42 protein-coding genes (1 of these 42 cut by a window edge) are annotated in these 53,803 nt (G+C 55.4%); 19 read left to right on the top strand and 23 right to left on the bottom strand.

What is annotated here, in order from left to right; translation table 11 throughout:
* Positions 1 to 209: 209 nt before the first annotated feature.
* Entirely contained in the window at positions 210 to 1,103 is an 894-nt protein-coding gene (locus ACN0XM_RS17095) for a LysR family transcriptional regulator (RefSeq protein ID WP_417568143.1), read from the bottom strand.
* A gap of 100 nt (positions 1,104 to 1,203) precedes the next feature.
* Between ACN0XM_RS17095 and ACN0XM_RS17090 the strand changes: the two genes are divergently transcribed.
* Positions 1,204 to 2,376: an MFS transporter gene (locus ACN0XM_RS17090; RefSeq protein ID WP_417568142.1), complete on the top strand. Its 1,173-nt coding sequence runs from the start codon at positions 1,204 to 1,206 to the stop codon at positions 2,374 to 2,376.
* Positions 2,377 to 2,644: 268 nt separating this feature from the next.
* On the opposite strand, the gene ccoG is transcribed toward ACN0XM_RS17090, so the two are convergent.
* Together ccoG and ACN0XM_RS17080 are read right to left on the bottom strand one after the other, a co-directional pair.
* On the bottom strand, positions 2,645 to 4,030 hold the full coding sequence (gene ccoG, locus ACN0XM_RS17085; protein ID WP_417568141.1) for a cytochrome c oxidase accessory protein CcoG: 1,386 nt from the start codon (positions 4,028 to 4,030) through the stop codon (positions 2,645 to 2,647).
* A gap of 121 nt (positions 4,031 to 4,151) precedes the next feature.
* Complete coding sequence (locus ACN0XM_RS17080) at positions 4,152 to 5,558, bottom strand: PLP-dependent aminotransferase family protein (RefSeq protein ID WP_417568140.1); 1,407 nt, start codon at positions 5,556 to 5,558, stop codon at positions 4,152 to 4,154.
* A gap of 331 nt (positions 5,559 to 5,889) precedes the next feature.
* Between ACN0XM_RS17080 and ACN0XM_RS17075 the strand changes: the two genes are divergently transcribed.
* From ACN0XM_RS17075 to ACN0XM_RS17060, 4 genes are read left to right on the top strand one after another with little or no spacing between them, the layout of a single operon-like run.
* Complete coding sequence (locus ACN0XM_RS17075; RefSeq protein ID WP_417568139.1) at positions 5,890 to 6,636, top strand: outer membrane lipoprotein-sorting protein; 747 nt, start codon at positions 5,890 to 5,892, stop codon at positions 6,634 to 6,636.
* Between the two features lie 9 nt (positions 6,637 to 6,645).
* A complete protein-coding gene (locus tag ACN0XM_RS17070; RefSeq protein ID WP_417568138.1) occupies positions 6,646 to 7,332 on the top strand; it encodes an ABC transporter ATP-binding protein in 687 nt (228 codons plus the stop codon).
* Complete coding sequence (locus ACN0XM_RS17065; RefSeq protein WP_417568137.1) at positions 7,329 to 9,833, top strand: FtsX-like permease family protein; 2,505 nt, start codon at positions 7,329 to 7,331, stop codon at positions 9,831 to 9,833. The genes ACN0XM_RS17070 and ACN0XM_RS17065 overlap by 4 nt, the downstream gene beginning before the upstream one ends.
* Positions 9,826 to 10,953, top strand: coding sequence for a hypothetical protein (locus ACN0XM_RS17060; protein ID WP_417568136.1), 1,128 nt, complete (start codon positions 9,826 to 9,828; stop codon positions 10,951 to 10,953). Before ACN0XM_RS17065 ends, ACN0XM_RS17060 begins: the two co-directional genes overlap by 8 nt.
* A gap of 298 nt (positions 10,954 to 11,251) precedes the next feature.
* Here the strand turns inward: ACN0XM_RS17060 and ACN0XM_RS17055 are convergent, their stop codons facing one another.
* The 4 genes from ACN0XM_RS17055 to ACN0XM_RS17040 form a co-directional block, all read right to left on the bottom strand.
* Complete coding sequence (locus tag ACN0XM_RS17055) at positions 11,252 to 11,770, bottom strand: YncE family protein (protein ID WP_417568135.1); 519 nt, start codon at positions 11,768 to 11,770, stop codon at positions 11,252 to 11,254.
* Positions 11,771 to 11,896: 126 nt separating this feature from the next.
* Entirely contained in the window at positions 11,897 to 12,367 is a 471-nt protein-coding gene (locus tag ACN0XM_RS17050) for a hypothetical protein (RefSeq protein ID WP_417568134.1), read from the bottom strand.
* Positions 12,368 to 12,452: 85 nt separating this feature from the next.
* Entirely contained in the window at positions 12,453 to 14,384 is a 1,932-nt protein-coding gene (locus tag ACN0XM_RS17045) for a PA domain-containing protein (RefSeq protein WP_417568133.1), read from the bottom strand.
* A 299-nt stretch (positions 14,385 to 14,683) separates the two neighbouring features.
* Entirely contained in the window at positions 14,684 to 15,625 is a 942-nt protein-coding gene (locus ACN0XM_RS17040) for a LysR family transcriptional regulator (RefSeq protein ID WP_417568132.1), read from the bottom strand.
* Between the two features lie 116 nt (positions 15,626 to 15,741).
* Here ACN0XM_RS17040 and ACN0XM_RS17035 point away from each other — a divergent pair, with 116 nt between their 5' ends.
* The 4 genes from ACN0XM_RS17035 (at position 15,742) to ACN0XM_RS17020 (ending at position 20,246) form a co-directional block, all read left to right on the top strand.
* Positions 15,742 to 17,202 (top strand): NAD-dependent succinate-semialdehyde dehydrogenase, encoded by a 1,461-nt coding sequence (locus ACN0XM_RS17035; RefSeq protein WP_417568131.1) that lies wholly within the window; start codon positions 15,742 to 15,744, stop codon positions 17,200 to 17,202.
* 31 nt (positions 17,203 to 17,233) lie between these two features.
* On the top strand, positions 17,234 to 18,505 hold the full coding sequence (gene gabT, locus ACN0XM_RS17030; protein ID WP_417568130.1) for a 4-aminobutyrate--2-oxoglutarate transaminase: 1,272 nt from the start codon (positions 17,234 to 17,236) through the stop codon (positions 18,503 to 18,505).
* A gap of 657 nt (positions 18,506 to 19,162) precedes the next feature.
* A complete protein-coding gene (locus tag ACN0XM_RS17025) occupies positions 19,163 to 19,471 on the top strand; it encodes a helix-turn-helix domain-containing protein (RefSeq protein WP_417568129.1) in 309 nt (102 codons plus the stop codon).
* A 229-nt stretch (positions 19,472 to 19,700) separates the two neighbouring features.
* Entirely contained in the window at positions 19,701 to 20,246 is a 546-nt protein-coding gene (locus ACN0XM_RS17020; protein ID WP_417568128.1) for a cysteine hydrolase family protein, read from the top strand.
* Between the two features lie 160 nt (positions 20,247 to 20,406).
* Here the strand turns inward: ACN0XM_RS17020 and ACN0XM_RS17015 are convergent, their stop codons facing one another.
* From ACN0XM_RS17015 to torT, 8 genes are read right to left on the bottom strand one after another with little or no spacing between them, the layout of a single operon-like run.
* Positions 20,407 to 21,381 carry a biotin-dependent carboxyltransferase family protein gene (locus ACN0XM_RS17015; protein ID WP_417568127.1) on the bottom strand — a complete coding sequence of 325 codons (975 nt, stop codon included), beginning with the start codon at positions 21,379 to 21,381 and terminating at the stop codon, positions 20,407 to 20,409.
* Positions 21,371 to 22,246 carry a 5-oxoprolinase subunit B family protein gene (locus ACN0XM_RS17010; protein WP_417568126.1) on the bottom strand — a complete coding sequence of 292 codons (876 nt, stop codon included), beginning with the start codon at positions 22,244 to 22,246 and terminating at the stop codon, positions 21,371 to 21,373. The genes ACN0XM_RS17015 and ACN0XM_RS17010 overlap by 11 nt, the downstream gene beginning before the upstream one ends.
* The gene (locus ACN0XM_RS17005; RefSeq protein ID WP_417568125.1) at positions 22,239 to 23,636 is read right to left on the bottom strand and encodes an acetyl-CoA carboxylase biotin carboxylase subunit; all 1,398 of its coding nucleotides are present in this window, start codon (positions 23,634 to 23,636) and stop codon (positions 22,239 to 22,241) included. The genes ACN0XM_RS17010 and ACN0XM_RS17005 overlap by 8 nt, the downstream gene beginning before the upstream one ends.
* Before the next feature lie 7 nt (positions 23,637 to 23,643).
* Positions 23,644 to 23,883 carry an acetyl-CoA carboxylase gene (locus ACN0XM_RS17000; RefSeq protein ID WP_179959418.1) on the bottom strand — a complete coding sequence of 80 codons (240 nt, stop codon included), beginning with the start codon at positions 23,881 to 23,883 and terminating at the stop codon, positions 23,644 to 23,646.
* A 46-nt stretch (positions 23,884 to 23,929) separates the two neighbouring features.
* Positions 23,930 to 24,649: a LamB/YcsF family protein gene (locus ACN0XM_RS16995; RefSeq protein ID WP_417568124.1), complete on the bottom strand. Its 720-nt coding sequence runs from the start codon at positions 24,647 to 24,649 to the stop codon at positions 23,930 to 23,932.
* A 12-nt stretch (positions 24,650 to 24,661) separates the two neighbouring features.
* Complete coding sequence (locus ACN0XM_RS16990; protein ID WP_417568123.1) at positions 24,662 to 25,696, bottom strand: ABC transporter permease; 1,035 nt, start codon at positions 25,694 to 25,696, stop codon at positions 24,662 to 24,664.
* A complete protein-coding gene (locus ACN0XM_RS16985) occupies positions 25,696 to 27,249 on the bottom strand; it encodes a sugar ABC transporter ATP-binding protein (RefSeq protein WP_417568122.1) in 1,554 nt (517 codons plus the stop codon). Before ACN0XM_RS16985 ends, ACN0XM_RS16990 begins: the two co-directional genes overlap by 1 nt.
* 3 nt (positions 27,250 to 27,252) lie before the next feature.
* Positions 27,253 to 28,326 carry a TMAO reductase system periplasmic protein TorT gene (gene torT / locus ACN0XM_RS16980; RefSeq protein WP_417568121.1) on the bottom strand — a complete coding sequence of 358 codons (1,074 nt, stop codon included), beginning with the start codon at positions 28,324 to 28,326 and terminating at the stop codon, positions 27,253 to 27,255.
* Positions 28,327 to 28,656: 330 nt separating this feature from the next.
* Here torT and ACN0XM_RS16975 point away from each other — a divergent pair, with 330 nt between their 5' ends.
* From ACN0XM_RS16975 to ACN0XM_RS16960, 4 genes are all read left to right on the top strand, one after another.
* Positions 28,657 to 29,568, top strand: coding sequence for a LysR family transcriptional regulator (locus ACN0XM_RS16975; protein WP_417568120.1), 912 nt, complete (start codon positions 28,657 to 28,659; stop codon positions 29,566 to 29,568).
* A gap of 697 nt (positions 29,569 to 30,265) precedes the next feature.
* Positions 30,266 to 31,195, top strand: a complete 930-nt coding sequence (locus ACN0XM_RS16970) for an ABC transporter substrate-binding protein (RefSeq protein ID WP_417568119.1) — start codon at positions 30,266 to 30,268, stop codon at positions 31,193 to 31,195.
* A 104-nt stretch (positions 31,196 to 31,299) separates the two neighbouring features.
* A complete protein-coding gene (locus tag ACN0XM_RS16965; RefSeq protein ID WP_417568118.1) occupies positions 31,300 to 32,352 on the top strand; it encodes a quaternary amine ABC transporter ATP-binding protein in 1,053 nt (350 codons plus the stop codon).
* Between the two features lie 17 nt (positions 32,353 to 32,369).
* Entirely contained in the window at positions 32,370 to 34,430 is a 2,061-nt protein-coding gene (locus tag ACN0XM_RS16960) for an ABC transporter permease (RefSeq protein ID WP_417568117.1), read from the top strand.
* Between the two features lie 121 nt (positions 34,431 to 34,551).
* Here ACN0XM_RS16960 and ACN0XM_RS16955 read toward each other — a convergent pair whose 3' ends face one another.
* Positions 34,552 to 34,962, bottom strand: coding sequence for an ACT domain-containing protein (locus tag ACN0XM_RS16955; RefSeq protein WP_417568116.1), 411 nt, complete (start codon positions 34,960 to 34,962; stop codon positions 34,552 to 34,554).
* Positions 34,963 to 35,486: 524 nt separating this feature from the next.
* On the opposite strand from ACN0XM_RS16955, the gene ACN0XM_RS16950 reads away from it, so the two are divergent.
* The 3 genes from ACN0XM_RS16950 (at position 35,487) to ACN0XM_RS16940 (ending at position 39,140) form a co-directional block, all read left to right on the top strand.
* Complete coding sequence (locus tag ACN0XM_RS16950) at positions 35,487 to 36,659, top strand: hypothetical protein (protein ID WP_417568115.1); 1,173 nt, start codon at positions 35,487 to 35,489, stop codon at positions 36,657 to 36,659.
* Between the two features lie 88 nt (positions 36,660 to 36,747).
* Complete coding sequence (locus ACN0XM_RS16945) at positions 36,748 to 38,436, top strand: hypothetical protein (protein WP_417568114.1); 1,689 nt, start codon at positions 36,748 to 36,750, stop codon at positions 38,434 to 38,436.
* A gap of 137 nt (positions 38,437 to 38,573) precedes the next feature.
* Positions 38,574 to 39,140, top strand: a complete 567-nt coding sequence (locus tag ACN0XM_RS16940; RefSeq protein WP_417568113.1) for a hypothetical protein — start codon at positions 38,574 to 38,576, stop codon at positions 39,138 to 39,140.
* A 201-nt stretch (positions 39,141 to 39,341) separates the two neighbouring features.
* Here ACN0XM_RS16940 and ACN0XM_RS16935 read toward each other — a convergent pair whose 3' ends face one another.
* Positions 39,342 to 40,685: a PQQ-dependent sugar dehydrogenase gene (locus ACN0XM_RS16935; RefSeq protein WP_417568112.1), complete on the bottom strand. Its 1,344-nt coding sequence runs from the start codon at positions 40,683 to 40,685 to the stop codon at positions 39,342 to 39,344.
* A gap of 290 nt (positions 40,686 to 40,975) precedes the next feature.
* Here ACN0XM_RS16935 and ACN0XM_RS16930 point away from each other — a divergent pair, with 290 nt between their 5' ends.
* Positions 40,976 to 42,361 carry an FAD-binding oxidoreductase gene (locus tag ACN0XM_RS16930; protein ID WP_417568111.1) on the top strand — a complete coding sequence of 462 codons (1,386 nt, stop codon included), beginning with the start codon at positions 40,976 to 40,978 and terminating at the stop codon, positions 42,359 to 42,361.
* A gap of 6 nt (positions 42,362 to 42,367) precedes the next feature.
* Here the strand turns inward: ACN0XM_RS16930 and ACN0XM_RS16925 are convergent, their stop codons facing one another.
* The gene (locus ACN0XM_RS16925; protein ID WP_417568110.1) at positions 42,368 to 43,822 is read right to left on the bottom strand and encodes a TrkH family potassium uptake protein; all 1,455 of its coding nucleotides are present in this window, start codon (positions 43,820 to 43,822) and stop codon (positions 42,368 to 42,370) included.
* A gap of 118 nt (positions 43,823 to 43,940) precedes the next feature.
* On the opposite strand from ACN0XM_RS16925, the gene ACN0XM_RS16920 reads away from it, so the two are divergent.
* Entirely contained in the window at positions 43,941 to 44,594 is a 654-nt protein-coding gene (locus ACN0XM_RS16920) for a potassium channel family protein (RefSeq protein WP_417568109.1), read from the top strand.
* Positions 44,595 to 44,614: 20 nt separating this feature from the next.
* The gene (locus tag ACN0XM_RS16915) at positions 44,615 to 45,961 is read left to right on the top strand and encodes a TrkH family potassium uptake protein (RefSeq protein ID WP_417568108.1); all 1,347 of its coding nucleotides are present in this window, start codon (positions 44,615 to 44,617) and stop codon (positions 45,959 to 45,961) included.
* Positions 45,962 to 46,052: 91 nt separating this feature from the next.
* Here the strand turns inward: ACN0XM_RS16915 and ACN0XM_RS16910 are convergent, their stop codons facing one another.
* The 5 genes from ACN0XM_RS16910 to ACN0XM_RS16890 all read right to left on the bottom strand — a co-directional run.
* Positions 46,053 to 47,789 (bottom strand): isocitrate/isopropylmalate family dehydrogenase, encoded by a 1,737-nt coding sequence (locus ACN0XM_RS16910; RefSeq protein WP_417568107.1) that lies wholly within the window; start codon positions 47,787 to 47,789, stop codon positions 46,053 to 46,055.
* A 36-nt stretch (positions 47,790 to 47,825) separates the two neighbouring features.
* Positions 47,826 to 49,289, bottom strand: a complete 1,464-nt coding sequence (locus tag ACN0XM_RS16905) for a malate:quinone oxidoreductase (protein ID WP_417568106.1) — start codon at positions 49,287 to 49,289, stop codon at positions 47,826 to 47,828.
* Positions 49,290 to 49,378: 89 nt separating this feature from the next.
* On the bottom strand, positions 49,379 to 51,034 hold the full coding sequence (groL, locus tag ACN0XM_RS16900) for a chaperonin GroEL (RefSeq protein ID WP_417568105.1): 1,656 nt from the start codon (positions 51,032 to 51,034) through the stop codon (positions 49,379 to 49,381).
* Between the two features lie 42 nt (positions 51,035 to 51,076).
* The gene (locus ACN0XM_RS16895) at positions 51,077 to 53,554 is read right to left on the bottom strand and encodes a cation-translocating P-type ATPase (protein WP_417568104.1); all 2,478 of its coding nucleotides are present in this window, start codon (positions 53,552 to 53,554) and stop codon (positions 51,077 to 51,079) included.
* Between the two features lie 43 nt (positions 53,555 to 53,597).
* Positions 53,598 to 53,803, bottom strand: the 3' end of a protein-coding gene (locus ACN0XM_RS16890) for a response regulator (RefSeq protein WP_417568103.1). It continues 445 nt past the right edge of the window; only the last 206 of its 651 coding nucleotides appear in the window; its start codon lies off the right edge, out of view; it ends in the stop codon at positions 53,598 to 53,600.

Genomic DNA, 53,803 nt, shown 5'->3' with positions numbered 1-53,803 from the left:
ACCGGACTACGGGAAAAGGGTCGAAATTAACCGACATTACTAAGCAGTGAGTGGTTTAGTTATTGGGGGCAGGTCAGTTGGATCTGCGCCCTATTCTAGAATCTACTTTAAGTTTTTCTAGCACTTTATGTGGAATTCTGAGCCCAACTTATTGATTTGTCTTTCGGGAAACTTGGTACTTTCTGTGGTCGTCCACACATTCCGGCTAACTATTCCTGACGGCCAAACTGCCAGCGACCCATAAAGAAATCCAGAAACACCTGAATGCGCGCGGCTAAAGTCGTGTTCCGATAGTAAACAGCGCTTACTAATTCTCTGGGATTCGGACGAACCAAATGATCGGACAGAACTTCTATCAACTTACCGTGTTTGATATCAGCTTCGACCATGAACAGCGATAGATACGCCAAGCCGTTGCCAGCCAGGCAAAGCTGACGTACCGCCTCACCGCTGCTGGCCCGGATTGTTGGCTGGACCCGAACACCCTCGCCCAAATGCCAGAAATTCAGTGACTCTGGCGCTGTAAATCCAACAATACTGTGATGTATTAATTCATTTGGAGAAGCACAACCACCTCTGCGTTTCAGATATTCGGGTGATGCCACGATGGACAACGGTGAACGCCCCAAAGATTTCGCATGCAGAGTAGAGTCCTCTAGAGGGCCTATTCGAATAGCCACATCAATCCGTCTTTCGAGCAAATCAACAATCTGATCACTTGCTGTTAGCTCGAGCTCTATTTCCGGATAGACTTCCCGGAACTCCCTAACAAAAGGCACGATTTGGTGTAGCAAAAACGGATTGGCGGCATCCACTCTTAGGCGGCCAGCTGGGCGTTGGTTTCGAATGCTTAACTGCTCCTCCGCCTCTTCCAGGTTTGCCAGTCCCGCGCGGACCTTTTCGACGAATAGTCGACCCTCTTCCGTGAGATTGATTCTTCGAGTTGTTCGGTTCAGTAACGTGGTGGCCAGGCTTTTTTCAAGCCGAGTAACTGCCCGCGAAACCCTCGTCACAGAAACCTCTGACTGTTCCGCAGCGGCACTGAAACTGCCGCTATCGACCACAGCCAGCAAAAGGAACAGATCGTCCGCCCGACTTTTCATTTTCAATATCCGCAAAAGTAATTTTCACAAAGCGCCGTTTATCGCAAAAGTATGAAAGACCACACTAGGCAACGTCAATCAACTCCACTGGAGATACGTTATGCCTATTGCATTATTTGCACTGACATTAAGTGCCTTTGCAATCGGGACCACCGAATTCGTCATCGTCGGACTGGTTCCAACCATCGCCCAGGATCTGGGCGTTACTCTGCCTTCAGCTGGCCTCTTGGTCAGCTTGTATGCGCTCGGTGTCGCCGTTGGCGCCCCTGTACTTACTGCGTTAACGGGTCGCTGGAATCGGAAATGGGTGCTGCTGTCCCTGATGAGTCTTTTCATCATTGGTAATGTTCTTGCCTGGATGGCCCCGAATTACGCCTCGCTGATGACCGCCCGAATCCTGACAGGGCTCGCTCACGGCGTGTTCTTCTCGATTGGCTCAACGATTGCGACCAGTCTTGTCTCAAAGGACAAAGAGGCCAGCGCAATAGCCATCATGTTCACCGGTCTGACGGTGGCACTGGTTACAGGCGTTCCACTGGGCACGTTTATCGGGCAGACCTTCGGCTGGCGTGCTACGTTCCTGACCGTCGCTGCTCTGGGTACCATTGCACTGATTGGCAGCGCGCTGCTGGTGCCGAAAAACCTGAAGAAATCAGCGCCGGCCACGCTCCGCCAACAGCTTGAAGTCATCACCCATCCGCGACTGCTGCTGGTGTACGCCATGACCGCCGTTGGCTATGGCGGCACCTTCACAGCGTTTACCTACCTGACACCGATTCTGGAGGATGTCACGGGATTTGCCTCTGGCATGGTCAGCGTGCTGCTGCTGGTTTACGGCATCTCCGTGGCCACTGGCAATATCTGGGGCGGCAGGCTCGCAGACCGCCTAGGGCCGACCTCGGCGCTGTACATCATTTTCGGTGGCCTGGCTGCCATCCTCTTTGTGCTTACCTTCACTGCCTACAATCCGGTTGCAGCGGTTATCACCCTGCTTGTCTGGGGTGCCTTTGCCTTCGGCAACGTACCGGGCCTGCAGGTCTATGTCGTCCAGCTCGCTGAGCGGTATACGCCTCATTCCGTTGACGTCGCATCCGGATTAAACATCGCCGCATTCAACATCGGTATTGCCGGCGGCGCCTGGCTTGGTGGGCACGTGGTCGAGGATATGGGGCTGATGAACACGCCTTGGATTGGCGGAGTTATCGTCCTCAGTGCGCTTCTCCTGACCCGGCTTTCAGCATCGCTAGACAACCGCAGAACAGCAACTGCATGAGACTTGAGTGGCCTCCCGAGAGGGAGGCCCAAAAAGGCCAACGCCAACGGACGCTCAACAAACGGCCTTTTGGGCCGCAGTCGTTCTTCCGCTACGCAGCCCATGGATGCGGAGATCGCGCCTCGGAATACCCATTGTTTGGCGCAGACTATGAAAACCGTGGACACGCATTCCGTAATGGCGTCGAGATCCTGACCGGCAAACAGGACTCGCGATTATCACCTGGCCAAGCCATTTTACCTGACACCCAGAGACCTCCCCTGTTCAATTACTGGTTCGGCTGCCCAATAAAGCGGCTGGTTTCGACCAGACGCTCGCCGCTGTCGTTTACTGGGTCCAGATGAAACGCTATATCAGTGACGCCACGATCAAGTGCCTCCGGTACCGCAGTTACCGATACCGGCATTTCACGCCATTCGCCCGCATTCACGACGATGTTCGGATGTCCGATCATGCTCAGTCCGTCCACACCACTGATACTTAACTGGAAGGTCTGGCTATCCTGACTTTTGTTGAGCACTTTCAGGATATAGCTGTTCTCAATATTCCCCGTTCCGTCGAACCGGAACAGTCCCCTGTCTTTGACCACGTTAAACTCGACCATGGGTCTGTCCATAATCGCCCAGGATAAAATGGCAATAAACGACACCAGCAGAGCGCCGTATCCCAGTAACCGTGGGCGGAGGATCCTCAGTCGTCCACCTTCCAGTTCCCTTTCACTGGTATAACGGATAAGGCCCGGAGCATAGTCCATTTTGTCCATGATGGAATCGCAGGCATCAATACAGGCCGCGCATCCGATGCATTCCATTTGCAGGCCATCGCGGATATCGATGCCGGTTGGGCAGACCTGAACGCACATCTGGCAATCGATACAATCACCGAGGCCTTCGGCCTTGTAATCCGAGCCGGCTTTGCGCCCTCCTCGGTTCTCTCCCCTCTGGGCATCGTAGCTGATGACCAGGGAATCCCTGTCCAGCATGGAGGACTGAAAGCGCCCGTAAGGACACATGTGCAGGCAGACTTTTTCGCGAAGCCAGCCGGCATTGAGGTAGGTGGCGGCTGTGAAGAAAAACACCCAGAACGCGGCCATGCCAGTGGCCTGCAGGGTGAACAGATCCGTAACCAGCTGCCGGATTGGGGCAAAATAACCAATGAAAGTCACAGCGGTTGCCAGACTGATTGCCAGCCACATTCCGTGCTTTAACGCCCGCTTGTAGATCTTCAACGGTGACAGGGGCGCCTCATCCAGATTTTTGCGTTGGTTTCTGTCACCTTCTGCCACTCTTTCGGCCCACATGAATACCCACATCCAGACACTTTGCGGACAGGTGTAACCACACCATACGCGTCCGGCAACGACCGTTATGAAGAACAGGCCGAAGGCGCAAATGAGCAGGATAGCGGACAGAAGTATCAGGTCCTGGGGCCAGAAGGTGCTACCAAAGATATGAAACTGTTTTTCGGACAAATCCCACAATACCGCCTGGCGGTCGCCCCAGGACAACCACACGGTACCGAAAAACAGGGTAAACAGAATTGTTCCGCCGGCAATTCTCAAGCGTCTGAAAAAGCCCTGGAACTTACGGGTGTGGATTTTGCCGTTGTCATCAGGCCCTACGGCAAGGTTACGTACAGGAATGGCGTTACTCAACGGATACTCTCCCCCGACAATAATTGGACTGTCAGGGAGAATAATCCTCAGCACCCAATGGGCACAGGCGCAATTAATATAATCTGAATAGGTACAGATATGCAGACACAGTCAGACGTTTCTACTCGTTGTACAGCAAACCGGGCAATTTCCGGAGAGCGTCCATTCGGGATTCGTTCCAGGTATGGGCAAAGCTTATTCTCAGGCAATTTTCGAACTGACCGGATACCGAAAACAGCGGGCCCGGTGTGATGATAATGCCGTGCTTCAGGGCATTCGTGTATGCCGCCAGTGTGTCGACCGTCTCTGGCAACTCCACCCAGACAGTCAGACCACCTTGCGGGGTACTGACCCGTACCTCCCCGGGCCAGGTATGGAGCGACGCAATCAATCTGTCCCTGTTAACCCTCAGTTCATGGCGCTGACGGCGAAGGTGGGAGGTGAAACTGCCATCGGCCATGTAGTCCGCCACGCCCTGTTGGAGGTACCGGCTGCTGGCCAGTTGGGTAACCAGCTTCAGGTGCAGGATCCGGTCGTGCCAACGCGCGCCGGATATCCAGCCAAGCCGCAAATCCCGGGACAGGGATTTGGAGAAAGAGCTGCACAGGATAACCCGTTCCTCAACATCGAGGGCCTTCAGCGGATCAGGAGAACGACCAAGTGCAGTATCTCCATAGATATCGTCTTCGATCACCGCGAGGTCATGTCGTTCCGCCAACGAAAGCAGGCGTTTTTTGTCTGGCTCCGGCATCAACGCACCTCCCGGTGTCGAGAATGAAGGAGAGACAATACAGGCTGTTACCTTCCAACGTTCAAGTACTTCCTCAAGGCCATTCATGTCCATGCCCGTCTCCATGGACGTGGGCACTTCCACCACTTTAAGGCCAAGCTGTTCCAGAAGTTGCAATACACCGTAAAATCCCGGGGATTCGACAGCGACCACATCCCCACGCTCACAGGATGCCATCAACGCCAGAAACAGGGCATGTTGGCAACCTGAGGTGATGCAAAGCTGTTCCGGTGAGACGGCCCACCCTCGCCTGGCATGATGGAGCGCCAACTGTTCCCGCAAGCCGATAAACCCTGCAGGCTTATCGTAATACTGGAAGTCTTCGCCCTTTTGGCGTCTCAGTGCCCGGCCTATCGAACGGTTCAGAGTCACTATTCCTGGCGGAAGGTCGCCACTGTGAAGATCCGGCAGTAAATCAAACGCCGCACTACGGCCCATGATATCCAGCAGCAGATCGCTGACATTTACCGGGCGTGGGGCTTCTATGCGGACACGACTAACCGGCTTCTTCACTCCGTCCGGCTGCAAGGAAACAAAGTAGCCGGCTTTAGGGCGTGCCTCGATCAGGCCCTGGGCCTCCAGTCGCTGCAGGGCGTGCTGAACCGTTGCCTTGGACAATTTCTGTTCGGCACACAGAGTTCGGATCGAAGGCAGGCGCTCTCCCAATCGCCAACGCTGCTCCAGGATTCCCTTCAATAACCAGCCTTCCAGTTGCTGATAGCGGTACTCGTCAGTCATTTATGGCCCTTACCCTGTCCTGATGCATCGGCAATTTCATACACCTGCACCTATGCATAATGCAAGTTCGGGCACACTTATCCCCCGATACACGATAGTACCGTTTGCATTTGGCCAGACTGAGTGGCTGTTTACTTCTCCATCCTCGCTGGTCGGATCTAACGTCATGCAGAAAACGGTATCGCCCTGCACCTGACCCCTATTTCCGCAACGCTGGATAAACGCGAAGCGGCTACAGCCTTATCGAGGAACGGCCTTCAAAAAGGAAGGTCTATTAAAGTAATGGTTTAAGTGAAATAGAAAACACCAACAAACGACAAAGGACTTCGTGATGAAAAGGCTTCTCCCAGCCCTGCTCCTGTTTCCCTTGTTTGCGCTCGCTGCCGAGTCCTCGCCTGGAGGCGAGGAGCTGGTCGATGGTATGGAAGACACCCTCTGGGGCGATTCCAATCATGGCCGTTTTACCATGCGCATCGAAACCGAGTACTGGACCCGGGAGCTGGACCTGGAAGCCTGGATGGACCGACCCGAAAGAACCCTGATCCGCATCCACGCGCCCAAGAAAGAAGCCGGCATTGGCTCGCTACGCATCAAGGATGCCATGTGGAACTACCTGCCCAAGGTGGATCGCACCATCAAGATCCCGCCCTCAATGATGCTACAGCCCTGGATGGGCTCCAACTTCAGCAATGACGACCTGGTCAAGGAAAGCTCGTTCGTCGACGACTACAGCCACGAAATCACCGGCAGCGAGGAGCAGGACGGCGTGATCATCTATGAGGTGAGCTCTACGCCCAAGCCGGACGCTCCAGTCGTGTGGAGTCGCCTGGAATTCACAATCCGCGATGACCATATACCAGTAGCCGTGACCTACTTCGGTGAGCGGGATCAGGCGGTCAAGGAAATGACCTACAGCGCCATCGAGACCATGGGCGGGCGCCGCATTCCCACCCGCTGGACCATGGTGGATACCGACGACGCCAAATCACGCACCGTAATCGAGATCGAGTCCATCGAGTTCAATTTGCCCCTGGAGGACGACCTTTTCACCCTGCGCCGCCTGCGCAATCCACAGTGAGGACACGTCATGGCGATTGTGAATGTGGAAAAAACCTCGCGCATCTACCGTCAGGACAGCGTGGCGGTCAAAGCTCTCGATGACGTTTCCGTGGCTATCGAGGCCGGTGAATTCACCACCCTGGTAGGGCCGTCCGGTTCCGGTAAGACCACCCTGCTCAACCAGATCGGTGCCCTGGATGAACCCACCTCCGGCCGTATCCAGATCGACGGTCAGGAGATTACCGGCCTCAACCGCAGGAAGCGCACCGCCTTGCGATTGTGGAAGATCGGTTTCGTGTTCCAGGAATACAACCTGATCGGCGTGCTTTCGGCCCAGGAAAACGTGGAATACGTGCTGATGCTGCGCGGCATGCCGTTCCGCGAGCGACGCGAAAAGGCGCGGCAGATATTGGCAGAGGTCGGTCTGGAGGGGATGGAAGGTCGTCTGCCCAACGAACTGTCTGGCGGCCAGCAACAGCGGGTTGCGGTGGCACGGGCCATTGTCAGCCAGCCGGCCATTGTTCTGGCCGACGAACCCACCGCCAACCTCGACTCCAAAACCGGCGCCTCCCTGCTGGACATGATGAGGCGGATGAACGACGAGCACGGCGTTACCTTCGTCTTCTCGACCCATGATCCCATGGTGATGGAGCGGGCCCGCCGGGTGGTGCACCTCAAGGACGGGCGCATCGAACGCGAGGAGCACCGTTCATGATGGCCTGGCTGCGATTGGCCCTGGGCAACCTGCGCGCCAACCGCCGCCGCACCGGCATCACCCTGCTCTCCCTGGTCGTCGGCGTGGCTGGGCTCGTGTTTCTCTGGGCCTTTATCGACGGCATCAACGCCCAGATGATCAACAACATGACCGGCTACATGACCGGCGACCTCAAGGTGCACAAACGCGGCTTCCACGACGAGCGAGAAATGAACATCGCTTTGCCGCAGCAATGGCAGCTGACGGAGGCTGTCGCGGATGTCCCCGGAGTGGACGCCGCCACGCCCCGGGTCACCGGCCACGCGTTGGCCAGCCTCGCCGACCAGTCCCGGGCCCTGCAGGTAATGGGGGTGGCGCCCGAGCAGGAGCGCTCCGTCACGCGGCTGGACCGATCCATTGTCCAGGGCCGCTATCTGCAATCCGGTAACGAAATCGTCCTCGGCACGGGCGCCGCCCGGGCACTGGAGGTGGCCCTGAACGACGAACTGGCCCTGGTGGTGCAGGCAGCGGACGGTTCCATTGGCGCCGACCGCTTCAAGGTGGTGGGTCTGTTTGAAACCGGCGTGAAACGCATAGACGGCGGTTTGGCCCAGATCCCTCTTGATGCAGCCCAGTCCCTGTATGCCTTCTGGGGCCGGGTTACGGAGGTCGCCGCCCGGGTTGACGACCCCGACCTCCTCAAGGGTGTCGTGGCAACCCTGGAGACACAGTTGGGCGAGCGTGGTGTGGAAGTCCTCGACTGGCCCGCCCTGATGCCTTCGCTGATGCAAATGGTAGATTTCCACAACGCGGTGACCTACATCGTTATCTTCGTGGTGTTTGTGGTGGTGGCGGCCGGTATCGTCAACACCATACTGATGTCCGTGATGGAGCGCGGCCGGGAGTTCGGGGTGATGATGGCTTTGGGCACCTCAGGGTCGCGTATTGTGCAACTGGTGCTGATGGAAACCACCCTGCTGGCCCTGGTGGGCTACACCATCGGCCTGATCCTGGGGCTGGCCGTGACCACCTATTACGCCAGCCACGGCCTCGACTTCACCGCCTACATCCAGGCCATGGACACCATGCCGGGGCTGAGCGGTATCGTTTATCCCACCACCAGTCCCGGCCGTTGGCTGATCATTGGTGTGGTGGTGATCATTGTGGCCTTGCTGGCCGCTGTTGTGCCGGCCTGGATTGCCAGCCGTCATACGCCCCTGGAAGCCATGGATGCCCATCGCAGCGCCAGCAACCGTCTGCGCCGCGTCCATGCTGAAGTCACCGCCAACAACCGTGTCCTGATTTTTGCCCAGATGGCACTGCGCTCGGTGTTCCGCAATCCGCGCCGTTCGCTGATCACCGCGTCGGCTACCGCGTTCGGGCTCGCCGCCTATCTGTTCCTGTACGGTTTCACCGATGGCTTCTTCGAGCAGATGATCCGCAACTCCACCCAACAGTTGAGTGGCCATGTGCAGGTGATGCAGCGGGGCCATGATGTGGATCTGTCCCCGGCCCTGCGTATCTCCGATACCGCCTCCCGCGTGCAGGCGCTGGCGCAGCAGCCCAACGTCGAAGCCGTCGCCCCGCGGGTGCAGGTCAAGGCCATGGTCGCCAATCCCAAGACCAGCCGCCCGGTGGAGGTGGTGGGCGTGGACCCGGAGCGGGAAAGGCAGGTGACCCGATTGGCGAATTACATTGTTGAAGGCCATTATGTGGAGCCCGCCGGCGACGGCATCGTGATCGGCCAGAAACTGGCAGACGAACTGGACGCCCGCCTGGGCGACAAGCTGGTCGTCACAGCTCAGCAGGCCAGTGGTGACCTCGCCTCCAGCGCCTACCCGATCGCCGGTATTTACCGCACCGGGAGCGACCTGTTCGACAGTGAGTACGTCTTCACCAGTCTCATCAGGGCCCGGACTCTGCTCGGTTTCCAGCCTGACCAGGCCTCGCGTATCGCCCTGCGATTGCAGGACCGAAGCCAAAGCACGCTGCTGGCCCAGAACCTTAACCGCACCCTGTCCGCCGATCTGGTGGCCCAGGACTGGGAAACCCTGTTACCGGTAGTGATGCAAATGATCGACATGACCCGGATCGACTTTTACCTGATCCTTTCGGTGGTGTTCGTCGTGGTTGCGATTGGTGTCATGAACACCATGGTGATGTCGGTGATGGAGCGCACCCGTGAGCTGGGCGTGATGCTGGCATTGGGAACGCGCGGCTCCCAGATAGTGCTGACCATCCTCTTTGAGGCTCTGTTTCTGGCGCTACTGGGCATGGCCGCCGGCAGTGTGGTCGGAACGCTGATTGTGGCCTGGTATAACCGCAGGGGGATCGACCTCTCGGACATCGCTCATTCATTTGAAGCCGTTCCCGGAGTAACGGACGTGATTTACCCGGTGCTCATCTTCGACCACGTCTGGCTGCCTTGTTTGCTGCTCTTCATCTGCTCCGTGCTGGTGGCCCTGTATCCGGCACGACGGGCCTCAAGACTGGATCCGGTGGAGGCGATTCGCCATGGTTAAACGCACATGCACTGCAATCGCAGTGAGCCTGATGCTGGCGCCGCACGCCGGGGCCGACTTCAGCCATTCCGGCTCGCTCAAGAACCTCACTGTGGGTTCACGTTCGCTGGTGGACGACGATCCGTATCTGTCGAACCTCACCCGTCTGCGCCTGGAACCGCGCTATCGCCAGGGCGACTGGACCCTTGAGGCGGCCTACGATGTGGAACTGGTTACCGGCAGCTTTCTCGACAGCCCCGAATTCGCCCTGCTTAAGGACGCCCCGGATCCGCGATATTGGGACTTGCAGGGCGAGCTGACCGAATCCGGCGATCTTGTGGGCCGCCACCAGTTGTACCGGGGCACGGTGCAGTGGCGTTCGCCGGCAGGGGATTGGCGTCTCGGCCGGCAGCAGGTGAACTGGTCCACCGCGCTGATCTGGAACCCCATGGATATCCTCAACCCGGTGAGCCCCCTGCAACTGGAACCGGATGAGCGCATCGGCGTCGATGCGCTGCTCTGGGATACGTCCTGGGGCGCCCTGGGCCGGATCAGTGCCGTGCATGCCCCGCAGCATGGGGACGACAATGCCAGCACCGCGGGCCGGGTCAAGCGCTTCGTGGCCGGTGTGGATGCCAGTGTGATGGCCGGAACCTTCGCCGATGTCACCAAGGCTGGTATCGGGGGCAGTGGTTCACTGGCCGGCACCGGCTGGCGCATGGAAGCGGTGTGGAGCGAACCTGACGAGGAAGCCAGGTATTGGCAGGCGGTGGCGGATCTCAACTGGTCGTTCCGCAACGGCGTCAATCTTGCCCTGGAATACTTTTACAACGGCCGGCCTGCGCCAGATCCGGGACTGTCTCTCAGCCGCCTGGCGGCCGGGGAGCCCCAATACGCGGACCGCCACTACACCGGCCTACTGGTTTGGCAGGACATCAATCCCTTCTGGCAGTACCGTGTGGTCGCGATCCGCAACGCCGACGACCACAGCTGGGTGTTCTATCCCCGCTCCACCTGGACACTGCCGGTGCCCATAGAGGTGTATCTGACAGCTGGCGTGCAGCTGTTTGGCGGCAACGACGACAGTGAATACGGGGCACTCAAAAGCCTGGGATTGCTTGAAGCCCAGTGGTTTTTTTGACGCCGGCACAGCGTAGACGACCACCTGCTAACTTGGCTGGAGCTGATATATCAGCGGTGTTTGCCAACGCAGGCAGGTCCGTGAGAGTCACCTTTTGATAGTCTGCCAACGCATCACTCACCATCGGGATATGGTCGTGACTCATGACGCCCACGTCGGGAAACAGCATTACCCCGGCGAGCACCAGTGCTACTGCCCATCCTCCGGCTCCGACCACCGCAGGACGGTATAAACCAGTCAACCAGTGCCTGAGATTAAATATGAGTGCCTGTATGAGTGCCTATATGGGGACATACCTTCAGGGGTTGCCGGGAACAGCAACCCAGAACGGGAATTTGCCATCGACAGGCTCCCGACGCACCACCTGCAGGGACTCCAGATCAATAACGGTGATCAGATTGTCTGCCGTCACGGATACATAAAGGTAACGGCCGTCCTCAGAAATATCAATATTGTGGGGCGAGTCACCCACATTGATCTTTTTGACCAGTGACAGGGTTTCCATATCGATGACTGCAATTTCTCCCAGGGTGGTTGCCACGGCGAAGCCATAACGCCCATCGGGTGACACTTTGACGCCCTGCACCACTTTGCCGATTGGAAAGCTCGCCTGGATCTCGCCGATATCCGTGTCCATGATGTAGACATTGCCGGTCTTGAACCCGGACACCATCAACTGTTTACCATCCGGGCTCAACGCAGTGTAGTGAGCGCCCTCCACACCCGGCCAGGTGGACTTTGAAGGGAAACGTTCAACAACACCGGAATTCTGAACTGCAGCATAGATCGGTTTAGGAACGGCCTGTTCTAATGACACTCTGGCCGCCGTCTTTCCCAGAGAGATCCTTGCCAGAGACTGCGTTCACCTCGTCGGCGGTATAGCGTTGGAAATCGTCGAAGATCGGTGAGCGGGTGCTCGAAAGCCCCGCCATTCCCGAACCAACTACTTGGTCGTGATGCTTCCTTGCGCTTGGCTGGTCCAGGCGCGCCCATCGCCGCGACGGGACGTAATGGTCGACGTTCCACTACCGGTGGCGCCTTCATAGGCGCCAGTACCACCCATTACTGTCCAATTCGCTGGCTGATCTTCTGAACCAAGCATATAGGAAATAAACAGCATGTCGCCGTTGTCCGAGATACTCGTGCAATAGCCCGCGCCTCCAGCTTGTCCTGAACCATCGACGCCTTGGTGTCCAGTGCACCATTGGCTAGACACGTCGCCGTCTGCCTGAACCACGGTTGCATGGTTTCTAATGACCGTTCTCCCTTTTGTCCCATTAGGCATCTCCACAACTTGCCCCGGGGCAATTTGTAACCAATAGAGAGTGCTGTCGACCTTCTCGGTATCTGCGACGGCAGTGAACGCTACGCAGATTGCAAAAGCGCCAATGGCGCCGGTATATATCTTTTTCATGATTGCGACCCCTATCAGTTGCTATGACTTTTTTTAAAGAGGCGGTGCCGAGCACCGCCTCCAGTCACCAAAGTCGCCGCTTCGGTTAATCTTTACCGTTCTTCGCTGAACCTGAACCGTACTCTTTAAGAATATAAAGACCACCGTTACGGTCAGACGCATAAATCCATGGCTCATTCGGAACCTTGTAAATTCCCCAGATATCCTGGATGCCGCCGTTTTCAGCTTCGAACTCGGCACCGGCGCGATGGTATCGAGCAACTTCAACAGGAGCATACGGATTGGTGACATCCACTACCACGACACCATCGGAATACCAGGAAATATACGCTTTCACCTTATTCCCACTGGTCTCAACCAGGACATTATGGCTCGAATAGGTTCCGCGGGCGTCGCAATTGCCACCAGGCGCGGTCGAAGCCGAACATTCGGTGTCGAAAATCGAGGCCAGTACGGGATTGGCCGGGTCGGAATAGTTCCAGATACGAATTCCGCTCCAAGGTGTAGAGTTTGGATTGTTGTTGGTCACGACGATTGCGCCAGCTCCTTCGTTTGACGCGTTCACGGACTTCTCCGCAAACGAGCAGGCACCGCGGCGAACGACAGCAATATCACCGGCTCCGAGCGGATTGAGAATCGGATCGCCGTTACAAGCCTGCCCTATCCAGACGAAGTTACCTGCGTACGAGCCTTCACCAAGCGGGACGTTGTTTCCGCTGAATTCATTGGCGCCGAAGACCGAGCCGGTCAGCGGCCCACTTGTAACTTCCACGCTGGAGGCCGTTATGAACCCGCCGTTGCCAGTCTGGTTTGCTTCAAATGCATCGCCCGTCGAGGTTGCCGCCATCACACCCGGAATGGGGTTGCCGTTGCCGAACGTCACATTGCCAGGGGCAACGGTGGCCTCCCAGGCGCTGAAGTCCTCTTCACCTTCGACCACGATCGTGCCGTCCTCACTGGGCCAGACTGAGTGGCTGTTGACCTCGCCATCGAGTGAGCCATTGGCTGGATCCAGGGCTACCGAAACGAGCTGAGGATTAGTCGGATCGCTGATGTCCAGGAGAACCAGGCCTGCATCCCAATTGGCAAGGTAAGCTCTGGTGCCGTCGGCGGTGATGGTGACGTCGTGCAGGAATCGGTTTGCAGAAGCACCGAATCCGTCCAGAAGCCAGAGGGCTGCATCCAGGTTTCGACCAAAATCTCCGCTGGCAACTACACCCGGGTCGAATAACTCTTCTGCACCCCAGAAAGAAACCAGCACCGGGTTGGCTGGATCAGTGATCTCGTAGATGTGGAAGTTGCCGTACACAGTCTCGGTCGTTACGCCCACGTAGTCCTGTGCGCCCTGGCTGAAGAGCCAAAGATTGTGCACACCAACGTCGGTGATGGGCCCAAAGATAAGTGGAGTTTGAGAATTCGGGTCATCAATTCGAACTGACGCCAGGTGGACAGGATTTGATGGGTCGTCAACGTTATAGACCTCATATCCGCCAGGGCCTCCGTCGCAAGATTCGTTCGAATGTACCAGGATATCGCCCGAACTTAATGTCGCCACCCGGACGTCGTTAGTGCGACTACCTTCCGGTGACTGGATGATGCCAACAAATTCTGGCTTGGTTTTGTTGTGCACGTCCCAGATCCAGATGCCCGCGTCTGGGTCGCCGCCACAAGGGCTGTTAAAGGTGCCGGTATACGCATAGTTGCCCAGCGCCCAAACATCGGTTGTGGAGTTTGCAGAGAGCCGTTCTCCGCGGCCGGCTTCAGCCAGGTTTTTGATAACCTTGGCGAACGGCGCATCACTGATGATGTCGGCTACTGCGGCATCATGTTCCATGAGGGGGGCGCTCGGATCGGAACGAACGAGTCCGTCAGAAATGCTTAGTAGATGTTGGGATTCGTCATGGGATTCGTCGTGGGGGTCGTCGGTGACCACCGGTGGCGGTGCCGCTAGAGCCGAAAATGCCATAAAGCTTGAAATGACTACCAAACCAAGCTTGAATGCTTTTAATTGCTTCATAGTGCCCTTCCGTTTGCTCAGCTTTTATTGTTGTCTCGACGACTACATAATTCCCTCGGACATGAGTTGTCTGGTTTTTTAGACCAGCGAAAGAGCAAGCCACATGCATGCCATGCAAAAATATCGTCTTAATTTTAGAGAGTTACGCTAACCAGTGGTTCGGTGGAGGGGGTGACATGTAAAACATTCTGACGTTTTACTGTATCTATCGGCTCAGCGGGATGACCCAGACCCCGTATCAGGTCCACCGAGAGTTGGAAAAACCCGGCCTATGGCGGGTGTCAGCAGCGAGCTCTGTTTTAATTCGGATGACGGGCATGATTGACCACGTCCATCCAACGCTCAAGAAACAGCTCACGCGCCCTATTAGCCCTGCCGTATGTACGGGTGATGGTGCAGACCTCTAATGAATAGTGCCTCGTTTCGGGTACAAGAGCCCGCAAATCTCCTGCCTCCACATAGCGCTGAACGTAAGTGTCTGGCATGAAACCAATGTAGGCGCCGGAAAGGATCATCGCGAGTCGCGCCTCGTAGAAATAGGAAATCGCTGCCTTGTTCATATCCGCCAATTGAGCGCCAACCTGGGGGCTAGTGTGAATCCCGGCGTGAACAACTTTACTGGAGAGAACCTGATCCAGCAGTTCTGGCGATGGCTTTGCGTTGAAAAGCTGATGGGTGCGACTGCAGTAAAGGTGGCAGTCGTCAGCGTACAGTGTGCGATAATCCAGCCCGGTAAGCGGGCGATGATAAGGAATCACGCCTATGTCCGCTTTGTCGTTCAGGACCATCCGTTCAATATCACTGAGTGATCTCACATCCAGCAGCACATTAACGTCTGGCGCCGCTTCCGAGAATCGAGCAATCGCCTCCGAAAGCCCGGATTGGGGGTCCATGCAAATAGCATCGCTGGCAATAATGCGCAGCTCGCCGGTAAGGCTGACGTGCAGGGCATTGACCCCTGAACGGAAGCCTTCGAGAGCCGACAGGAGCGTCTTCATTAATTCATAGACTTCAGCTCCCTCTTCCGTCAACAAGAACCCGCCCCGGCCTCGCGAACAAAGTTTTAGATTCAGGCGCTCTTCCAGGTTCGCGATGTGAGTGCTGATGGTTGAGCGGCCTATGTTCAGCTCACTTTCAGCCGCAGAAAAACCACCGTTTTCCACAACAGCCTCGAATACCTTAAGAAGACGTATCTCGTAATCACCAACCTGCCCTAGCCTGATCTTCAGATCCTTTTTCATTGTTTGATGGCCATCAACGTATACCTACAATCATTCATATTTATCACACGAACATGCCGCTATACCATCCCTTCAACTGTATAAGCCACTTTGGCCAGGACGCTTGGGAGCCCTTTATGACGTTAAACCTCAATCAACCAGAATTGTTTCGGGATCGTGCCTTTATTGATGGGCAGTGGGTCCAGGACGCCAAAGCCAGAACATTTCCGGTCTTCAATCCCAGCAACGGCCTTACCCTGGCCTCTGTTCCCGATCTGGGAGCAGACGAAACCCATGCCGCCATCGACGCTGCCGAAAAAGCATTGAAACCCTGGCAAGCCCTGACCGCAAAGGAGCGTGCGGCTCTCCTGCGCAACTGGTTCAACCTTCTCCTTGCGAACCAGGATGACCTGGCCACCATCATGACCAACGAACAGGGCAAACCCTTTGCAGAGGCCAAGGGCGAAGTCGCCTACGGGGCATCCTTTGTTGAGTGGTTTGCGGAAGAAGCCAAACGCATTTATGGCGACGTTATTCCCGCCCACGGCCCCGATAAGCGTCTTGTGACCATCAAGCAGCCAATTGGTGTAGTTGCGGCGATCACACCCTGGAACTTCCCTATTGCAATGATCACCCGAAAAGTTGCCCCTGCGCTGGCGGCGGGATGCACGGTTGTGATCAAGCCGGGTGAAGATACCCCACTGTGTGCGCTGGCGCTGGCGGAACTGAGCCGGCAGGCCGGTATTCCCGCAGGCGTTGTCAATGTGGTTACGACGCTGCAGGCACCGGAGGTTGGCCTTACGCTATGCGAGGACTCTCGGGTGCGCAAGCTGTCTTTCACAGGCTCAACGCCGGTGGGCAAGTTACTGATGCGTCAGTGCGCCGATACCGTGAAGAAGGTCTCCTTGGAACTGGGGGGCAATGCGCCGTTTATTGTTTTTGACGACGCTGACGTAGACGCAGCCATCTCCGGATTGATGGCTTCCAAGTTCCGCAATGCGGGCCAGACCTGCGTGTGCACCAACCGCATTCTTGTTCAGGATGGCGTTCACGACCTGTTCGTTGAAAAGCTGAATGTGGCCGTCCGGGATCTGAAAGTCGGCGATGGTTTCGACGAGGCCGTGACCATTGGCCCTCTGATTAACGATAAGGCAGTCAACAAAGTACGCGGGCTTGTTGAAGACGCGCTGGCCAATGGCGCCCTGATCACTCAGCAAAACCCCGGGACTCCGGAGAATCCGAACTTTTATCCGCCCACCGTATTGACCGGCGTAACCGCAAGTATGCGCATTGCACAGGAGGAGATTTTCGGCCCTGTCGCAACGGTTTTCCGCTTTACCGAGGAATCGGAGGCTGTGGAGCTGGCGAATGATACGCCGTTTGGCCTTGCCGCGTATTTCTACAGCCGGGACATCGGCCGGGTATGGCGTGTGGCTGAGGCTCTTGAGTACGGCATGGTCGGAATTAATGAAGGGCTGATTTCTACGGAAGTTGCGCCCTTTGGCGGTATCAAGGAGTCGGGCATCGGGCGCGAAGGCTCCCGCTATGGCATCGATGACTTTGTCGAAATCAAATATCTGTGTATGGGCGGCCTTTGAGCGCTGCTACTGTCTGATAAGGAGAGAGTTGATGAATAACGCGCAATTGAATGAATTGAAAAAGAAGTATGTTGCCAACGGCGCTGCCAGCCCCGCCACGCAGTTTGCGGATCGTGCGGAGAATGCCTTGATCTGGGATGCGGATGGCAACCGTATTATCGATTTTGCCGGCGGGATTGGGGTGCTAAACATTGGTCATTGCCACCCAAAAGTCGTGGAGGCCGTAAAAGCGCAGCTAGAGCGTGTGATGCACACCTGCCAGACCGTGATGCCCTATGAAGGGTACGTCAAAGTCGCTGAGAAGCTAAGCCAACTCACCCCGGTGAGAGGACACGGTAAGGTCATGTTAGTGAACTCCGGCGCTGAAGCCTTAGAGAATGCGGTCAAGATTGCGCGGGCGGCGACGGGTAAAAACAACGTCATCTGTTTTGACGGCGGCTACCACGGCCGCACCTTTATGACCATGGCGATGAACGGCAAAGTCGCTCCGTATGCAGCCGACTTTGGCACAATGCCGGGTAACGTCTTCCGTGCGCCGTATCCAGTGCCTTTTCATGGTGTCAGTGAAGAAGACGCCATTCGTGGATTGAAAATGACGCTCAAGACCGATGCCAACCCACGTGACACGGCAGCCATTGTGATCGAACCGGTTCTCGGCGAGGGCGGTTTCTATCCTGCACCAGCAAGCTTCCTCAAAGCGGTGCGCGACATCTGCGATGAACACGGCATGTTGATGATTGTTGATGAAGTTCAGTCCGGTTTTGGCCGCACGGGCAAAATGTTTGCCATAGAACACAGCGGTGTTGAGCCCGACCTGATGACCATGGCCAAAAGCATGGCAGCTGGCATGCCGATCTCCGCCATTGTGGGTACGGATGTTCATATGGATGCATCCGGCCCGAACTCACTTGGCGGCACCTATTCTGGCAGCCCGGTATCGTGTGCAGCGGTATTGGCGGTGCTTGAGGTGTTTGAAGAGGAAGACATCCTCACGAGGAGCCAGTCCCTGGGGGAGACTCTGGGCCAGCGCTTTTCAAAGTGGCAGGAGCGTTTCGCTTGCGTGGAGAATGTTCGTCATCTGGGCGCCATGGCAGCCATGGATATTGTCTCAGCTGACAAAGAGCCCGATGCGGAGCTCACGGCTGCGCTTTGCAAGCGCGCGCGTGAGAAAGGGCTGATCCTGCTTTCTTGCGGCCTTTACGGCAACACGCTTCGCTTTCTCATGCCGGTCACAATTGAAGATGAGGTGCTCGAAGAGGGGCTCGCAATCCTTGAGAGGTGTCTCGCGGAACTTGCGGATTAAGCATTCATCTACACGATCCGCCCAAGCGGTAACCGTCCAGCTATCACACCGCGCAGTGATAGCTGGTTTCAAAAAGGCACTTCTGAAACCCGACCTGTATATTATTATAGAGTAGATATTTGTAGATCTTTTTGGAGACGGCTGAAGCCATCCACAGAGTAATGTTCCGGGTTAGTTGACCGCCGGTCTTGCGCCCGATAAGTATCGGCTGGAAGTGAGAAAACACACCCTAATATGGCAAAACCCGACGTTACGTTTCATCTCCGAAGCTATAGTGATGAGGGAAAGCAACACTCCCATAGGTACCACCAGTTGGTGCTGCCTCTCTTGGGTAAACTTTCTCTGTCCATAGACCAAATCGAGGGTTACGTTGAACAGAAACGTGCCGCGGTTATTCCATCCGGAAGCACCCACGGATACTTCGCGTCCGACGACAATCGATTTCTGGTGGCCGATGTGCCAGAGGCCCTCGCACCTGCGCTGGAGCGGCTCCCTTTCTTTGTTGAGCTGGACTTGGCATTGCTCCACTACGTCCAGTTTTTGCACTCCCAGCTGGTAAATGGAGCAGGGTCATCTCATACACAGCATCAGATGTTGTTGTGATTGATTCAGCTTTTGCAGGAACGCCACGGCGACAGACTGAATCTGGATCGGAGGGTGTCTGCAGCGAAGCAGTTCATTGATGAAAATTTTCATAAGAAAATTATCACCAATGAACTCGCCACCGTTGCCCATTTGAGCATTCGGCAGCTAAACGAGCTGTTTCGTAGTCAGATCGGTATGACGCCTCACCATTACCTGACTGAGCTACGCATGCAGGCGTCCTGGAGGTTACTGGAGCAGTCCGATCTCAGTATCCAGCGGATTGCAGACTCTGTGGGGTACAGCTCGCTGTCGCACTTCAGTGATCGCTTCTCCCGCCACTTCGGGAAGTCACCAAGTCAGTTCCGCCGAAAATCGAAATAATGCTTCCGTAATCTGAAAGCTCCCCTTCTCTACCTGCCATAAACTCCCTGCTTATTCGCAATGAACCGACTGCGAGTACTGGTTTCTCACTTTTGACCAACGAGTCCTTGCGAAAACAACACATCGTCGGTGCCTTGCTAGCCGAACAGGCATGCGGGCGCCTCTGGTACCTGTGTTTAGGTCGTACTATGCTTTCAATTTGGAACAATAACCAGGCTGGGACAAACAAATGAACAAGGCACTCATTTTAATTGATATACAAAACGATTACTTTCCAGGTGGCGCAATGGAATTGGTAAATATGGAAGATGCCGCCAAAAATAGTCAGCGGCTGCTTTCCTATTTCCGTGAAAAACAGATGCCCATTTTTCATATTCAGCACATTTCTACTCGTAAAGGTGCAACCTTTTTTTTGCCAGAAACTCATGGATGTAAGATCAACGAATCTGTTGAGCCAAAGGACAATGAGCCGGTGGTAGTCAAACATTACCCAAGTTCATTCAGAGAAACAGAGTTAGAGGATCTACTTAAATCTCAAGGTATAGGTGAATTGATTATTTGTGGTGCAATGACACACATGTGTATTGATACCACAACCAGGGCAGCATTTGACTTAGGTTTTAAATGTCTCGTCGTTTCAGATGCTTGCGCAACGAAGGATTTAGAATTCAACAATCGAAGAGTTTCGGCCTCAGATGTAAATACGGCTTTTATGGCCGCACTAAGTGTCCCTTTCGCGCAAGTTATGCCAGCAGATAGTTTTTTCGAGCAATAGGAATACACATATGACAATCAGTTTTTCTTAAGTTGTGTAAATGCGTTGTCACCCTCTTAATCGGAGGGCTAGCTCGGTAACGACTAACGAAATCAGCGACTGTATGTCGCTGATTTCGTCGCAAACCGCCAAGCTATTCCAGGACGTGTTCCTGTCATCCTTAGCTCAATACTTCGCGAATCTCATCCATAATTGCCGCCTGCTCCTTGCGCGCGGCAAGGGCAGTCTCCATATCCACTTTCACGAACCGTACTGACATATTCGGCTGTAACTGGCCAATCAGGTCCATGTCAGCCGAAATAACAGTACCTAACATGAAATACCCCCCACCCGACACTGCATCACGGTGCAGCACGATCGGCTCGGACCCGCTGGGTACCTGTATTGAGCCGTATGGATAACAGGCGTCGGTAATGTTGGATGGGTCGGCCCCGGCACTGAACGGCTGTTCGCGTTCCACAAACTCAAGTTTGCGTCCGCCCTGAAAGCGATAACCCATGCGGTCGGCTTCGTTAGCGACTTTCCAGGTATCCTCAAAAAAATTGCTCTGGGCCTGTTCAGTGAGTCGGTGCCAGTAAAGCCCGGGCAGCACACGTATCTCGGCCGGGTTGGACGGGCCTCGGCGTAGCGCCTTGGGTACCGATAATCCGTCTTTGACCATTTTGCTGCTTTTGCCGAGCGGCAGCGAATCGCCGGGTTGGACAGGGCGGCCGTTAACGCCACCGAGCGCCCCGATCGCATAGGTCGAGCGGCTACCAAGGTACATGGGGGTGGTGATACCGCCGGAAATCGCAATGTAGATGCGCGCGCCGGATTTCAAGAAATCGAAGGACAACACCTGGCCGGCTTTCACGGTGAAGGCGGTCCAGGTATCACGCGGCTCACCATCCACTTTCGGTGGCAGTTCCGCGCCGCAGACGGCGACGGTCGCATCCTGGGTGAATTCAAGTTCCGGCCCTACAAATACGGATTCGAGCCCGGCCGCTCCCTCATCATTACCAACAAGCAGATTGGCGGTTTTCAGCGCCAGACGGTCCATGGCCCCACCCATGGGAATACCAAGATGATAATAGCCCGGCCGTCCCAGGTCCTGGATCGTGGTGGCAATACCGGCTGAGATAACATTAACGGTCATAAAGGGCCTCCATCAGCTTGGCGTTGGTACCATCCATATCGGCATTGAATTCGCTTAGCGAAAAACGAACGTTTTTGGTGCGGGGCATGAACTCACCCGCCTGCACCTGTGCAATCGCCGCGTCATACTCTTCCCGGTTGATTGGCTTAAACTTGACGATGTCCCCCGGCTTGAAGAAGACCATGAAATCCTTCAGATAGGGAACACTCTGCTCAGGGTCATAGATCGGCATCGGGGTAATGCCGAACATCTGGTAGCCGCCGGCGCCACGAACGGAATAGATGCAGGAGAAACTGCCCCCATAGCCAACCGTCTGCCGTGGTGTGTCGGTGCGCGGGCTAAGGTATTTTGGTACCTGGATCTGACGAGACCGGTCGACCATCTGATAGAGAAACGGCAAACCGGATACAAAGCCGACCATGGAAACGAACCAGGGGGCTCCAGAATGCGCATCAATAAATTTTTCTACACTGTCATAGCCATTTATCGAGGCTGCATATTCGATGTCGGTCGCGCTAGGGTCCTGATGGCGTTCACGGAATCGCATCAGGGTATCGTGCGTCCAGGGATCCTGATAATAGACGGGCACTTCAACAATGCGAGTCTCCAGAACATTGTCGCCCTGCTCCGCCTCGGCTTCCAGTCGCTTCAATTCCTTCATCATGTCGTCGGGGTGAATCACATCCGGATCAAACTTGATCTGGAACGAGGCGTTGGCCGGGCAGATTTCGGTGACGCCCTTGATGTTGGCATTGCGCACAGCGTTGGTCATGGACAGCGAGACAAAGAATGCCTCAAGCGACATTTCTTCGTCGACTTCTACGAAAATGTGCTCATCGCCGCCAAATGTGTATCGACTACTCATGAGTTTGAGCCCCTTTTTGTTTGATGAGATCAAGATTGTTTTCCAGCCACGGCTCCAACCATCGGGTATGGACTGCACCTTGCTGCAGCTCTTCACTCTCGAGCAAAGCCTGGAACAGCGGTGCGGTGGTCGGCAGTCCCTCGACATGAAGCTCGCCCAGGGCGCGTTTTAGGCGCAACAGTGCATGGTCGCGGTCTTCGGCCCAGACAATCAGTTTGCCGAGCAGCGAATCGTAAAAAGGCGGAACGGCATAGCCCGGATAGAGCATGTGATCGAAACGCACACCCGGCCCATCTGGAGTGATCAAGTTGCCGACGGTGCCTGGAAACGGCATGAAATTGTTGGCCGGATCCTCCGCGTTTAACCGCACTTCAATGGCGTGCCCGGTTCTGTGTATCGTGTCTTGTGTAACTCGCATCTTTGTGCCGCCAGCAATCAAGATCATCTCAGCGACCAGGTCGAAACCGCAGATCATTTCTGTCACAGGATGTTCGACCTGAATGCGGGTATTCATCTCAATAAAATAGAAGTTTCCTGTCTCGTCATCGTAGAGATACTCGATGGTGCCGGCGCCTTTATAGTGGACAGCCTTTGCCAACGCTACGGCCGAGCGGTGCAGTTCGTCGCGAGCCCGATCATCCAAAGCGACCGACGGAGCTTCTTCCCAAACCTTCTGGCGGCGGCGCTGCAAAGAGCACTCACGCTCAAAGAAATGTACGACATTTTCGCCATCACCTAATACCTGGACCTCAATGTGCCGGGCGCGCTCAATAACTTTCTCTATATAGACGCCTCCATCACCAAATGTTGCCGCCGCCTCCGAGGAGGCCTGGGGAGCAAGCTTCCGGAATTCATCGGCGTCGTGGGCAACACGGATGCCGCGACCACCTCCTCCGGCGGCTGCCTTGATCATGACTGGGAAGCCAATTTTCTCTGCCATTTTCGCCGCGGCGTCCATGTCCTCTATGACGCCGTCACTGCCTGGCACCGTTGGTACATTCGCTTTTTTCGCCTCGCTCCGCGCAGCCGCCTTATCGCCCATCAGGCGGATGGTATCGCCATCCGGTCCTACGAAAAGGAGGCCTGCGGCGGCTACGGCGTCTGCAAAGTCTGCATTTTCGGCGAGAAAGCCATAACCCGGATGGATAGCGTCGGCACCGGTTTCCTTCGCCGCGCTCAGGATCGCATCGATAGAAAGATAGGATTTTGCCGCTTGCGGTGGCCCGATGTTCACCGTTTCATCTGCCATCTGCACGGCTCGACTTTCGGTGTCAGCGTCGCTGTGGACGACCACGGTGGCTATGCCGAGATCGCGCGCAGCGCGGATGATTCGAATTGCTATTTCACCGCGGTTGGCAATCAGCAATTTTTGAATGCCTTTGTTTTTCATGATCACCTCAGCTCAGTTCGGCAATAGTCTGCCCCGCCATGACGGGTTCACCATCACCGACCGGAAAGTCGCCAATCGTTCCGTCGGCATCCGCTTTCACTTCATGGAAGGTTTTCATAACCTCGACAAGACCAATGGTGTCACCTTTGGTGACCGTATCACCGACTTGGAAGTAGGCCGGCTGGTCCGGCGACGGTTTACGGTAAAAAGTTCCTGGAATTGGTGATTTCACTTCATGCATAGCCATCGGTAATAACTCCTGATTGTTGTTGTTCTGCGCTTTCTCAAGCCGTTTAAAGCTGATTGATTGCTTCGCTGACCGCCTTGGCGATGTCAACGGCATTGGGTGTATCTGAGTGAACACAGACGGTTTCAGCGCGCACGGGCAGTGACTTTCCGTTGACGCTGTTCACGCGGCCATTTCGCACAGCCTCGAGAACTCGCGATGCCGCGTAACCTGGTTCAACCTCGCCATGCGTCCGGGTGATGATCAGACTTCCGTTATCATCGTATTCCAGGTCGGCAAAGAACTCCGCCATAAAGGGGATACCACGTTCCTTGTAAACCATCTCCTGCTGGGTGCCAGCCAGGCCAAGCACGGGTACACCATAGACTTCGGCGGCATCGGCAACTGCATGGGCGATGTGCTCCATGCGCGCTGCCATTCCATAGAGTGCGCCATGCGGTTTGAGGTGAGACAGCGCGACACCACTGGCGTCAAGGAAGCCCTTTAGCGCACCGATCTGATAGAGGATGATATTGGCCATTTCCTCACGGTCAATCTTCATTTCGCGCCGGCCGAAGCCGGCCAGATCGGGAAGCGAAAAATGTGCGCCAATTTTGACGTTATTCTTGCGCGCCAGTTCTACAGTGCTACGCATGTGGTTCGGGTCGGAGCCATGGAAACCACAGGCTATATTGGCCTGGGTGATATGCGGCATCATGCCTTCGTCGTCACCCATCTTGTAAAGGCCGAAGCTTTCGCCCATGTCACAATTCACATCTACATGCATTGTTTTTTCTCCTTAATTCTTGAGAGAGGCAACGTAGCGAAGCCTGATCTGGTCTGCGATGACCGCAAGTATCAGCAGAACGCCAAGCACTACGGTTTGTAAGTAGGATTCGATTTGCGCCAGGTTCATGCCGTTCTGAATCAGACCGATGAAAAGTGCACCGAGTACGACGCTCTCAAGGCGCCCCACACCACCTCTCAGACTTACCCCGGCGATGACGCAGGCGGCAATTGATTCCAATGGCATCGAAGCGCCAATGTTGGCCTCCCCGGTATCAATTCGTGCCGTCAAAAGCATACCGGCGACAGCGGCGAAAAAGGCGCTCAGCACATAGGTGAAAAACAGCGTGGCTTTGGTGTTAATGCCGGACAGTGATGCTGCCTTAAGATTACCGCCGACCGCATAGAAATACCGGCCCTGGGGCGTACGGTAGAGGAACACATAGAGTGCAATCGCCAGCAATACAGCGACAAAGACTGGCGCGGGTATACCGAGCAGGGAACCATAGCCAAAGGTGTCACTGAAGGCCCGAGGCATCCCGTAAACAGGCACGCCACCGGTCAGGTATAGCGCGACACCGAAACCGACCGATGCCATGCCTAGCGACACCATGAAAGGCGACACGTTGAAGAAGGCCACGCCCGCACCGTTGACGACACCAATCATGACGCCTGCCAGAATGCCGGCCAAACAGCCAACGGCGACGGCCAACCAGACCATGTCGGGAGCCATCGAGAAGATGGTGGCCATCACCAACGCCCCGACCACTGAGCTCAGTGCCAGGGCCGTGCCAACCGACAGGTCAAAGCCCCCGGTGAGCAGGGCCATCATCTGGCCAAGTGCAACAATCATGAGGTAGACCGATTGGCGAAGCACGTTCATCAGGTTTTGTAGCGTGAGAAAATTCTCCGACAACAGCGTGAACACAACCATGGCGATAAACAGGAGAAACGGCAGAATGCCAAGCTTGACGAACAGACGCTTGGTTAAGTTCCCAAGGCCGCCGATAGCTGGCGCGTTCGTCGGAGTAACAGATTGCTCAGCCATTAACAGGCCTCCTTTTCGAAGAAATGGGCAAGCACCTTCTCCTCAGTGAGTTGATCGGCCTGTAATTCGGCCTGAGTCCGTCCATGGAAAAAAACATAGGCGCGGGTAGTAAGATGCAGTATTTCTGGCAAATCAGACGAGATAAGGACGATGGCCACGCCGCCGCGAGCGAGCTCAACAATAAACTCATAGATGGAAGCTCGTGTACCAACATCTACGCCGACTGTTGGTTCGTCGAAAACGATCAGGTCATATTTTCGAGTCAGGGCCCGTGCGAGCATCACCTTTTGTTGATTGCCACCAGAAAAATGTTCGACCGTACGTTCAATCTGCGGCGGCGACAGATTGAGCCGCGTGGTGAGGGCTTCGACCGCCTTTTTTTCGCCACTACGATTGATAAAGATACCTTTTGAAAATGGCTCAATATCGAGTGAAGCGAGCGAAACATTCTCGCGCACCGAGCGCGTCATCATCAGGCCCTCATTGTGCCGATCTGCAGGTAAATAGAGGAAACCGTCGCGTATATTGCGTTTTGGTGTATGGCCGGTGATACCTTGGCCATTCAGCATCACAGTCCCGCTAAGGATTGCCAAACCACCAAAACAGGCCTGCATCAGCTCCGATTTGCCCGACCCAACCAGGCCGGCCATCCCAACAATCTCGCCAGCCCGCACAGTCATCGATGCGTCGACCACTGCACCGTCGTTCGTCGTGACATTCCTGGCTTCAAGCACCACATCGCCTGGCGCATTCAGGTTCAGCTCCGGAAAAATGGCGCCGACCACACGACCGGTCATAAGCTGAACCAGATCATCCTCCGTCGCTTCCGCCGCATTGACAGTATCGATGTAGCGGCCGTCGCGAAGAACAGTGATGCGGTCGCCAATGCGGCGAATTTCGGCCATTCGGTGAGTAATGTAGATGACTCCGACCCCACGTTTCTTCAAGCCTGCGATCAATTCGAACAACTGATCAGTCTCGTGCGTGGTGAGTGAGGCCGTAGGTTCATCGAGGATCAAAACCTGGAGTTCGGAGCGAAATGCCTTGGCTATCTCGACCATTTGCTGTTCTGCACGGGTGAGGCGATCGACACGTTGGTCGGGTCTCAGCGCAAAGCCAAGCTCATCAAGCGTCTCTTGTGCCTCACGGCTGATGCGGGCGCGGTCGAGTAGTCCGGCCCGTCTTGGTTCGGCACCAAGAAACAGGTTCTCCTCTACAGTCATTTGAGGGATCAGTGAAAATTCCTGGAAAACTGCAGATATTCCGAGGGAGCGAGCGTCGTGAACCGAGGCCAGTGTTACTGGCTCACCTTTATAAGTGATTTGACCGGTGCTCGGCTGGTTGGCACCAGCCAGAATGGAAATCAGGGTCGACTTTCCCGCTCCATTCTCACCGAACAGCACATGCACTTCGCCGGCAAGCAGTTCGAAGTCGACGTCATCGAGCGCCCGGACACCGGGATAATCCTTGGTAATGGCCTGGGTCTGGAGGAGTGGGAGCGGGGTTGCCCCCACCTCCTCACAGCCCTGCTGTTCATTGATTGAATTCAACATGGCTCATTCTACCGAGAAGACCGGGCGGAAACCGTCTGGTGCCAAGGTCGAAGCCGAGTCAAACTCGTCATAGTTTTCCTGTGTTACCACATAGAGCTTGGGACCGACGTGCTTCAGATAATCCTTGCCTTCCAGTATCCGCACGGCCTGGTCGACAGCGATGCGCCCCTGGATGACGGTGGAATCGGTTGGTGCAGCAAGGATCTGGCCACGTGCGATACCTCGATCAACACCCGGAGCATAATAATAGGAAACTACCTTTACTTTGTCTGTCAGACCGCGTGAGCGCAGGATAGGGATCGCCGCTTCTGCTGTGACCGCAGTGCCGACAATGTAATCAAGATCCGGATAGGTCTGGAGGGTATCCTCGACGAGCCTGGCCTGGGCTTCCTTACCGGTGTCACCGTATTTCGTTTCTATCATCTCAATCGCGGAACCCTCTACCGCACCCAGAAAGCCGGTATTCCCCGCTTCGACCCAGCCGGCACCGGCAGGCCCTGGGAACCAGGCAACTTTCGCGGACTCGCCACCGGCAGGATGCAGATTGGCCAGGAATTCACCGGCCTTGGCACCCATTTCGCCAAAGGAAACCAGCGACTTGGCAGAGAGCTTGTCGGACGACATGCCGTTGATGACGTCGATGACCGGGACACCTTTCTCACTAATCTCAGCGACCACGTTGTTAAGCCCGTCATAGGCGATGGCGCCGATAATAACGGCATCAGCACCTGCTGATACGCAATCCTCGATCTGCGAGATCTGGGTATTCAGGTTGGTGTAGCCACCCGCATCAGTCACAGTGGCTGCCACACCGAGCCGTTTGGCTTCTTCGGTGATGCCGTAGTTGACGCCTAGCCAGTAGGCATCCTTCATATGCGGGAAAGAAACGCAGAGATTCCATTTCTGTGCTGCTGCGTCGAGTGGAACGTAATCCACCTCACTACGTGGGCTCTCCATATTGAACGGCGGGGTCCAGACTTCGACGGGATAGGGGTACCATTCTTCGGCGATTGCGCTGCCAGATACGGCAAATGCCATTACCATGGTCGCAGTCGACGCGCTGAGAATTTTTTTCATTATTGTTTCTCCTGATATGAACGGAGCGGTGCTTCCGCAACGCCAATCCCCTTTGGAAAGGCGATGTAAAAACCTTAGGATGTAACAGGAGATTTGTATAATACGATTTTCAGAGACCCATTATCTTATAAACTGATACAGTGATTACTGCTCTGCCGCAGCTCATGTTGACATGGCAAGGCGGCTCAAATGTGATTGGGCTATTTATCTAAACAGAAGTTGAGGGGAAATTTGGGAAGTGCGGCGACTGCGATGACAGAGGACGTCGTGGCCCCAGTGCAATCCGGCAATATTTTTCACCCAATTTATTAAATAGTTATTATATAAATTATGAATATACCTACGATTCGACAGATTCGTTACTTCATTGCCGTCGCGAATTTGGGTCAGATTTCACGTGCAGCCTTAGAACTTAACGTCTCCCAATCTGCAGTGACGACGGCTGTAAAACAGCTCGAGGAAATTGTTGGAACCCCGCTGCTCGCCAGGCATGCCGGTGGTGTGGCACTGACCTACGAGGGTAATATCTTTCTTGATCACGCCCGGCGAATATTGGCTGCGATGGAAGAAGCAGTCAGGTCCCCGCGCCGCTTGAGGGATGACGTAAAGGGCACTCTTCGTTTGGCAATGACCTACACGGTCGCTGGCTATTATATTCCAACTTATATTGAGCGGTTCCTTCGCGTGTTCCCCGGTGTGGACCTGCAGTTAACCGAATCTTCGCGAGCTGCAATCGAAGACGGGCTTGCTTCAGGGATGTTTGATCTAGCAGTGATGCTAACCTCTAATATCGTCGATCAGGAGGGAATATCCTATGAAACACTGCTGCAATCACGCCGCAGACTGTGGCTGTCGGCGAACCACCCACTTCTTGAATTGCCATCGATCTCCCTGGCCGATGTTGCTGCCCAGCCCTACATCATGCTGACGGTCGACGAAGCCAGTAACACGACGCAGCGCTACTGGAATCGCACGAGCTATCGACCACATACAATTTTCAGAACGAGTTCGGTTGAAGCCGTGCGCTCAATGGTTGCCAGCGGCATGGGGGTCACGATTCTCTCTGACATGGTCTATCGGCCATGGTCACTCGATGGGCGCCGCGTCGAGGTCACCTCACTGGCCGATCGGATACCGACAATGGATGTCGGTCTCGCCTGGGCCACCAATGTCGAGCAAAACACCGCCGTTTCCGCTTTCCGAGAATTTATGCATGTTGGTGAAGAACCTGACGTGCGATGAACCCACCATCGACCCTTTTACATGTTTTCATGCTTTAGAGTGAAACCTGCCGACTGTAACGCACGGACACGTTTGCCTACAGAAACCATCTGCCTTCTATTCATAAATCTGGCCGGCCAATTTAGTACTTTATGTGGGCCGCATTTGAGGTCCTCGCCGATTCCGCATTGGTGAAGGTAAACCAGTTCGCTCTTACTGACAAAACCGTCCCCGCTGCGATCGGCACATTCGAACTGTGCCCGGTGCCAGCAGCCGTACCACTCCTCCCGACTCAATATTTCGGCAATCAGCTTCGGGTCATTAGCGGGAAACGCCGTGCTTGCCATGAACAAGGGGACGCAGCTGGGGAACTTAGCGCAGGACACCGGAGCAGGCGCCAGCAAAAACGTCGAGACCTGGAATGTGTTAGGCTCCGTTCCTGACATGCGAGCTAACAAGCATTTTTCATATGCTTGAGCCATTCGAGCGCCACCCTCCGGCGTTTTCTCGAAATCTCGCGTTCAGCGGTGGTCCGCCCGCCCCCTGGCCTTCTGTTTCTCCCCACAGATGTTGCTTTCACCCTATCGCCCCATCGGTTAATCCGTGTGTGGTGCGTCTCATTGCGGAGCCCTACGGCGAGCTTGACTGTTACCGGTCAGAGCTGAGCCATGTCCGCCCTCAGAATAACTACCGATAGCGATACTATCCGGAGATATAAATGAAATTTTTAAACAAAATCGCCACCGTGGCCGCAGTGAGCTCACTGGCACTTGGCGCTGCCGTAGCCCAGGCAGACTCGAAAGAGCCCATTGTCATTGCCACCCATAACTGGACCAGCCAAATCACCATGGCGTACGTTATTGGGGGTATTTTTGAAAGCATTGGCGATAACGTTTCTTACGTGCCAGCTGATAGCCAGGCGGTTTACGAATCTGTTCGTAACGGTGACGTCACTATTGCGCACGAGGTCTGGCAGTCCACTTTTGGCAAGTCTTTCAACAACGCTCTGGACGCGGGCGGCATCATTGATGTGGGCAAGCACGCGTCTGCCACTCAGGAAGAGTGGTGGTATCCCGCGTACGTCGGCGAGCTGTGCCCTGGCCTGCCGTCCTGGGAAGCACTGAATGATTGTTCTGCGTTGTTTGCAACCGCAGGTAGTGGTGGCAAAGGTCGTTACCTTGACGGTCCCATGGACTGGCATGGCCAGGAAACCCTGGACCGCATCGAAGCCCTGGACATGAACTTTATCGCCAAATTTGCCGGCTCTTCCGGGGCACTTTGGGCTGAACTGGAATCGGCAGCGAAAGACAATCGTGCCGTCGTGGTATTCAACTGGTCACCCAACTTTACCGATGCCGGTGACGGTGGCAGCTTCGTTGAATTCCCGGCGTATACCGATGGCTGTAAGAAGTCAGATGGCGGTGATGGCAAGTGTGGATCTCCACCAGCAGGCTGGCTGAAGAAGGCGGCTTACTATCAAATGCCCAAGAAATGGCCAACAGCGTACAAGATCTTTAACAACATCTCCTTTACCAAAAACGATATCGGCAACATGGCTGCATTGGTTGACATCGATGGCATGAGCCACGAAGCAGCCGCCACCAAATGGCTGGCCGACAACGAAGCAAAATGGAAAAGCTGGCTGTAAGCCAAACCCTCTGACCTGAGTGCGCTGCATTCAGGTCAGGCCTCGTACTTCGTTATTCAACTCAAGAACATCGTTTTAGCCCGTCTTTTTATAGGAATTTAATTATGTCACCACCAGCTCAGCCGGTTATTAAGTGCGAGTCTGTCTATAAAATTTTTGGGGACAATGCTGAAAAAATTCTGGAACAATCAGGCGGAAAAGTAGAGACGGCACCATTACTTGATGCGGGATGTGTTATTGGTGTTAACAATGCTTCTTTTGAAGTGCACAAAGGTGAAATCCTCGTCATCATGGGCCTATCCGGCTCTGGAAAATCAACCCTTTTGCGCTGCATTGCACGTCTGATCGACACCACGGCCGGCAATATCTTTATTGATGGCGAAGACCTGCTTGCCATGAACGATAAAGAACTGATTGACATTCGTCGTAACAAAATGGGCATGGTATTCCAGAGTTTTGCCCTTCTGCCTCACAAAACCGTGTTGGAAAATATTGCCTTACCATTGCAAGTGAAAGGCATGAGCACCAGCGACAGCATGGACCGTGCGATGGAGATGGTAAACCTCGTGGAGCTCACCGGTCGCGAAAATGACTTCCCGCGCCAGCTCTCGGGCGGTCAGCAACAGCGTGTCGGGATTGCTCGCTCATTGGCGGTGGAACCTGACCTTTGGTTCCTCGATGAGCCATTCTCAGCGCTGGACCCTCTGATTCGCCGGGAGATGCAAGACGAGTTCTTACGTTTACAGAGCGTTTTAAATAAAACCATCTTGTTCGTTACCCACGACTTTGATGAAGCGATACGCCTGGCCGACCGCATCGCCATCATGAAAGAGGGCGTCATCGAACAAATTGATACGCCCGCCAACATCATACTCAACCCGGCCACGGATTACGTTGCCAGGTTTACCCGTGGCGTGCCGCGTGAGCGGGTGCTCTCGTGCCAATCCATCATGGGAACCTATGACGCCGCTGCAGAGATGAGTGACATCACTGTATCTGAAGACGCCATTATTGAAACCGTAGCGAAACCGGTGTTGACCGAGGAAAACCCGGTGGCAGTCATGGATGCCGATGGCGAGATTGTTGGCGTGTTAAACAGCAACATCATAATAGATGTCATGTTTGGTGAAGCTAACAGCAGGCCAGTCAATAACTAAGTCGTGAGCCGTACCCAATGCAATATTTTACCGAACATAAATGGACTCAGTTTGTCGTCTTGGTGACGGTGTTCTTTGCCCTTGTAATAGCCATCGATCCCGGCACGGGTGGCAACTTGTGGCGCCTGCAGGAGACCCGTTTTTGGCTTCTGCCTGACGCTGTTAACGACGGCCTCAAGTTCCTCATCAATGACTGGTGGGTCGTAGAGACTTACGATGCTGAGCTAGACCTCACCGAAGAATCGACCATGATCAAAGAGTTCACTCGCGCCCTGTCTGGCGGGATTCTCTTCAGCATTAACTTGATTCGTGAGCTGCTATTAGGTGGCGTTAAAACCGTTGTGGCCTTTACCAGCTGGGATTTTATCAGCAAAAACGAGTGGGCTCGTATCCCTGCCCTGCCGTGGCCAGCCGTGGCTACCGGTGCATTTTTATTAGGCCACTATCTCGGTGGCCGTAGCCTGTCTGTGTTAGCTGGCGTCAGCACTATTTACATTGCGGTATTTGGTCAGTGGACACCCGCTATGCAAACCTTATCCTTTGTTTTAGTGGCTGTGCCGTTATCGGTTATTCTGGGCCTGGCTTTAGGCATTATTGCCTATAAGAACAAAAGCTTCGAATCCATTCTGGCCCCGCTTTTAAACGTGGCCCAATCCATGCCGCACTTCTCCTACCTGATCCCGGTGGTGGTGTTCTTTGGCATCGGGGACCATGCGGGCGCTATTTCAACGGTTATTTTCGCCACCCCGCCAATGATTCGATTAACCATTCTTGGCCTTAAAAAAGTCTCTCCAGCTGTGTTGGAGGCTGGCATGATGAGTGGCTGTAACCCGCGCCAACTCATGTTCAGAGTGCTCCTCCCTTCCGCACGCCATGACATTTTAATCGGTGTTAACCAGGTCATCATGCAGTGTCTGGCAATGGCCGTTATTGCGTCTTTTATTGGCGCAAGGGGGTTGGGCTATGACTTGTTGGTGTCCTTGAACATGCTCAACATAGGCCAGGCTCTCGAACTCGGTGTCTCTATTGTATTGATTGCTGTGGTCTTGGATAAGTTATCGCTGGCCTGGGCGAACAGGCAAGTCGACTACTTCGCTGACTTACCATTCCATTTGCGCCACAAGTATTCGCTGGCGTTTGCAGGAATCCTGATCGTTTTCTCTGTTCTTGCCTATGTCGCGTCGATGGTTTTCCCGGAGAAGGCTAACTACCTCTACTTTATCGGTGAATCCCAGGGGATAAGTACCGAAAGGTTCTGGGACTTTATCGTTGACTGGATCATCACCAACACCTACGACAGCGTGCAAAGCTTCAACTTCTTCATGATCACGTCAATTTTGGTGCCCATGAAAGAGGCTTATTTATCGATGCCAGTCGCGGCAACCCTGTTCCTGGTTGGAGGCACGGGCTATATTGTTGGTGGCCTTCGCTCTGCCATTATTGTGACGGCCTTCATTGGCTTTATCGCTTTAACACCCTGGTGGGACCGAGCCCTCATCACGGCCTATATGACCACCTTTGCGGTGATCATCTCCGTTATGATTGGTTGCACTGTCGGCATCCTGTGCTCTCGAAGCCCCCGAGCAACCAAAGTCATATTGCTGGTTTGCGACACCTTCCAAACCTTCCCATCGTTCGTCTACTTGATTCCCGTCATCATGTTGTTCGGTGTAAGTGATTTATCCGTGCTTATTGCGGTGATCGTGTATGCCACGATCCCTGCTACCCGTTACACCGTAGAGGGGTTGAGTAACGTGCCTAAAACCCTGCAAGAAGCAGGCTCCATGTCAGGGGTTAATCGTATGCAGCGCTTATTAAAAATTGAACTGCCTTTGGCGTTCCCACACATCATGTTGGGCATTAACCAAACCGTCATTTTCTCTTTGTTTATGGTTATCATCGGCGCCTTTATCGGCACCGACGACTTAGGTCAGCTCATCATGCAATCTTTGTCTCAAGCCAACGGTATGGGCCAAGGCATTGTGCTCGGCTTATGCGTTGCCTTTATCGGCCTCACAGTAGACCATTTGATACATACCTGGGCTGAGCAGCGTAAAGAAGCGCTCGGGGCCGCTTAACCGGTCCATAACGATCGGTTTTGCGCGTCACAGTCTAAAGATCCGTCTTGTGAGCGCGCCGGGGTAAGTCCACGTTGGGTGGAATGAGGAACGCAAGCTGTTGATTCATTGTTGCCCGCTTTTAGCCACTGGGGTTGTTGGCCAGCTCCTTCAGTGCTTCCATGGCCTCATCGATACGATCGCTGGGGACAAACATGTGGTCGTGATAGAACCCTGCGATAACGTTGGTGGTAATGCCCCGCTCGGCAAGCAGGCTCGTTACCACAGATGTGAGCCCCAAGGCTTCAAGACTGGAGTGGCCTTCAAGGGTGATGCGACGAAAGACTCTGTAGTAATCCAGGCCCTCACCTTTGGCCTCCTCCAGAGGAATAACCAGAGTAAGGCCTTCCAGTTCGGCAATACTGACAATGGGCTTGAGGTGTTCAAGTTCGCCGTACCTTGCCTTGGGCACGGTGCAATAGACATAGGATGTCAAATCCAGTTTTGGCGAGAGCTGTTTGATCAAATCCTGGAGAAACTGTGTTCGCTTCATCTTGAACTACCCTTCAGCCGAATGTCGTGGTCATATTGGCAATTTATCACTTTCCGCAGTCGATCACGGCAAAATATCATTTTCCGCGCACGGATGCTGAAATACGTCAGCCCATAGCTTCACGCTCAACACACTTCCCCGATAATCCAAGAAACAGATGCCCTCTGCTTATAACTGGATCGCCTCGACACAGAATTTTTTTGCATACCCTCACCTTAGACCTATACTTAATTTTGTCATAGTAAGACGTCATGACACTTTTTGCCGTCAGTGGGCCTTTGGTCCAATGTCGAGTAACAGGGTTTTGATTGTGCATTCCGTGCACTCGGTGGAACAGGAGTTATGTTTCCGGCGGTCAATCTTCCCGCACACTTTGTCGTTAAGGCAGTGCTATGGCCAATTCCGCTTTACCCCGCTTTGGTTCTGGCCTGCTCGATTGATCCTGAATGGTAAGTAAAAGCTGGCGTCTTAAACCAGCATTGACAAGGCAGTATGAATAACTCCAATGGATAGGAGAACGCATCATGAAACCAAGATTTCCATTAACAACAATAGCGGCGCTGACGGCCACGCTCGTATACAGCGGCGGTAGCTATGCTGCAAAAGGCGGAGTACCCGGGCCCCCGGATGGCGGGGGTGGCGGTAAGCCGCCAACCACCGACGTATACGCCGACATGGTGATCATCGACCGTGACGTCAACGGTGTGCCCATCACCACCCTGGGGGTTGGTCCAGGGGATTCCCCCGCGCAGGTTCCCCAACCGATCATGCTTGGCCCGAAGGCGACAGCAGACATCTGTCCACTGTGGTACGAAGGCTCGGTTCCAATGATCCCCCCGCTGATTGCCGTCGAACCGCCTTCGGTGTATTCCGAGCTTGGAATCGAGGCCTACCGTATCCCCATGGTGGATGGCGAGATCCCGGAGCTGTATGCCGGATGCACCACCGAGGCGGATCTTGGGCGCCTGAGCGTGGTCCGATCCACGGACAGCGTGCTCGACAGTGCCTTGGCCGAGATGGTCACCACCTTGTCAGAGGTGGATGGTGAGGAGGGCGAGTCGATCACGCTGGATGCGGCTGGCCGGCTGGTGGCGAACTACCGGGTCGACGACGTGCTGATTGAGAAGATCATCGACGCCCCCGGCGAGAACCTCGCCGCCTTCCAGCGGATTCTGGAGGAGACCGTTCTGTACCATGCTGATGTCAACGGCGGCGTCCCGATCGAGCTGCCGGGGTCACCCTCGGACGCCCAGGGCCTGCTGGCTCGAACAGCCCCGCTGCTTGCGGCGGCGAGCGACAAGTTCAGCCATGTCGGCCTGGACGAGTTGATCTACGTCACCCAGATCCTGACCATCGGCACGGACATGAACTCCGATGCAACATCGCTCTTCGGCGCACCGTGGGGCGGCAATTACGTCAATTTCAGCGAATTCAGTTATGACCGGTCAACTACCTACGATGGTGACCTTTGTTTCTTGGAGGTAACCTCGATCGAACCAGGAGACGCGCTGCCGATCGACATTACAGGCCAGATTGTCAAGAGACCGATCATGGAGATGGTCTTCGATAACGTGGATTTCTCAGGGAACAACGCCTACGGCTATGCCAAAGCGGTGGACGACGCCCGAGCGATCATTTTATGGGCCCACGAGCATCCGGTGCAGGCGGAGCTGCTCTATCTCTGTGACCTTCCTTAACAAGTAATCAATGCCGGGCGGGACATAGGATCCGGTCCTCCCGCCCGAAATCAGCATCTCCTAAATGGATCCGGGAGGAATGCCGGCAATGAAACTCTATCGAATGAGAACGTTGGTTGCAGTGTTAGGTGCCGCAACCGTAATGGGCGCAGATGCCGCGCCAGCGGTCATCTCCGCCTGGCAGGTGGTGGTCAACAATGGCGACTTCATGCCGACCGATACCTGCGATCTGGCGTATACACCTACGCCGTCGTGCCGAATGTTCAACAGCTACAACCAGCCCTCGGTGAACGCGGATCAGTTGGTGGTAATCCGGGCCCGCAGCCGCGGCGGACAGGGTGGGCAGAACGTCCACGGCATCTACGCGCGAGACATGGCCGCCGGAACTCCGGTCGTCAAGATACTGGACCGCGATACCCAGGTGCCCCCACCGAACAATCTCGACACCACGTTCATCGAGCCACCGTCCTTCCCGCGCATTGATATCGGATCGGATACCATCGCCACTCGCGGCAACCACCAGCCGGTGTGGGAATACTTCCTTTACGATGGCACCGAGACCCGGGCGGGAACTTCCGGCATCTACACCACCCCTTTCGGGGCCCTGATCACCGGCGCCAGCAAGCTCGGGGTTGTCCCGGACTTTTCCTTCTTCGAGGTCCCTGAAGCCCCCGGCATCCCGTTCGACGTATTCCCCGGCGCTCCCGCGATAACCGATGGGGCCACCGTCGCATTCAAGGGCAACTATACGGTTAATGCTGTCGGCAAGACCGGCGTTTACTACCGCGACCTCGTGAATGCACCGATTCCCATGACACCCGCCGGCGGCACCAACCCCGTGGTGCTCATTGCCAACAACTCGGACACGGTCATTCCGGGCACCGACCCCCCGGTGATTTTCGGCTCCACTGCCCCGCCCAGTGCTGCAATTCGCGAGGCGGTGTTCGCCGGCTTCGACAACGAAGATAGCCCGACCCTGGGCGGGATCTATCTGGCCCCGCTGGACGGGACAACCAAGCCGCCGCTCACCACGCTCGTCCGCATTGGCGAGCAGGTTCCGGGGGAGCCAAGCCAGAACACTTTCAACCGGCTCGGCGAGGGCGTTTCTTTCGACAGCCGGTTCGTGGCCTTTTGGGGCGCGTGGGGGACGGAGATGAAGACTCTGATTCTGGAGTGCCCTATGGATGGCAACCGGGATCGAACGGCATTCTGTAACGAGCAATATCCGGACGGCTTTGAAGTTAAGGTGTCGGTGCATCAGGGCATCTTCGTCCATGACCTCAAGAACGGGACTACGCACGCGGTCGCTAAGTCACCGAGCGATTTCGACGACTTCGTGTACTGGAATTTCTCGGGCCGCGTCCCCGGTACAGGTGAGGGAGACGACGAGGACGGCGAACCGGCGCGCTGGCGTTCTGCGAACTTCGTGGCGGTCTCCGGCCTGGCCGACGGAAACCTGGAGGATGCAACCTTCCACGCCGCTTTCAAGGCCAGGTCAAGCGAGGTGGTCGATGGGGCCAGCGTCAACCCGGTGGACGGGATCTATCTTCGGCAAGGGCCCGGGATGTCCCGGATCGTGACCGTAGTCGAGAAAGGTATGGACGGGACGATCCTCGATTCTGAGGCTATCGTTGCAGAAACGGGCGCTGTCCTGCCGGTCACGGAGATGGGTATCGAGCGCGATGGATTCCGCGGCAACTCGCTAGTCATCAATGCGAGCATGGGCACCGAGGAGGCCGGTTGGGCCGGAATCTACCTGACGGAGGTACCGAAGTAAGGTTTGCCGGCGTAAGCCGGCTCTGAAACACACGTCGAGCGGTGCGATGTACAGCTGTCCCGATGCACCGTGACGTTGCTGGTGTGTATGAGTGAGAAAAAATACCTATGTCTACCCCTTCGGAAAAGGAAAGCGTTATGAAAAGGAAAGCCTTGTACAACCAATTGGGTGGTGCACTGGCCACCGCGACAATTTTGGCGGGCCTGGCTGTGCCGCTGGCCGCCACTGCAGAAAAACAGTCCGCGACGTCTGTTCAGCTTGCCCGGTCTGATAGCGGCCAGGCTGGCGGAGCCAGCGGCGGCAGCGACCACTCCGGCGCCCAGTCGGGGGGCGGGAGCAGTATGGCTGACCGTGACCGGTCAAAGGACCAGGACCGCACCATGGACCGGGATCAGGACCGCATGATGGATCGGGATCAGGACCGCATGATGGATCGGGACCAGTTGCAGGATCAGATGCGGAGTCATCTGCAGACCATGGACCAACTGCATGACCGAATCCAACAATCTCAGGACCCTGATAACCGCCAGGAACTACGAGCCCAGTATCGGTCGCAGATCCGGGAAAGCATGCAGCTTATGAACCAGAGCTCGCCCACGGGGGCGGGTGAGGAGGACGCGCGCATGCGTCAAATGGAACAGAATCAGGAGATGATGCAGCGGTTGATGCAGCACATGTGGCAGTATCAGGAGCTGCAACGCTAGAACTTCTCCAGCTCGGCTTGACGATCTGAGAGAGCTCGTCAACCACCGATAAGAACGGAATTTCTTGATCTGGTCTCGAATCGAACTCGGGGCACGGGCTCACACCCTGCCCCACGCATCAACCCTGCCCGGCTCTTACTTGAACCCTTCCTGGTAATCATCGGAATAGGTGCCTGCTTGCTGAGACCGCTCTTAAACCCATTATCTGTTTACAGAGGCTGTTACGCGCCATACCGAATTTCCAACATCATCAGCCACCAGCAGACCACCGCGACCATCCAGTGACACCCCCACAGGCCGCCCGCGGGCGTTGCCGTCCTCGTCCACGAAGTCCGACAGCACGACCGACATTGGGCCAGTCGGGCGACCGTCGGTGAACGGTACAAAGACAACTTCATAGCCATTCAACGGCCGTCGATTCCAGGAGCCATGCAGACCGACGAAAGCGCCCTCACCCAAGCCCAAGCCGGCCACGCTGCCGTTATTGAAAGCCAGGCCCAATGGCGCCACGTGGGCACCGAGGGCAAAATCAGGCGAGACTGCACGAGCCACCAACTCCGGTCGCTGGGGGCTCACGCGCTCATCGACATGCTGACCGAAGTAGCTGTAGGGCCAGCCGTAGAAAGTGTCCCGACGGACAGAGGTCAGGTAATCGGGCACCAGATCGCTGCCGAGTTCGTCACGTTCGTTAACAACCGCCCACAACGCACCCGTGTGCGGCTCCCAGTCCAGGCCCACCGGGTTACGCAGGCCTGAAGCGAATACCCGCGTAGTTCCGGTGGCAGCATCGATCTCAAGTATCGCGGCGCGCATGTGTTCCACCTGCATACCGTTCTCAGCAATGTTGCTGTTGGATCCGACGCCCACATACAGGTGGGTACCGTCGGCACTGGCGAGCAGGCTCTTGGTCCAATGGTGGTTCAGCTCATCGCCCTTGCCGGGTAGGTCAGTCACCTTGGTCGGAGCGGCGGTTATGGTCGTCTCGCCACTCTGATAAGGCACTTTCACTAATGCATTGGCGTTGGCCACGTAGAACGTGTCCCCGACCAACGCCATGCCGAACGGCGAATGCAGACCCTGGAGAAACACACTGCGGAAGTCGGCCTTGCCGTCGCCATCGGTATCCCGCAACAGGGTGATGCGGTTGGCGCTTGGCACCGCCGCGCCGGCCCGTTCCATGACCTGTTTCATCACCCATCCCTTGATGCCGCGGATTCCGCTTTTCCCCGGTGGCGCGTTGGTCTCGGCGACCAGCACGTCGCCATTTGGCAGAACGTAGAGCCAGCGCGGGTGGTCGAGGCCTTCGGCAAAAGCCGTCACTTTCATGTTCGCGGCGGGGGTCGGCATTTCGCCCTCTGCCCACCCGACCGCCGGCGCGATCTCAACGGTGGGAATCAGAGTGGGGTTGGGTGGCGGCAATTCCGGGTCAGGGCCTGTCCCGGCTTGCGCCGGCAACCGTGCATTCCCTCCGCAGGCAGACAAAAGGACGAGCAATGAAAGCAATGCCAAGGTTATCGACAACCGGAACCGTTCACCGCCGCACATCGATGACCTCCAGGATTTTAAGTGTTTCACAATCACTAGTGATTTTGCTCAATTTGCCCGCAGTCATCGCTCGGCCCAAGCGAAGATTGAGGGGCGATGTTTAACCAACCCCATCTGGATAAAGTATAGCAACAGGAGATTTCAGGGGTAGGAACTGATTCCCCCAATTTCTCTACCAAAACCAGATAACAGTTCTGCCATAGTCGCTAAAAAATCTAACAAGGCACTGGTGCATCGGCCATAGCGGCGCACAATAGAAATTACATGCCTAATGAAGCAAGGAGCAGGCTATGACTACTTCACAGCAAGGAACGATTGACACTTTCAAGGGGCGATTTGGCGGCTCTGTATTTCAGCCCGCAGATGCCGGGTATGACGAGGCCCGTAAGATCTGGAACGCAATGATTGATCGGAGGCCGGCGCTTATTGCCCAGTGCAAATCGGCGGATGATGTGGTGGCTGCCGTCAACTTTGCGCGTGATAAGTCCATGTTGGTATCGGTCAAGGGAGGCGGTCACAACATTGCGGGCAATGCCGTGTGTGATGATGGTCTGATGATTGATCTGTCGCAGATGAAAGAGGTGACAGTCGATGTCGAGAAACAGCGCGCCTTCGTAGGGCCCGGCTGCACCCTCGCAGACTTTGACGCGGCTGCCCAGAAACATGGCCTGGCAACGCCGCTGGGCATTAATTCCACGACGGGTGTTGCAGGCCTGACGCTGGGCGGCGGGTTTGGCTGGCTCAGCCGTAAGTATGGCATGACCGTGGATAACCTGATTTCCGCAGACGTGGTCACTGCCAATGGGCACCGGATTCGCGCCAGTGAGACAGAGCACCCGGACCTGTTCTGGGGCCTGCGGGGTGGCGGCGGCAATTTCGGCATTGTTACCCGGTTTGAGTTTCAGCTGCACCCGGTGGGGCCTGAGTTATTGAGCGGGCTGATGGTATTTCCGTTCGTCCAGGCCAGGTCAGTCCTGACGCAGTTTGCGCGTTTCACCGAAACCATGCCGGATGAACTCAATGTATGGATGGTGATCCGTCATGCACCACCACTGCCATTCCTGCCCGAGTCGGTTCATGGTGAGCCCATTATTGCTCTTGCCATTTGCTATGCCGGAGATCCGGAGGTCGGACAAAAACTCATTGAGCCCTTGCGTTCATTTGGCGAAGCGCACGGCGAGCATGTCGGGGTTCAGCCATACACGGACTGGCAGCAAGCATTTGATCCACTGTTGACAGAAGGTGCGCGGAATTACTGGAAGTCCCATAACTTTGTAAAGTTGACCGACGATGTGCTCAAGGTTTTGATTGAGTACGGGGGCAAGCTGCCGTCGCCTCACTGTGAAATTTTCATTGGCTCGATTGGCGGGCAGACAGGCCGGGTGGCGCCAGACGCCATGGCCTATTCCAGCCGCGACGCCAACTATGTGATGAATGTGCATGGGCGCTGGGAAAAGCCTGAGGAAGATGATCATTGCCGCCAATGGGCACGAGCGTTTTTTGAGGCGGCCAAGCCTTATGCCAGCGCCGGTGCTTACATCAACTTCCTGACTCAGGATGAGGCCGACCGGGTCGAATTCGCCTATGGGACGGCCTATAAGCGGTTGGTGGAGACTAAGCAGAAGTATGATCCAGAGAACCTGTTCCGGGTAAACCAGAATATTCGGCCTCGCTAACGGCTCTCAACTACGCCAGAACTGCGGCGAAAACATCACAAATACACTCAGGAGCTCCAGCCTCCCCAGTAGCATTGTGACCATCAACACCCATTTCGCCGCATCAGGCAACGGCTGGAAGTTTCCTGCGGGGCCGATGGTGTCACCCAATCCCGGCCCGACGTTTGCCAATGCGGTTGCTGCACCCGTCAGGCTTGTGGTCAGGTCAAGCCCCAGGGCCGACAGAATCGCCGAAACAACGGCAAGGGTCGCCAGAAAAATGAACGAAAACGCGACACTGGACGCAACAATTTCATCACTGATGATCCGTCCGTTATAGTGCCTCCCAATCACGGCGCTCGGGTGCAGCAGTCTGAGTACCTGCTCTCGCAACAACAACATGGAAAGCTGAAAACGGAAGATCTTCATGCCGCCACTGGTCGACCCCGAGCAACCACCCACAAACGTCAGGAAGAAGAACACCACAACCACGAAGGGCCCCCAGAGCGAGTAGTCCTGGGAGGCGTATCCGGTGGTGGTCACCACGGATGTCACGTTGAATAAGGCATGGACAAAAGCATCCAGAGGAAAGGCTCCATCCCTCATTACCCGATAAAAAGCGATCAACGTTGCAACCACCAGCAGGAACTTGACGAAAAAGTGAATCTGTTGATCTCTCAGAAGTGGCTGAGCCTGGCCATTCAGTAGCCTGACAAACAGGAAAAACGGGATTCCGCCGAGCATCATGAAGATGCTGGACGCAAACAGAATGGGAAGCTGATCAAACTGCCCCATTGAGCTGTCTGAGGTGGAATAGCCGCCGGTAGAGACTGTCGTCAGAGCATGATTGAGCGCGTTGAACACGTCCATGCCCAGCAGCCAATACACTGCAATGCAGCTGCCGGTTAATATCAGATAGCTGAAAACCAGACCGCGGGCCAGCCGGTTGGTGCGTGGCACGGCTTTCTCGGTCCACTCGGAAGATTCAGTGGCAAACAATCGCATACCACCTATTCTCAGAAACGGCAGGATTGCCACGGCCATGCCAATGATCCCGATGCCTCCCATCCACTGCATGATGGAGCGCCAAAGCAGAATGTCGCCCGGCAGATGGTCAAGGCCAGTCAGAACAGTGGAACCGGTGGTTGTAACTCCGGAAATACTCTCAAAAAAGGCATTGGTAACGCTGAGCTTCAAATCACTCAGCAATAGTGGCAAGCTGGAAAACAGCGGGATGACTACCCACGCGGAGACAGTCAGAATAAACATCTGGCGCTGCTTCAGGGCATGCCGCTTCCGACCGGCGCTCAGAAAACAGATAAAGCCAACGATGAAGCAGATACTGGCCGATTTCACGAACGCCAGCCAATCCGGCGTATTGCCGAACATCAACAGGTTTACCGGCAACGTCATCAGAAAGCTGAGCAGAATCAGCAGGAATCCAAGGATTTGAACAACCGGCAATATATTAAACAGCGCCATAATCAGGATCGCCCGGGCCTTTCACGAATCATTTTCGCCGACACCACTCCATCAGTCTATGCGAGGAGTTGCGGTTATACCCCCTTTTTACAGGGAAGCCAAGGAGACACCCACGCTCATGATCGAAAAACAGCAATTCATAGTCATTGGCCTGGGTGTTTTTGGGGCTACGATCGCTCGCGAGCTTACCCGCCTGGGGCATGAGGTTCTTGGCATTGACTCCGATGAGCAGCGAGTAGACCGGCTGGCGGATGAAATAACCCACGCCGTTATTGCCGATGTAACGGATGAAAACTCCCTCATTGAATTAAATGCGGGCAACTACGACGTCGCTGTAGTGGCGATCGGCAGGAACGTGGAAGCCACCATGCTGGCAACCCTCCAACTACGGGAACTGGGCCTGAAAAAAGTATGGGCCAAGGCCCTGACAAATCAGCACCACCGGATTCTGGAGCGGCTTGGAGCAACACGCATCATCGCACCGGAGTATGAGATGGGCGTGCGGATCTCGCAGGAATTGAATTACCCGATGGTGCATGACTATCTGAGTCTCGACGATGATTACTTCGTCGTCGATTTCCAAACCACGGAGGATCTTGTGGACAAGACCATCGGTGAACTTATTGATGATGCCCCGGTAAAAGCGCTGGTTGTTAAGCGGATGAAAGAAGCCCACCCCCATCCGGATCATACCTGGACGATCCGCAGTGGCGACCGGCTTGTTCTGGGTGGTCAGCTTGACGATCTGAGAGATCTCGTCAACCGCCTATGATAACGCGATTTCTGGATCTGGTGTCGCAGCGAAAATCGGGCACGGGCTCAAACCGTGAACAACGCATCAACCCTCCCCGGCTCCTGTTTGAATCGTTTTTGGCGCTCATCGGGATCGGTGCCTGCTTGCTGAAACTGCCGTTCGCCGCAGTTGAACCCGTCACCTGGATGGAGGCGGCGTTTACCGCTACGTCTGCAGTCACCGTTACCGGGCTTGTGGTTGTTGATACCGGCAGCCACTTCACGCTGTTTGGCCAACTGGTGATTTTGACCCTGATCCAGCTCGGCGGCCTGGGTTTGATGACGTTTGCGGTACTAACCGCCCTCGCCCTGGGCTTCAGGCTTCGCCTGCAACACCAGTTGGTCGCTCAAGAAGCGTTCAACGAAATCTCGCTCCAGACCGCCAGAAGAGCCGGCGGGTCCATTGCCCTCTTTGCACTGACGGCTGAAGCGATCGGTATCGTACTTCTGGGGATGTTTTTTGTGCCCGAACTGGGATGGTCAGAAGGGCTTTACCAGGCGCTGTTCTATACGATTTCCGCCTTCAACAATGCCGGCTTTGCGTTGTCACCGGACAGCCTCTCCGCCTATGCCACTCACCCGGGAATCAGCTTGTCAGTCACTGCCCTTTTCATTACCGGTGGTCTGGGCTATATCGTAATTATGGAACTCCTGGAAAAACGTTGCTGGAGACGGTTGTCGGTGTACGTAAAGGTGATCTTGCTGGCCACCCTGTGTCTTAACCTGATCGCCACTGTGGCCATTCTGTTTCTGGAGTTTGGCAACCCGGCAACCCTGGGCGCCCTGAATGGTTTCTGGGATAAAGTTCTGGCGGCCTGGTTTCAGGGGGTGACACCGCGAACGGCTGGCTTCAATACTCTCGACGTGGGCGCATTGACTGCCGGAACCAGCGTGTTGATGCTGCTTTTGATGTTTATTGGCGGCGCCCCCAACTCCACCGCCAGTGGCATCAAAATCTCGACTTTCGTTATCCTTCTTGCAGCGACCCGGTCTTTCCTCCGGGGCAATCTCAACGTCAGCTTTTTTCGCCGTTCCCTGAGCAGTGAAACTGTACTTAAGGCTCTGGCAACGGTGACCATCGGTATGGCAACGGTCTTCGTGGGGGTAGTGACGCTTAGCATCCTGGTCGAGGATGATTTCCTCGACATTGCGTTTGAAGTGGTCTCGGCATTCGGCACGGTTGGCCTGTCTCGCGGCACTACCGGTGAGCTTGGCACGGCTGGCCAGCTGGTAATCATGGCCGTGATGGTGATCGGTCGCCTTGGCCCCCTCACCCTCGGGTACACTCTCACTGTACGGCGCAAGTCCAATGTGCGCTATGCCAAGACCGAATTCCCTGTCGGCTAGACGTTCATGAGATCCAAAGCGCGGGAACCCAGTGAATGACGGTTCCAACGGCAAAACCGGGGTGAGACAGTCTGCCAGAAGCTCAACACTTTTATTGCAGTGCCCTCTCTACAGCGTCCAGAAAACCAGCCATATCTACGACCTGCTCCGAACCGGGGTCCATGGTTTTGCCCTTGAGATCCGCGGTAACAATGCCGCTGTCGACGGTTTCGGTCAGCGCAGACTTAAGGTTCACTGCGTATTCGGTCAGTGGCTCATTGCCCTCACGTTCGCCCAGCGTTTCCAGAGCGTTGGCGAGGGCAAAGATCAGGGCGGAGGGATTAAAGTGGGCATCGCGGCCGTCGCTCTCAAGGTATTTCAGATAGAGGTCATGGGCGGTGCCATGGGGCGCCTCGAACAGCATAGTGCCGTCTTTGCTCTCGATGATGGAGCTGGCAGTGGCCAGGCTGCCCCCGAGGGCAGCAGAAATGTCAGAGAAAATGTCGCCGTCCAGATTCTGGGAGGGATAGAGGGCGTTTCTCGGAGGATCGGTGATCATCTTCTTGAGTTGACTCGACGGCCGCATGATCATGAAGGACGGCGGAGGTGTGTGTTCTTGGGCCAGCTCCCTGCGCACTTCGGTGATAACGTCGCTGAAGACCTCGTCGTATTCCATGTACTCACGCTTGAGGCCAAAGTAGACCTCTTTGTCTTTGCGGGAGGCGTCGCGGAACACCTGGGCCACCCAGTCCTTGATGGCTTCACGGTCGTTGGACATGAGCAGGATGGGGTCGCCTTCCCTAACCCGGCGGGCATGTTTCTCATCGCCGTCAACGATCACCTTCAGAATCCCGTCTTCCTGGGCCGGCATGTTGAAGCTGCCGTACTGGTCGCCTCCCCCGGCGCTCATTCGGGAAATGGACACATGGGCGCCACGGCTGGGAATACCAAACTTCCGGAGTTGATTCACCAGTTTGAACAGTTTGCGGCCGGTGGTGTTGTCGGGCACGCCCCAGAGCGCTCGCTCCGGCGGATTTGAGACGATGCGCGCGGCTTGGGCGTCAATCAGCTCGTAGTAGTAGTTCAGCCCCAAGTCGTCGATCTTCTGGCGGTAATCGCTGTGGTAGATGTCTTCAATCACCGCTCGCATGGCACCGTCATAACCGGGGATAACGGTGTCCTTCAGGCCCAGGTAGATATCCCGTTTCTCGTCGATGGCGCGCTGGAAGAAACGGTGAGCCCAGGCTTTGACGTCGTCCATATCGTTGGTAGCCAATAGCCAGGGGTCGCCCTTGCTGATCTCGCGCCGGTGCAACTCCACCGGATCGCCGCTGCTGCCCACAAATATCAGTTTTACCACCCCTGTGGCCAGGGAGAGCTGGTTGAAACTGTCCTTGATACCACCAAGCTCCATAGTATCGACTTCGATATCTCGACCGATCCAGTCCGGCCGGCTGATCTTGAGGTTGCGAAACTGGATATCCTCGCGGGTAATGTTGCCGCTGATGCCCTTGCGGATGGCGCCATTAGGCGATTTGGTGGCGAGTGGGTGAAGGTTACCGGAGTCCACCTCGGGGTGCTTGCGGAGCAGTTCCTCCAATTGCTGGCGATTGACGGTCATGCCCGCGTTCTTGACACCCACGCCATAGCGCTGGAGGGCATCAATGGCATCGATGACTGCCTGGCCATTGGTCAGCAGGCGGTGTTCTGCGGACAGGTCTATTTCCTCAAGCTGGATGTCCAGGCGCGCGCTCACGAACCGCTTGAGAATCTGTTCGAAAGCCACCTGGGCCATCTCGTCGCCGTGGAGGATCACCAGAGGCGAGGTGACACTGATCCTGCTGTCCATGGGTCTCTCCCTGCAATATTGGCTGTCTGCGCCGGTTTATTGCGCTGCGGACCGGGTTATCCTCAGCCGCGTATTGACTGCATCACGAATCTCCCGGTAACGCTCAGGATCTTTGGCCAAGATGTCCAGATTATCCTCGGGAAAGATCTCCTTCTTCTTTTTCTCCGCTTTTTCATTCGAGAAAATCGCTGGCAAGAGCTGCTCCAGGCATCGCAGCATCACCTCGGGCGACACGGATGCCCCCGGCGAGGCCCCCAATAGAGTCCCGTAGGTTTTGTCCCTCGATACGAGGATCTCCGTGCCCATTTGCAAGTCACCGTCTTTGATGATTTGGACCCGCTGACCTGCCTCAACCGGTTTCCAGTTGAATTTTTTGCTCATACCCGGCGCAAAACTGTCCAATTCCTCGAACATGCTCTTTTCGCCCTTGAAGGTTTCTGACACAAGATATTTCACCAGTGGAAAATGCTCCAGAGCCACATTCAGTAGTCCCGGAATATCGTGCAGCCGCATCGACCGAAGATAATCCAAAAATCCACGACCTCTCTCAAGGACCGGTTTGAAAGAGGCGAATGGACCAAACATCAAGTAGTACTGACCATCCGCTACACGTAAATCCAGATGAGGCACCGACATGGGAGGAGCGCCAACCTTCGCTTTACCATAGGTTTTTGCCCTGTATTGATCGGCCTGTTCGGCGCTGACGGGTGCCTGCAGGAAGCGACCACCCACTGGAAAACCAGTGAAGCGTCTCGCAAAAGGCAAGTGGCTCTTTTTCAGGATCGGGAATGCTCCGCCACCAGCGCCCACAAACAGTACGTCCGCCTTGTACTGCTTTGCCTCACCCTTGCTTTCCGTTTCGACAAGCCAGCTTCCGCCCGGGCTACGGTGCACACGCTTAACATGGGTGCCGTATTGAATGTTAACGCCAAGATCGTTGACGGCGTACTTGGCCATCTGTTCCGTGAGCGCGCCGAAATTTACGTCTGTGCCTGTTTCAATAACGGTCGCCGCCATTTTTTCATGACGGGGGCGCTCTTCCATGACGAAAGGAATCCAGCTCTTTATTTCATCGAAATCTTCCGAGTAACGCATTTGCTCGAAGAAATGATGGGCGGACATCTCCTTGAACCGCAACCGGAGCTCATCGATCGCCGGTTCGGAAACAATGGTGCAGTGTTTGGTCTGGTTGATAAACGATTCGGGGTCTTTGATGGCGCCCTTTTCGACCAAATAAGCCCAGAACTGCTTGGCAACGTTGAACTGGGCATGGATCTTCAAGGCCTTTTCGACCGAAATGACTTCTTCATCCACCGGGGTGTAGTTCAGTTCGCAGTTCGCTTCGTGCCCGGTACCGGCATTATTGAATACCCATGAGTTCCCTGCCCCCGGACCGTCCAGTCTTTCCAGAACAGTGATGTCCAGCTCGGGGGCCAGCTCTTTCGCCAGGGTGGCAAAAGTGGTTCCCATAATCCCCGCGCCGATGATAATTACATTCATAGGTCTTCTCACCAGTGTTGGTTAGTCTGAAATCAGTCAGCATAGTATTCTGGCACGAAAGTACCATGGTTCTGGCATACCTAGAAAACTTACCTCAGACCCTGCCAGGCTGACTGGTCATCATCCAATTCTGACCTTTGGGTCGTGGCTGACGCCTTCTCCGATTCCTCGAGTTCGACCATGGTGGCTTCACTGAGCAACAGTGTGCCTGCAACAGAGACAGCATTTTCCAAGGCAACACGCACAACTTTGGTGGGATCGATAATGCCTGCCGACATCAGGTCCACATAAGCCTTTTGCGCCGCATCGAAACCAACATTCCCTTTGCTCTCCAGCATTCTGGCAACCACAACACCACCATCCACGGCGGAGTTACGGGCGATCTGCCGAGCCGGTATCTCCAGCGCCTGACGAAGAATCTGCAGGCCGGTGCGCTCATCGCCTGTCACCTTTTTCTCTTCCTTCAAAAGTCTCCCTGTGCATCGCAGCAGGGCGAGGCCACCTCCTGGCAGAATTCCCTCAGCCACCGCCGCCTTGGTGGCATTGATGGCGTCGTCGAGAGCATCTTTCCGTGCCCGCATTTCGGCTTCGGCCGGCGCACCAACCCGAATAACCGCTACACCTCCGCTCAGTCTGGCCAGTCGTTCACGGAGTTTCTCACGGTCGTAATCCGAACTTGTCTGATCGACCTGAGCGCGCAGCTGCTTTACCCGCGCCGCAATCTGCTCGGGCTGACCACGTCCGCCAATCAGGGTGGTCGTGTCCTTGTCGATTACAACACGCGCCGCCTCACCGAGCTGTTCAAGTTGCACCTCCGTTAATGCCGTGCCGGTTTCTTCAGCGATCACGGTACCTCCACACAGGATGGCGATGTCCTCCATCATAGCCTTCCGCCTGTCACCAAAACCGGGTGACTTGACGGCGGCACAACGTAAAATACCCCGCAACTGATTAACCACCAGTGTCGCCAGCGCCTCCCCTTCGACCGATTCGGCAACCACCAGCAAGGGCCGGCCCGTCTTGGCCACTTGTTCCAACAGCGGGACCATGTCCTGGATGCTGCGGATTTTCTGATCGCAAAGCAGGATAAAACAGTCCTCCAGAACCGCTTCCATGGATTCTGGCTGAGTCACGAAATACGGCGAAATGTACCCACGGTCGAACTGCATACCCTCGACTACGTCCAGCTCGGTCTCAGTGCTTTTCGATTCTTCCACCGTTATGACGCCCTCTTCGCCCACCCGCTTCATAGCCTCAGCAACCAGAGCCCCAATCTGGGGATCGTTATGAGCCGAGATGGTGGCAACCTGCTCCTTTTCGAGGTCAGTGGACACCGGTCTCGACAAGTCATGAAGGGCATCGACGACAACGCCCAGCGCCCGGTCAAGGCCTCGTTTGACATCGATCGCGCTGGCGCCCGCGGTTACATTACGCACCCCCTCGGCGTATATGGCATAGGCCAGCAAGGTTGACGTACTGGTGCCATCACCGACCACCTCTCCGGTTTTTGCTGCAGCCTGGCGTAGCATCTGTACGCCCAGATTTTCGGCCGGGTCCTCCAACTGCATTTCCTTGGCGATGGTAACGCCGTCGTTGCAGACTAGAGGATTTCCCCATTTACGCTGGATCAGGACAGATTTGGACTTGGGGCCGAGGGTAATACCAACAGCGTCGGCTAACTGGCTTACGCCGTTAAGGATCTTTTCTCTGGCAGCAGATCGGAATAACAGTTTTTTGTAAGACATGGGTAAAACCTCCGTGTTTTTAGTTAGCATTTCACCTATTCGTCAGGTTGCATTGATCCTGGTCAAGTTCCAGTTACAACCGAGCACCGGGATGAAAACCAAGGTGGCTGCTACTGCCGCGACCAGCCAATCATCGCCATGAAGAGGTTTCATGTGAAGCAAATGGGAGAGCCAGGGTACCTGGATCATCACAACAGCAGACAGTAAACCCAATCCGGTGACAACTGACGCCATGGTTCCTTTCAACTTGCTCAGAGCCACAGTTACGACTGCGCCAGAAAGGATGAGAACAGCAATCGCCATCGCCCTCGCGTGTTCCACATCCCGTCCGGCGCCGAGGCTCCGGACATAGCTCCCGTAAATCAGCCCTGTAACAAGCGTGCCGGTGAGCACAATTCCCCACGTTTGTGTGCGGTTGAAAAACGTCAGTCTCTTCCGGGACCGCCGGTACTGGAGAACGCTGACGTCAGGCAGATATTGAAAGACCAGCAGCGCCGTGGGATGAATGATCAGTTCAAGCCACACGATATGAACAGGTAAATAGAGAATCGGATAGCCCAACAAAGGGATCAGCGCGGCAGTAAGCACCAACGGGATGTGGATCATCAGCAGGTACTGGAAACTCATTTGCAGATTTGCAAAAAGCTGGCGTCCTTCGGCGATCGCGCCAACTATGGTTCGGAAGTTGTCGTCCATCAGAACGATGGCGGCAACTTCCCTGGCGCTTCGGGTTCCCCGTTCGCCCATGGCGATTCCGACATCCGCGACCTGCAAGGCTGGCACATCGTTGACGCCATCGCCTGTCACCGCGACGACTTCTCCCAGGGACTGGAGACTGCGAACCAATGTGTGCTTCTGAGCAGGAACAGCCCGGGCGACGACATCCACCTCCGTCAGAAAGGCGCCGCTTCCCTGGGAGAGTTTCGCCTCCATTTCCTCTCCGGTGATCACCCTTGGCGGAGCCTGCCCGAGGCCGATTTCAGCAGCCAGCGCACCTGCCGTTACTGGGTGATCACCGGTCACCATGATGACTCTTATCCGGGCATTCCGACACTGTTGCAGTGCCTCCTTGACGCTTTTCCGAGCAGGATCCTCAAATGCCAGCAACCCGCCGAATCGGAGATTCCGATCCGGTTCCTTTGTTGGATCATCTCCCGGATTCCAGGTATCCCAGGCGCACGCAATAACCTTATGGCCGCCCACCGCCAGCGAGTGCACCTGTTTGAGCCAGCTTTCTTTTTCCATGGAATCGATAGAGCACATGGCCAACACCGTTTCGGGAGCGCCTTTCACAGCGACCGATGCATCGGCTCCAGTAGTGACAATAGCTACTTCACGCTTGCGGTCTTCGGTGAATGGAAAACGGGCTAATATCTTGACCGTGGAATCATGGGGAGCCACCTGCAGGACGGCGCAGTCCAACGGATCGCCCTCCTCGCTTCGGGATGCATTCGCGGCGATGGTCAGTAAGCGTTCCGACCCGATACCATCGGCGGGAAACTGGTGTGTGAGACAAAGCCTGCCCTCGGTAAGCGTCCCCGTCTTGTCAGAGCAAATTGTTGTAACCCGGCCAATGTTCTCGACAACCACCGCACGCCGGACCAGCGCTTGTCGTTTCGCCAGGCGATAGACTCCAACACCGAGGAAAAACGTCAGTACGACCGGAAACTCCTCGGGTAGGGCGGCAACCGCGAGCGTCATGGCACTGATGATTGCGTCGAGAAGCCCGTGACCCTGATACCACCGCACGATGGCCAGAACACCACAAAACGCGACTGCAATGATCAACAGCCATTGAACCAAACGGCTAACCGCCTGTTGCAAGGGCGTGCGCTCCTGACGACCGCTCAGCGCCGTTTGAACGATTTCTCCATACAGGGTGCCCGGGCCTGTGAATACTACCCTCAATTGAGCTTTGCCTGAGAGCAGCCGGGTTCCCGCAAATCCCCAGAAGCTGCCATCAATTGCCCGCTCCCCAAGGGTAACCGGATCCCGCATCAGTGCAGACTTGCGAACCGGATAGGCTTCGCCTGTCAAAGCCGACTCATCAACCTGCACTGAATCATTGACGAGGATCAGGCCGTCTGCGGGAAAGGACTCTCCGGCCTTAATTTCCACGAGATCTCCGGGGACCAGTTCAACAGCGTCCACTAGCCTCTTGCCATCTTTTCGAACCACCAGTGCACGAGAAGCTAACTGCCCACTCAAACCGGCTGTTGAGGCCTGAGTCCTTCGATGAAGATAGGAATCCATCCCCAGAAAAGGGATCAGCGCAACCAACAGCACAATGGCTTCTGTACGCTCGCCTACCAACCAGAATATGACGCTGGTAGCCAGCAGAAACCATAGCATTGGATCCTTCAGCGTATCCTGAAGCAACGCCCACAAACCTGTGGGTGGTACTTCAATGATCAGATTGGTACCAAAACGCCTTCGATTGACAATGACTTCATCTGGTGACAAACCACCAGCGCCTTGAGGCAGTGCCTGAATAAACTCAGAAGTTATGATCCTGTTCATGGTGATCCCCGATGCAATGATAGGGAAACAGCGGTTGCGACAATTAAGGGCTTGTTTTAAAGGTCCAGGCAACGGCTCGCTGGATCAGAACAGAATTTTTGGACACACCGAGTTTCTTTTTGATGTGGTCACGGTGGGAATCGACGGTTTTCGGGCTCAGGCACAGCTGATCGGCAATTTCCTTTGACGAAAACCCTTTCCCCAGGAGCGTGAACACTTCCAGTTCCCGATCCGACAGTATTTCCTCGG

Origin of the sequence: Marinobacter sp. (assembly GCF_048269445.1) — a bacterium.
Taxonomy (GTDB): Bacteria; Pseudomonadota; Gammaproteobacteria; order Pseudomonadales; family Oleiphilaceae; genus Marinobacter.
Note: the sequence above shows the minus strand (reverse complement) of the source record. Positions and strands in the feature narration are given on the sequence as shown.

Excerpts from the sequence above, each read along its gene's own strand:
- ACN0XM_RS17095 (WP_417568143.1), bottom strand. The coding sequence starts at position 1,103 with ATGAAAAGTCGGGCGGACGATCTGTTCCTTTTGCTGGCTGTGGTCGAT.
- ACN0XM_RS17090 (WP_417568142.1), top strand. The coding sequence starts at position 1,204 with ATGCCTATTGCATTATTTGCACTGACATTAAGTGCCTTTGCAATCGGG.
- ACN0XM_RS17080 (WP_417568140.1), bottom strand. The coding sequence starts at position 5,558 with ATGACTGACGAGTACCGCTATCAGCAACTGGAAGGCTGGTTATTGAAG.
- ACN0XM_RS17075 (WP_417568139.1), top strand. The coding sequence starts at position 5,890 with ATGAAAAGGCTTCTCCCAGCCCTGCTCCTGTTTCCCTTGTTTGCGCTC.
- ACN0XM_RS17070 (WP_417568138.1), top strand. The coding sequence starts at position 6,646 with ATGGCGATTGTGAATGTGGAAAAAACCTCGCGCATCTACCGTCAGGAC.
- ACN0XM_RS17065 (WP_417568137.1), top strand. The coding sequence starts at position 7,329 with ATGATGGCCTGGCTGCGATTGGCCCTGGGCAACCTGCGCGCCAACCGC.
- ACN0XM_RS17060 (WP_417568136.1), top strand. The coding sequence starts at position 9,826 with ATGGTTAAACGCACATGCACTGCAATCGCAGTGAGCCTGATGCTGGCG.
- ACN0XM_RS17050 (WP_417568134.1), bottom strand. The coding sequence starts at position 12,367 with ATGAAAAAGATATATACCGGCGCCATTGGCGCTTTTGCAATCTGCGTA.
- ACN0XM_RS17045 (WP_417568133.1), bottom strand. The coding sequence starts at position 14,384 with ATGAAGCAATTAAAAGCATTCAAGCTTGGTTTGGTAGTCATTTCAAGC.
- ACN0XM_RS17040 (WP_417568132.1), bottom strand. The coding sequence starts at position 15,625 with ATGAAAAAGGATCTGAAGATCAGGCTAGGGCAGGTTGGTGATTACGAG.
- ACN0XM_RS17035 (WP_417568131.1), top strand. The coding sequence starts at position 15,742 with ATGACGTTAAACCTCAATCAACCAGAATTGTTTCGGGATCGTGCCTTT.
- gabT (WP_417568130.1), top strand. The coding sequence starts at position 17,234 with ATGAATAACGCGCAATTGAATGAATTGAAAAAGAAGTATGTTGCCAAC.
- ACN0XM_RS17020 (WP_417568128.1), top strand. The coding sequence starts at position 19,701 with ATGAACAAGGCACTCATTTTAATTGATATACAAAACGATTACTTTCCA.
- ACN0XM_RS17015 (WP_417568127.1), bottom strand. The coding sequence starts at position 21,381 with ATGACCGTTAATGTTATCTCAGCCGGTATTGCCACCACGATCCAGGAC.
- ACN0XM_RS17010 (WP_417568126.1), bottom strand. The coding sequence starts at position 22,246 with ATGAGTAGTCGATACACATTTGGCGGCGATGAGCACATTTTCGTAGAA.
- ACN0XM_RS17005 (WP_417568125.1), bottom strand. The coding sequence starts at position 23,636 with ATGAAAAACAAAGGCATTCAAAAATTGCTGATTGCCAACCGCGGTGAA.
- ACN0XM_RS17000 (WP_179959418.1), bottom strand. The coding sequence starts at position 23,883 with ATGGCTATGCATGAAGTGAAATCACCAATTCCAGGAACTTTTTACCGT.
- ACN0XM_RS16995 (WP_417568124.1), bottom strand. The coding sequence starts at position 24,649 with ATGCATGTAGATGTGAATTGTGACATGGGCGAAAGCTTCGGCCTTTAC.
- ACN0XM_RS16990 (WP_417568123.1), bottom strand. The coding sequence starts at position 25,696 with ATGGCTGAGCAATCTGTTACTCCGACGAACGCGCCAGCTATCGGCGGC.
- ACN0XM_RS16985 (WP_417568122.1), bottom strand. The coding sequence starts at position 27,249 with ATGTTGAATTCAATCAATGAACAGCAGGGCTGTGAGGAGGTGGGGGCA.
- torT (WP_417568121.1), bottom strand. The coding sequence starts at position 28,326 with ATGAAAAAAATTCTCAGCGCGTCGACTGCGACCATGGTAATGGCATTT.
- ACN0XM_RS16975 (WP_417568120.1), top strand. The coding sequence starts at position 28,657 with ATGAATATACCTACGATTCGACAGATTCGTTACTTCATTGCCGTCGCG.
- ACN0XM_RS16970 (WP_417568119.1), top strand. The coding sequence starts at position 30,266 with ATGAAATTTTTAAACAAAATCGCCACCGTGGCCGCAGTGAGCTCACTG.
- ACN0XM_RS16965 (WP_417568118.1), top strand. The coding sequence starts at position 31,300 with ATGTCACCACCAGCTCAGCCGGTTATTAAGTGCGAGTCTGTCTATAAA.
- ACN0XM_RS16960 (WP_417568117.1), top strand. The coding sequence starts at position 32,370 with ATGCAATATTTTACCGAACATAAATGGACTCAGTTTGTCGTCTTGGTG.
- ACN0XM_RS16955 (WP_417568116.1), bottom strand. The coding sequence starts at position 34,962 with ATGAAGCGAACACAGTTTCTCCAGGATTTGATCAAACAGCTCTCGCCA.
- ACN0XM_RS16950 (WP_417568115.1), top strand. The coding sequence starts at position 35,487 with ATGAAACCAAGATTTCCATTAACAACAATAGCGGCGCTGACGGCCACG.
- ACN0XM_RS16945 (WP_417568114.1), top strand. The coding sequence starts at position 36,748 with ATGAAACTCTATCGAATGAGAACGTTGGTTGCAGTGTTAGGTGCCGCA.
- ACN0XM_RS16940 (WP_417568113.1), top strand. The coding sequence starts at position 38,574 with ATGAAAAGGAAAGCCTTGTACAACCAATTGGGTGGTGCACTGGCCACC.
- ACN0XM_RS16935 (WP_417568112.1), bottom strand. The coding sequence starts at position 40,685 with ATGTGCGGCGGTGAACGGTTCCGGTTGTCGATAACCTTGGCATTGCTT.
- ACN0XM_RS16930 (WP_417568111.1), top strand. The coding sequence starts at position 40,976 with ATGACTACTTCACAGCAAGGAACGATTGACACTTTCAAGGGGCGATTT.
- ACN0XM_RS16925 (WP_417568110.1), bottom strand. The coding sequence starts at position 43,822 with ATGGCGCTGTTTAATATATTGCCGGTTGTTCAAATCCTTGGATTCCTG.
- ACN0XM_RS16920 (WP_417568109.1), top strand. The coding sequence starts at position 43,941 with ATGATCGAAAAACAGCAATTCATAGTCATTGGCCTGGGTGTTTTTGGG.
- ACN0XM_RS16910 (WP_417568107.1), bottom strand. The coding sequence starts at position 47,789 with ATGGACAGCAGGATCAGTGTCACCTCGCCTCTGGTGATCCTCCACGGC.
- ACN0XM_RS16905 (WP_417568106.1), bottom strand. The coding sequence starts at position 49,289 with ATGAATGTAATTATCATCGGCGCGGGGATTATGGGAACCACTTTTGCC.
- groL (WP_417568105.1), bottom strand. The coding sequence starts at position 51,034 with ATGTCTTACAAAAAACTGTTATTCCGATCTGCTGCCAGAGAAAAGATC.
- ACN0XM_RS16895 (WP_417568104.1), bottom strand. The coding sequence starts at position 53,554 with ATGAACAGGATCATAACTTCTGAGTTTATTCAGGCACTGCCTCAAGGC.